General features: G+C 68.8%; 43 protein-coding genes (1 of these 43 running past the window's edge). 29 read left to right on the forward strand and 14 right to left on the reverse strand.

What is annotated here, in order from left to right:
• The first annotated feature begins 166 nt into the window (after window positions 1-166).
• Together P7A99_RS10045 and P7A99_RS10050 are read left to right on the forward strand one after the other, a co-directional pair.
• Entirely contained in the window at window positions 167-1,807 is a 1,641-nt protein-coding gene (locus P7A99_RS10045) for an NAD(P)/FAD-dependent oxidoreductase (protein ID WP_277793748.1), read from the forward strand.
• Window positions 1,808-2,048: 241 nt separating this feature from the next.
• Window positions 2,049-3,896 carry a peptidoglycan-binding domain-containing protein gene (locus P7A99_RS10050; protein ID WP_277793749.1) on the forward strand — a complete coding sequence of 616 codons (1,848 nt, stop codon included), beginning with the start codon at window positions 2,049-2,051 and terminating at the stop codon, window positions 3,894-3,896.
• Between the two features lie 75 nt (window positions 3,897-3,971).
• On the opposite strand, the gene ahpF is transcribed toward P7A99_RS10050, so the two are convergent.
• The 5 genes from ahpF to P7A99_RS10075 form a co-directional block, all read right to left on the reverse strand.
• Entirely contained in the window at window positions 3,972-5,552 is a 1,581-nt protein-coding gene (gene ahpF, locus P7A99_RS10055; RefSeq protein ID WP_277793750.1) for an alkyl hydroperoxide reductase subunit F, read from the reverse strand.
• Between the two features lie 136 nt (window positions 5,553-5,688).
• Window positions 5,689-6,252 (reverse strand): alkyl hydroperoxide reductase subunit C, encoded by a 564-nt coding sequence (gene ahpC / locus P7A99_RS10060; RefSeq protein ID WP_277793751.1) that lies wholly within the window; start codon window positions 6,250-6,252, stop codon window positions 5,689-5,691.
• A 102-nt stretch (window positions 6,253-6,354) separates the two neighbouring features.
• Window positions 6,355-6,534 (reverse strand): hypothetical protein, encoded by a 180-nt coding sequence (locus P7A99_RS10065; RefSeq protein ID WP_277793752.1) that lies wholly within the window; start codon window positions 6,532-6,534, stop codon window positions 6,355-6,357.
• A gap of 88 nt (window positions 6,535-6,622) precedes the next feature.
• Window positions 6,623-8,560, reverse strand: a complete 1,938-nt coding sequence (locus P7A99_RS10070; protein ID WP_277793753.1) for a sialate O-acetylesterase — start codon at window positions 8,558-8,560, stop codon at window positions 6,623-6,625.
• A 270-nt stretch (window positions 8,561-8,830) separates the two neighbouring features.
• Window positions 8,831-11,287: a glycoside hydrolase family 3 protein gene (locus tag P7A99_RS10075; RefSeq protein ID WP_277793754.1), complete on the reverse strand. Its 2,457-nt coding sequence runs from the start codon at window positions 11,285-11,287 to the stop codon at window positions 8,831-8,833.
• A gap of 176 nt (window positions 11,288-11,463) precedes the next feature.
• Between P7A99_RS10075 and P7A99_RS10080 the strand changes: the two genes are divergently transcribed.
• The 3 genes from P7A99_RS10080 to P7A99_RS10090 are packed head-to-tail and all read left to right on the forward strand — an operon-like array spanning window position 11,464 to window position 15,826.
• Window positions 11,464-13,392, forward strand: coding sequence for a glycoside hydrolase family 97 protein (locus P7A99_RS10080; RefSeq protein WP_277793755.1), 1,929 nt, complete (start codon window positions 11,464-11,466; stop codon window positions 13,390-13,392).
• A gap of 2 nt (window positions 13,393-13,394) precedes the next feature.
• Window positions 13,395-15,020, forward strand: coding sequence for an alpha-L-fucosidase (locus P7A99_RS10085; protein WP_277793756.1), 1,626 nt, complete (start codon window positions 13,395-13,397; stop codon window positions 15,018-15,020).
• 50 nt (window positions 15,021-15,070) lie between these two features.
• Window positions 15,071-15,826 (forward strand): SDR family oxidoreductase, encoded by a 756-nt coding sequence (locus P7A99_RS10090; RefSeq protein ID WP_277793757.1) that lies wholly within the window; start codon window positions 15,071-15,073, stop codon window positions 15,824-15,826.
• Between the two features lie 197 nt (window positions 15,827-16,023).
• Here P7A99_RS10090 and P7A99_RS10095 read toward each other — a convergent pair whose 3' ends face one another.
• From P7A99_RS10095 to P7A99_RS10110, 4 genes are all read right to left on the reverse strand, one after another.
• Window positions 16,024-18,297, reverse strand: a complete 2,274-nt coding sequence (locus P7A99_RS10095; protein ID WP_277793903.1) for a TonB-dependent receptor — start codon at window positions 18,295-18,297, stop codon at window positions 16,024-16,026.
• A gap of 188 nt (window positions 18,298-18,485) precedes the next feature.
• Window positions 18,486-19,577, reverse strand: coding sequence for a DUF3667 domain-containing protein (locus P7A99_RS10100; protein ID WP_277793758.1), 1,092 nt, complete (start codon window positions 19,575-19,577; stop codon window positions 18,486-18,488).
• Window positions 19,578-19,713: 136 nt separating this feature from the next.
• Entirely contained in the window at window positions 19,714-20,424 is a 711-nt protein-coding gene (gene hutC / locus P7A99_RS10105; protein ID WP_277793759.1) for a histidine utilization repressor, read from the reverse strand.
• Window positions 20,421-21,893: a formimidoylglutamate deiminase gene (locus P7A99_RS10110; RefSeq protein WP_277793760.1), complete on the reverse strand. Its 1,473-nt coding sequence runs from the start codon at window positions 21,891-21,893 to the stop codon at window positions 20,421-20,423. Before P7A99_RS10110 ends, hutC begins: the two co-directional genes overlap by 4 nt.
• Window positions 21,894-21,990: 97 nt before the next feature.
• On the opposite strand from P7A99_RS10110, the gene hutI reads away from it, so the two are divergent.
• The 14 genes from hutI (at window position 21,991) to P7A99_RS10180 (ending at window position 39,790) form a co-directional block, all read left to right on the forward strand.
• Window positions 21,991-23,199, forward strand: a complete 1,209-nt coding sequence (gene hutI, locus P7A99_RS10115; RefSeq protein ID WP_277793761.1) for an imidazolonepropionase — start codon at window positions 21,991-21,993, stop codon at window positions 23,197-23,199.
• The gene (hutH, locus tag P7A99_RS10120) at window positions 23,196-24,731 is read left to right on the forward strand and encodes a histidine ammonia-lyase (RefSeq protein ID WP_277793762.1); all 1,536 of its coding nucleotides are present in this window, start codon (window positions 23,196-23,198) and stop codon (window positions 24,729-24,731) included. Before hutI ends, hutH begins: the two co-directional genes overlap by 4 nt.
• On the forward strand, window positions 24,728-25,558 hold the full coding sequence (hutG, locus tag P7A99_RS10125) for an N-formylglutamate deformylase (RefSeq protein WP_277793763.1): 831 nt from the start codon (window positions 24,728-24,730) through the stop codon (window positions 25,556-25,558). Before hutH ends, hutG begins: the two co-directional genes overlap by 4 nt.
• Window positions 25,559-25,712: 154 nt before the next feature.
• The gene (hutU, locus tag P7A99_RS10130; protein ID WP_277793764.1) at window positions 25,713-27,377 is read left to right on the forward strand and encodes a urocanate hydratase; all 1,665 of its coding nucleotides are present in this window, start codon (window positions 25,713-25,715) and stop codon (window positions 27,375-27,377) included.
• A gap of 192 nt (window positions 27,378-27,569) precedes the next feature.
• The gene (locus P7A99_RS10135) at window positions 27,570-28,112 is read left to right on the forward strand and encodes a HutD/Ves family protein (protein ID WP_277793765.1); all 543 of its coding nucleotides are present in this window, start codon (window positions 27,570-27,572) and stop codon (window positions 28,110-28,112) included.
• A 39-nt stretch (window positions 28,113-28,151) separates the two neighbouring features.
• Window positions 28,152-28,652 carry a chemotaxis protein CheW gene (locus P7A99_RS10140; protein ID WP_277793766.1) on the forward strand — a complete coding sequence of 167 codons (501 nt, stop codon included), beginning with the start codon at window positions 28,152-28,154 and terminating at the stop codon, window positions 28,650-28,652.
• Window positions 28,653-28,693: 41 nt separating this feature from the next.
• Window positions 28,694-30,082, forward strand: a complete 1,389-nt coding sequence (locus P7A99_RS10145) for a CheR family methyltransferase (RefSeq protein ID WP_277793767.1) — start codon at window positions 28,694-28,696, stop codon at window positions 30,080-30,082.
• Window positions 30,083-30,089: 7 nt separating this feature from the next.
• Window positions 30,090-30,665, forward strand: a complete 576-nt coding sequence (locus tag P7A99_RS10150; protein ID WP_277793768.1) for a chemotaxis protein CheW — start codon at window positions 30,090-30,092, stop codon at window positions 30,663-30,665.
• Window positions 30,665-32,335, forward strand: a complete 1,671-nt coding sequence (locus P7A99_RS10155) for a methyl-accepting chemotaxis protein (protein WP_277793769.1) — start codon at window positions 30,665-30,667, stop codon at window positions 32,333-32,335. The genes P7A99_RS10150 and P7A99_RS10155 overlap by 1 nt, the downstream gene beginning before the upstream one ends.
• Window positions 32,336-32,342: 7 nt before the next feature.
• Window positions 32,343-34,436 (forward strand): hybrid sensor histidine kinase/response regulator, encoded by a 2,094-nt coding sequence (locus tag P7A99_RS10160; protein ID WP_277793770.1) that lies wholly within the window; start codon window positions 32,343-32,345, stop codon window positions 34,434-34,436.
• Entirely contained in the window at window positions 34,433-35,506 is a 1,074-nt protein-coding gene (gene cheB, locus P7A99_RS10165; RefSeq protein ID WP_277793771.1) for a chemotaxis-specific protein-glutamate methyltransferase CheB, read from the forward strand. Before P7A99_RS10160 ends, cheB begins: the two co-directional genes overlap by 4 nt.
• On the forward strand, window positions 35,503-37,140 hold the full coding sequence (locus P7A99_RS10170) for a response regulator (RefSeq protein WP_277793772.1): 1,638 nt from the start codon (window positions 35,503-35,505) through the stop codon (window positions 37,138-37,140). The genes cheB and P7A99_RS10170 overlap by 4 nt, the downstream gene beginning before the upstream one ends.
• Complete coding sequence (locus P7A99_RS10175) at window positions 37,137-38,951, forward strand: response regulator (protein ID WP_277793773.1); 1,815 nt, start codon at window positions 37,137-37,139, stop codon at window positions 38,949-38,951. Before P7A99_RS10170 ends, P7A99_RS10175 begins: the two co-directional genes overlap by 4 nt.
• 176 nt (window positions 38,952-39,127) lie before the next feature.
• Window positions 39,128-39,790, forward strand: coding sequence for a M23 family metallopeptidase (locus P7A99_RS10180; RefSeq protein WP_277793774.1), 663 nt, complete (start codon window positions 39,128-39,130; stop codon window positions 39,788-39,790).
• Between the two features lie 120 nt (window positions 39,791-39,910).
• Here P7A99_RS10180 and P7A99_RS10185 read toward each other — a convergent pair whose 3' ends face one another.
• Window positions 39,911-40,897, reverse strand: a complete 987-nt coding sequence (locus tag P7A99_RS10185; RefSeq protein ID WP_277793775.1) for an isoaspartyl peptidase/L-asparaginase family protein — start codon at window positions 40,895-40,897, stop codon at window positions 39,911-39,913.
• A 160-nt stretch (window positions 40,898-41,057) separates the two neighbouring features.
• Between P7A99_RS10185 and P7A99_RS10190 the strand changes: the two genes are divergently transcribed.
• Window positions 41,058-41,483: a hypothetical protein gene (locus P7A99_RS10190; protein WP_277793776.1), complete on the forward strand. Its 426-nt coding sequence runs from the start codon at window positions 41,058-41,060 to the stop codon at window positions 41,481-41,483.
• On the forward strand, window positions 41,480-41,689 hold the full coding sequence (locus tag P7A99_RS10195) for a hypothetical protein (protein WP_277793777.1): 210 nt from the start codon (window positions 41,480-41,482) through the stop codon (window positions 41,687-41,689). Before P7A99_RS10190 ends, P7A99_RS10195 begins: the two co-directional genes overlap by 4 nt.
• Before the next feature lie 56 nt (window positions 41,690-41,745).
• On the opposite strand, the gene P7A99_RS10200 is transcribed toward P7A99_RS10195, so the two are convergent.
• Complete coding sequence (locus tag P7A99_RS10200; RefSeq protein ID WP_277793778.1) at window positions 41,746-44,592, reverse strand: TIM-barrel domain-containing protein; 2,847 nt, start codon at window positions 44,590-44,592, stop codon at window positions 41,746-41,748.
• Here P7A99_RS10200 and P7A99_RS10205 point away from each other — a divergent pair.
• A complete protein-coding gene (locus P7A99_RS10205) occupies window positions 44,591-44,737 on the forward strand; it encodes a hypothetical protein (RefSeq protein WP_277793779.1) in 147 nt (48 codons plus the stop codon). The genes P7A99_RS10200 and P7A99_RS10205 overlap by 2 nt on opposite strands.
• On the opposite strand, the gene P7A99_RS10210 is transcribed toward P7A99_RS10205, so the two are convergent.
• The 3 genes from P7A99_RS10210 to P7A99_RS10220 form a co-directional block, all read right to left on the reverse strand.
• The gene (locus tag P7A99_RS10210; protein WP_277793904.1) at window positions 44,734-46,344 is read right to left on the reverse strand and encodes a DUF5597 domain-containing protein; all 1,611 of its coding nucleotides are present in this window, start codon (window positions 46,342-46,344) and stop codon (window positions 44,734-44,736) included. The two genes, P7A99_RS10205 and P7A99_RS10210, sit on opposite strands and share 4 nt — an antisense overlap.
• 236 nt (window positions 46,345-46,580) lie before the next feature.
• Window positions 46,581-46,829 carry a hypothetical protein gene (locus P7A99_RS10215; protein ID WP_277793780.1) on the reverse strand — a complete coding sequence of 83 codons (249 nt, stop codon included), beginning with the start codon at window positions 46,827-46,829 and terminating at the stop codon, window positions 46,581-46,583.
• 150 nt (window positions 46,830-46,979) lie between these two features.
• Entirely contained in the window at window positions 46,980-49,706 is a 2,727-nt protein-coding gene (locus P7A99_RS10220) for a TonB-dependent receptor (protein WP_277793781.1), read from the reverse strand.
• Window positions 49,707-50,114: 408 nt separating this feature from the next.
• On the opposite strand from P7A99_RS10220, the gene P7A99_RS10225 reads away from it, so the two are divergent.
• From P7A99_RS10225 to P7A99_RS10255, 7 genes are all read left to right on the forward strand, one after another.
• Entirely contained in the window at window positions 50,115-51,056 is a 942-nt protein-coding gene (locus P7A99_RS10225; protein ID WP_277793782.1) for a 2-dehydro-3-deoxygalactonokinase, read from the forward strand.
• On the forward strand, window positions 51,043-51,663 hold the full coding sequence (locus tag P7A99_RS10230; RefSeq protein ID WP_277793783.1) for a 2-dehydro-3-deoxy-6-phosphogalactonate aldolase: 621 nt from the start codon (window positions 51,043-51,045) through the stop codon (window positions 51,661-51,663). Before P7A99_RS10225 ends, P7A99_RS10230 begins: the two co-directional genes overlap by 14 nt.
• 49 nt (window positions 51,664-51,712) lie before the next feature.
• The gene (locus P7A99_RS10235) at window positions 51,713-53,275 is read left to right on the forward strand and encodes a sodium/sugar symporter (RefSeq protein WP_277793784.1); all 1,563 of its coding nucleotides are present in this window, start codon (window positions 51,713-51,715) and stop codon (window positions 53,273-53,275) included.
• Complete coding sequence (locus P7A99_RS10240) at window positions 53,269-54,183, forward strand: SMP-30/gluconolactonase/LRE family protein (protein ID WP_277793785.1); 915 nt, start codon at window positions 53,269-53,271, stop codon at window positions 54,181-54,183. The genes P7A99_RS10235 and P7A99_RS10240 overlap by 7 nt, the downstream gene beginning before the upstream one ends.
• A gap of 16 nt (window positions 54,184-54,199) precedes the next feature.
• Window positions 54,200-54,925 carry a FadR/GntR family transcriptional regulator gene (locus P7A99_RS10245; protein WP_277793786.1) on the forward strand — a complete coding sequence of 242 codons (726 nt, stop codon included), beginning with the start codon at window positions 54,200-54,202 and terminating at the stop codon, window positions 54,923-54,925.
• Between the two features lie 95 nt (window positions 54,926-55,020).
• Window positions 55,021-56,157: an efflux RND transporter periplasmic adaptor subunit gene (locus P7A99_RS10250; RefSeq protein ID WP_277793787.1), complete on the forward strand. Its 1,137-nt coding sequence runs from the start codon at window positions 55,021-55,023 to the stop codon at window positions 56,155-56,157.
• A gap of 9 nt (window positions 56,158-56,166) precedes the next feature.
• Window positions 56,167-57,671, forward strand: partial view of an efflux RND transporter permease subunit gene (locus tag P7A99_RS10255; RefSeq protein ID WP_277793788.1) — the 5' end (the start) only. It continues 1,603 nt past the right edge of the window; only the first 1,505 of its 3,108 coding nucleotides appear in the window; it begins with the start codon at window positions 56,167-56,169; the stop codon falls past the right edge of the window.

Raw genomic sequence — 57,671 nt, forward strand, 5'->3', positions numbered from 1 at the left:
TCGCCTTCACCGACATCGGCAATCCCTCCGCTTCAAAAGCAAGGAATCACAGCCAGCCGATTTCGCAACAGTCCCCCATCAAGGGGGAGGGAAGCGCTTTATCCTGAAGCGCAGGCGATGCCCCTCCCCCATGGCGCACGCGCCCGCGACCCGCTAAACCCGCGCCATGCTGCGTCTTTCCGAACTGAAGCTGCCCCTGGACCATCCGCCGGAGGCCATGGCTCCGGCCATTTGCGCGCGCCTGTGCGTCGACCCGGCCGACCTGCTGGAGGTCAAGCTCTGGCGGCGGGCGCATGACGCGCGCAAGAAGTCCGCGATCCTGATGGTCTACACGGTCGACGTCGCCCTGCGCGACGAGGCGGCTGTGCTGGAGCGCTTCAAGGGCGACAGCCAGGTGCGCCCGACGCCCGACACCGACTATCGCTTCACGGCCCGCGCGCCGGAAGGCTTCGACGGCCCGCGCCCGGTGGTCATCGGCGCCGGGCCCTGCGGCCTGTTCGCGGGGCTGGTGCTGGCCCAGATGGGCTTCAAGCCGATCATCCTCGACCGCGGCAAGGTGGTGCGCGAGCGCACCAAGGACACCTGGGCCCTGTGGCGCAAGAGCGAGCTGAACCCGGAGTCGAACGTTCAGTTCGGCGAAGGGGGCGCGGGCACCTTCTCGGACGGCAAGCTCTACAGCCAGATCAAGGATCCGCGCTTCCTGGGCCGCAAGGTGCTGGAAGAATTCGTCGCCGCCGGCGCGCCCGAAGAGATCCTGACCGAGGCCCACCCGCACATCGGCACCTTCCGCCTGGTGCACATGGTCGAGAACATCCGCGCCCTGATCGAGGGCCTGGGCGGCGAATACCGCTGGCAGCACCGGGTCACCGACTTCGAGATCGAGACGGGCGAGGACGGCCAGCGCAAGCTCAAGGGCCTGCACCTGTCGACCGGCGAATTCCTGGAGACCGAGCACGTGGTGCTGGCCGTGGGCCACTCCTCGCGCGACACCTTCCAGACCCTGCACGACCGCGGCGTTCACATCGAGGCCAAGCCGTTCTCGATCGGCGTGCGCATCGAGCATCCGCAGTCGTGGATGGACAAGGCCCGCTTCGGCGCCTGCGCCGGCCACCCGGACCTGGGCGCGGCCGACTACAGCCTGTCGCACCACTGCTCCAACGGCCGCACGGTCTACAGCTTCTGCATGTGCCCGGGCGGCACGGTGGTGGCGGCGACCTCGGAGCCGAACCGGGTCGTGACCAACGGCATGAGCCAGTATTCGCGCAACGAACGCAACGCCAACTCCGGCTTCGTCGTGGCCATCGATCCCGAGCGCGACTATCCGGGCCACCCGCTGGCCGGCATCGAGTTCCAGCGCAAGTGGGAGAGCCTGGCCTTCACCGCCGGCGGCGGCGACTACAAGGCCCCGGCCCAGAAGGTCGGCGACTTCCTGGCCGGCCGCCCGTCGGAAGCCCTGGGCGAGGTCTCGCCTTCGTACAAGCCGGGCGTCCACATGACCGACCTGGCCGAATGCCTGCCGCCGTTCGTGCTGGAGGCCATGCGCGAGGCCCTGCCCGTGTTCGGCCGCCAGATCGCCGGCTACGACCATCCGGACGTGCTGATGACCGGGGTCGAGACCCGCACCTCCTCGCCGATCCGCATCACCCGCGGCAAGGACCTCCAGAGCCTCAACACCGCCGGCCTGTTCCCGGCCGGCGAAGGCGCGGGCTATGCCGGCGGCATCCTGTCGGCCGGCGTAGACGGCATCAAGGTGGCCGAGGCGGTGGCGGCGGCCTATGTGGCCAAGGGACTGGCGGCGGCGACATAGATCGCATTGGTCCCCGCCCGCCGTCGCGCGGCTACGCAATTTCCGCGTGCATAATCACATAACGCAACCAGACTCGACAATGCCGGCATGCTCATGATCAATGGGCGCCGACGTCGAGGGCCGGCGTGATCGCGCCCTCTTCATGCCGCGACCGAACGGACCCGCTCGAACCGATGGGCCGACGACTGGGCACGGACGTCTTCGTCAAGCGTGCCGCGTCGAACCGTCCTCTGGAGCGCCCATGTCCGAGATTCTCATCACGCACGAAATGCTCACCCTGCTGGCCGAGCGTTCGTCCTACGCCGTTCCCGCCGGCGAGCTGGTCTTCTTCGGCTTTCGGGGCCTGCTTCCGCTGGATGTGACGGGCACGGAGTTCGCCGCCAGCCACCGCACCCGCCTGACCAGCTTCGACCACCAGCGCATGCGCTGCACCCTTGGCCAATGGCGGCCCAGTCAGGGCGTTCTGGCGCTGTTTCCAGGCTCGACCGTTCCCAACCTGTCGGCGATCCAGACGGCCAAGGCCAAGCAGGGTATCGGCGCCAACATGCTGATGCTGGGCCGCTACGCCTATGACAGGGGCGTGCACAAGAAGGACAAGCCGACCGGGCACCGCGCCTTCCGGCAAGGCATGTTCTTCCCGGTCTGGCGCAACGCCGACGACCTGGATTTCGACCTGGCCGACCGCCTGGACACCAGCGGACGGGTCCCGGACAACTATCCCTGGGACAATCTTCATTGCGCGTTCCACGACAATGTCGACACCCCGGGCTTTTCCAGCAACGGCTGCCAGGTGGTGTCGGGACGCCCCAGCATGGCGGCCAACAACCACCGCCCGGAGACCGGTCCCTGGGCGCGCTTCGTGACCAACGCCTACGGCCCCCAGGCCAACAACCAGACCCGTTTCACCTATCTGCTGTTCTCGGGCGCCGAGGCTGGGCTGGTGTCGGCGCGGCCGGACGGCCCCCTGCCCCGCACCGTGCGGTTCGGCTCGCGCGGGCCCTGGGTCGAGGCCGTCCAGAAGGGACTGCAAAAGAACGGCTTTCCGTTTCTGGGCGCCGACGGCGACTTCGGCCGCGACACCCTCGAGGCCGTGATGGGCTTCCAGGCCCAGGAGTTTGGCAAGGGCCAAGCCGACGGCGTGGTCGGGCCCAATACGGCCGGCGCCCTCGAGATCGACTGGCCGCCTCTGGAGACCGGCTCGTCTCGCGCGCCCTCGCCCCAGCCGACGGCCCAGCCTGCTCAAGCCCTCGAAAGCACCCAGCCCGTCGTCGCGGCTCAGCCTTCGCCCCTTCCGGCTGACTGGCTGGCCTCGGCCGTCAAGATCACGCCCGGCTTCGAGGTGGCGGGCGACCCCTACCAGGGCGTCTCCGGCGACTTCGACGGCATGGGAATCTCGTGCGGCGCGCTGCAATGGAATATCGGCAAGAAGTCGCTTCAGCCCATGGTGCTGGCGGTTTCGAAGCCCGTCGTCCTGGCGGCCATGCCGACCCTGGGCGCCGACATGTGGCGCGCCTGCTCCAGCGAGGTTCAGACCGGCCTGGGCATCGTCCGAGGCTGGCAGAACGCGACCAAGCTCACGCCGGTCGCACGAACCGAGCTGCGAGCGCTGATGGGAACGCCCCAGATGCGGGCCGAGCAGAACAGCAGGATCGCGGCCTTGGGCGAACGCGCCAGGAAGGCCGCCGACGCCTGGGCGGCCAGCGCCGGCCGGGGCCGGGCGACCAAGCACGAGTTCCTGTGGTTCTTCGACCTCGCCACCCAGAACGGCTCTCTGGAAGGCATCGATTTCGCGGACGTGCAGGACTTCATCCGGCACAACCAGACTTCCGGCGCCGCCAACGTGATCTGCAACTACCTGGCCGGGCTGACCGGCCCGTCGGGGCACATCAAGGACGCCAAGAAGAACGCCCAGCTCTGGCGCACGCCCGCCACGCCGCTGGCGCTGGAGCTGCTGGTGCTGTCCTATCTGAGGTCCGGATCAGCCCTGCCGCAGTGGCGGCACGTCGTCCTCAACCGCAAGGGCTGCATCGCCGCAGGCCGGGGCTGGGTCAATTCGTCGGAATACGACCTGACCTCGCACATCGCCTAGGGCCTCGCCCCCGAACGAAAGAAGGCCCGGACGATCGCTCGTCCGGGCCTTCGTCGTTTCGATCCGTAAGACCGGTCAGGCCGCTTCGGCCTGTTCCGCGGGAAGGCGGATCAGGTAGTCGAAGGCCGACAGCGAGGCCTTGGCGCCCTCGCCCATGGCGATGATGATCTGCTTGTACGGCGTGGTGGTGGCGTCGCCGGCCGCGAACACGCCCGGCATGGTCGTCTCGCCACGGTAGTCGACCTCGATCTCGCCGCGGCTCGACAGAGCCACGTTCGAGTCCTTCAGCCACTCGGTGTTGGGCACCAGGCCGATCTGCACGAACACGCCTTCCAGGTCGACGCGGTGGGCCGTGTCATGGTTGCGGTCCTTGTAGGACAGACCGTTCACCTTGGCGCCGTCGCCGTGGATCTCGGTGGTCATGGCCGAGGTGACGATCTTGACGTTCGGCAGGCTGGCGAGCTTGCGCTGCAGCACCGCGTCGGCGCGCAGCTGGCTGTCGTACTCGATCAGGGTGACGTGGGCGACGATGCCGGCCAGGTCGATGGCCGCCTCGACGCCGCTGTTGCCGCCGCCGATCACCGCCACGCGCTTGCCCTTGAACAGCGGGCCGTCGCAGTGCGGGCAATAGGCCACGCCCTTGTTCTTGTACTCGGCCTCGCCGGGCACGTTGACGTTCCGCCAGCGGGCGCCGGTGGACAGGATCACGGTGCGCGACTTCAGGCTGGCGCCGTTCTCGAGCTTGACCTCGATCAGACCGCCTTCGGTCTTGGGGGCGACCAGGCCGACGGCCTTCTGCAGGTTCATCACGTCGACGTCGTACTGCTTGACGTGCTGCTCCAGCGCCGTGGCCAGCTTGGGGCCTTCGGTGTGCTGCACCGAGATGAAGTTCTCGATGGCCATGGTGTCGAGCACCTGGCCGCCGAAGCGCTCGGCCGCAACGCCGGTGCGGATGCCCTTGCGGGCGGCGTAGACGGCCGCAGCCGCGCCGGCGGGACCGCCGCCGATGACCAGCACCTCGAAGGCGTCCTTGGTCTTGATCTTCTCGGCCATCCGGGCTTCGGCGCCGGTGTCGAGCTTGGCCAGGATCTGCTCGACCTCCATGCGGCCCTGGCCGAACGGCTGGCCGTTCAGCAGGATGGTCGGCACGGCCATGACCTGGCGCTGCTCGACTTCAGCCTGGAACAGCGCGCCGTCGATGGCGACGTGGCGGATGCGGGGGTTCAGGGCGCTCATGGTGTTGAGCGCCTGCACCACGTCGGGGCAGTTCTGGCAGGACTGCGAGAAATAGGTCTCGAAGCTGTAGTCGCCGTCCAGGGCCTTGATGCGCTCGATCACATCGGCGTCGAGGCGCGGCGGGTGGCCGCCGACATGCAGCAGGGCCAGCACCAGCGAGGTGAACTCGTGGCCCAGCGGCAGACCGGCGAAGCGTACATCGGCGTCGCCGACGGCGCGGGTGACGGCGAACGAGGGCTTGCGGGCGTCGTCGCCGGCGAGGTTGAGGCTGACCTTGTCGGACGTCGCGGCGACGTCTTCCAGCAGGGACAGCATGTCCTTGGAACCCTTGTCGTCGCCGAGCGACGCGACCAGTTCGATCGGCTGGCGCAGGTTCTGCAGGTAGGTGCTCAGTTGGGTCTTCAGACCAGCGTCCAGCATGACGGGCTCCCAGAAAACGAGGGGGAGGAGGAAGTGCGTTCGATTGTCGGGGGAGGATCGAACGCGGCGAACGATCGGAGGGTTGCGCCGCCGCTCCAGACGGAGCGAAGCGGCGGCGCGGGCAGTTCAGGTAGTCTTAGATCTTGCCGACGAGGTCGAGCGACGGGGCCAGGGTCTTTTCACCCTCTTCCCACTTCGCCGGGCAGACTTCGCCCGGGTGCGAAGCCACGTACTGGGCGGCCTTGATCTTGCGCAGCAGTTCGATGGCGTTGCGGCCGATGCCTTCGGCGGTCACTTCCATGAACTGGATCACGCCTTGCGGGTCGACCAGGAAGGTGCCGCGGTCGGCCAGGCCGATGCCCGGACGCATGATCTCGAAGTTGTTGGTGATCGTGCCCGACGGGTCGCCGACCATGGTGTACTTGATCTTGCCGATGGCCGGCGAGCTGTCGTGCCAGGCCTTGTGCGAGAAGTGGGTGTCGGTCGACACGGCGTAGATCTCGACGCCCAGGCGGGTGAAGACGTCGTAGTTGTCGGCCAGGTCTTCCAGCTCGGTCGGGCAGACGAAGGTGAAATCGGCCGGGTAGAAGAAGAAGACCGACCACTTGCCCTTGGTGTCGGCGTCGCTAACCGTGACGAACTTGCCGTCCTTGTAGGCCTGGGCGGTGAAGGGTTTGATCTCGGTGTTGATCAGCGACATGGGACGCTCCGTTGGAAAAGGATGCGTCGTAGGTATCGCGATGCAGCAAATAGGTCCAATCGATAAAATCAGTTCCGAAGATAGATCGTTCCTATCTCCGTTTCACGACGCCTTACGATCAAGCTTAGCCTTGGCGAGGGCTTGCGGGACATAGGGTTCAGCGGCCGGAAGGCAGCGAACCAGGACCTCTACGGTGAGCTGGCGATCGGTGATGATCGGCGGCGCCTCGCCGAACACCGATCGCCAAAGTTCAGCCAGTTCTTCGCAGGTGCGATCAGTCACATGAAATCCTCGTTTCCGAGGAAGGAAAGCCTTATGACGCAAGGGGTTGCTGGTTAATAAGCGGGGCTGGAGCCGAAATTCCCTCTCTCTAAGAGAGAGGGATTTCAAACGGCGTCGCCGGCAGGCGGTTGACGCCATAGAGGTTCAGCACCGGACTGTCGGCCCAGGCGAAGCGGACCTTTACGGCGGCATAGCCGGCCGGGACCGTCAGGCGGACCTTGTCGCCCTCCACCGCCGCATCGACGAAGCGGCACGACTCGGCCCCGTCGCACAGCTCGAAGCCCGCGGGGCGACCCGAACCGTAGACCACCGCCGGCTGGTCCAGCGTCACCACGATGTCGGCGCCGTCGCGCGCGGCCGAGAGCGGCGCGGGGCCCGAGGCGTTCAGGCCGGTCTCGCCATGGGCCAGCTTGCGCGCCAGGCCGCCCAGACGCAGGCCGACCTGCAGCTTGTCGGCCGGATGGATGTCGTAGGGCGAGCCGAGATCGACGGCCGAGGCCAGGCCCGTGGCCGGATCGGCCGCGACCGTGCGGCGCTGCACGTCGCGCAGCTCGGCCCAGCGCGAGACGCCGGGCTTGTCGGTTTGCGGCCCGAAGGCGGCCAGTTGCACCATCAGGAACGGCGCGTCGGGCGCGGCGAAAGCCTTGCGCCAGTCGGCGATCAGGGCCGGCATCAACCGGGCGTATTCCTTGGCCTCGGTGACGTTCGACTCGCCCTGGTACCAGGCGAAGCCCTTGACGCCGTAGGGCGCCAGCGGCGCGATCATGCCGTTGTGCAGGGTCGACAGGCCCGAAGCGCCCAGCCACGGCGCGTGCGGCGGCAGGCCGGTGTCGGAAAGCTTGGTCGAGACCTTGTAGCGCCAGGCTCCGCCCATGGGGACGAACGAGCCGTCGGCCAGCTTCAGGCCCTTGTCCTTGGCGGGACCCCAGGCGCCGCCGCCGCCGCCCGTGTCGATGGCGCGCACGGCGATGACGTTACGGCCGGCCTTCAGCGTTCCGGCCGGCAGCGCATAGGCGCGCTTGAAGTCCCAGCCTTCCTGCGAGCCCACCTGGCGGCCGTTGACGAAGGTGGTGTCCATGTCGTCGACGGGACCCAGGATCAGGGTCGCGCCTTGCGTTGCCTGGGCCTTGGTCAGGGTGATCTCGGCGCGCAGCCAGATCGTGCCGTCGAAGGTCTCCAGGCCCGGATTGGTCTCCCAGAACTGCTCGGCCGGCATGGTCGCCCAGGCGCGGTCGTCGAAGTCGGGCTTGGCCCAGCCCGCGGCATGGGGCTCGGTCTTGGCGGCCCAGCGGTCGAGCATCGCGCCCCAGCGGGCCATGCCCTTGGCCGGATCCTTGGCGTAGTCGGCCAGCACCGACAGCCCCTCGTCATAGCCGCCCAGGGCCTTCAGCCCCTGGCCGCTGATCCAGTCCTGGATGATCGAACCGCCCCAGGTGGCGTCGATCAGGCCGATCGGCGCCCCCGTGCTCTTGCGGATGTCGCGGCCCATGAAGAAGCAGGCGGCCGAGAAGTTGTTGGCGCTGTCGTAGCTGGAAGTCTTCCAGACGGCCTGGGCCGGCAGCGTATCGCTCGGGTTGGGCAGGCTGGTGCGGCCGGTCTGCAGCAGGCGCACGTGCGGGTCGACGGCGGCGGCCGCCTCGACCTCGCCATTGAGGGCGCGGCGCAGCGGATACTCCATGTTCGACTGACCCGAGCACAGCCAGACGTCGCCCATCAAGAGGTCGGAAACGGTCTGGGTCGCCTCGCCCGCCTTGACGGTCAGGGTCAGGGGCTGGCCCGTGGCCGGGCGGGCGGGCAGTTGCGCGGTCCAGCGGCCGCCGGCGTCGGCCGTGGCGGCGACCGCCTGGCCGGAGAGGTCCACGGAGACGGCGGCGCCGGGCGCGGCCATGCCCCAGACCTGGATCGGCCGGTCGCGCTGGAGCACGGCATGGTCGGTGAACACCGAAGCCAGCAGCGGCGCGGCCGCGGCCGGCGAAACGACGGCCAGGGCGGCGGCCCCGGCGAGCAGGTGACGGGTCAGGCGCACGCGAGGTCTCCGCTTAGGTCACAACTCAAATCGTCATCCCGGGCGAAGGCGCATAGCGCGGATAACCGGGATGACATCCGTCTAGTCAGGCCGGATCGACATTCAGCGGTTCTCCGCTCCCCAATCCGTCAGATCCCCGCGAAGGCGGGGATCCAAGCTGGATTTCAGGATCGGGAACGGCCGTGGATCATCTCCAAGCTCGGCTTGGATCCCCGCCTTCGCGGGGATGCTCGGAGAAAGATGGCCAAGGGTTCCGACTGTCGCTCCGCTTCAGTCCGCCTTGGCCGGGCAGGTCGTGCCGGTCGGGTCGGTGGTCAGCTTCACGCCGCTGATCGAGACCGTCAGGGTCCCGGCCGTAGCCAGCGAGAACGGGGCTTCGACCTTGGTCACGTCCGTGCCGGCCGCCTGGAAGCACTTCAGCGGCACCTTCAGGCTGGTCCACTCGCCGACCTTGGCGCCCGACAGCACCGAGGTGACGTCGAGCTTGCCGGCGCCGATGCCCAGGGTCGTCTTGGCCGACGGGGCGGCGTCGACGCGCCAATTCACCTGCAGGGCGATCTCGGCGTTGGTCTGGAAGGTCAGGTCGAAGGCCTTGTCGGCGGCGATCTCGGCCGCGGCGGGAACGCCGCCGGCGAAGGTCAGCTGGCGGCCGGCCTCCTGCACGTTGCCGGCGTCGACCGGCTTGATGTTCACCGAGGTGGTCGGCAGCAGGCGGAACTCGAACGGCGCCGGGGTCTTGCCGCCGACGAAGTAATTGCTGTCGTTGGCCGCAATGGCGGTGACGCCCGAGACTTCCGACAGCTTGGCCACCTTGCCCGGCTTGGCGTAGCTGAGGCCATAGCCGTAGGCGAACAGCGGCGCGTAGCCCTTGTCGCCCTTGTTCAGCGAGAACTGCGCGGCGGTCTTGGGCCAGCTGAACGACAGCTTCCCGTTGAAGTCGCGGCGCGGCTTGCCGGCGGCGTCGCCCACCAGCACGTCGGCGATCCCGCCGCCTTCCGAGCCCGGCAGCCAGGCGGCGACGAAGGCGTCCGAGGCGTTGATCTCGGGGTTCACCCACAGCGGACGGCCCGACAGGAAGACGGCGACCACCGGCACGCCGGCGGCCTTCAGCTTCTTGAGCAGGGCCAGGTCGGTCTTGTCGCCCTGCTGGTACTCGAGCGACTTCAGGTCGCCCACGCCCTCGGCGTAGGGTTGCTCGCCGAACACCACGACGGCGACGTCAGGCTTGTCGGTGAAGCTGCCGTCGACGCTGAGCGTCGCGCTGCCGCCCGAGGCTTCCACCGCGTCCTTGAAGCCCGAATAGATCGACTGGGCGTTGGGGAAGTCGCTGTTCTTGTTGTCGGTGCCCTGCCACGACAGGGTCCAGCCGCCCGACTGCTGGCCGATGTCGTCGGCGCCGGAGCCAGCGACCAGCACCTTCGCGCTGGCCTTGATCGGCAGAACGCCGCCGTTGTTCTTCAGCAGCACCAGCGACTTGGCCACGGCCTCGCGGGCGATGGCGCGGTGGTCGGCGTTGCCGAGCACGCCTTCGCGGCCTTCCCACGGACGGTCGGCGCGGAACAGGCCAAGCTTCACCTTCACGCGCAGGATGCGACGCACGGCGTCGTCGATGCGGGCCATCGGCACCTCGCCCGACTTGGCCTGAGCCAGCAGGTTGTCATAGAGGCCCTTCCAGCTGTCGGGGGCCATGTACATGTCCAGGCCCGCATTGGCGGCCTGGGCGCAGTTGGTCGGCGTACAGCCCTCGACCTGGCCGTGGCCGTTCCAGTCGCCGACGACGAAGCCGTCGAAACCCATGCGGCCCTTCAGCACGTCGGTCAGCAGCGACTTGTTGCCGTGCATCTTCTGGCCGTTCCAGCTGTTGAACGAGGCCATGATGGTCATGGTCCCGGCGTTGATGGCCGGGACGTAGCCCTGGGCGTGCAGGCGGATCAGCTCGGCTTCCGAAACCTGGGTGTCGCCCTGGTCCTTGCCGCCCGTGGTGCCGCCGTCGCCCAGGAAGTGCTTGGCGCTGGCCGCCACGTGGCCCTTCTGCAGGGCCTGGCCCTCGCTGACGGCGCCCTGGAGGCCCAGGATCATCTCGCGGGCGTACTGACGGACGATCTCGGGGTCTTCCGAATAGCCCTCGTAGGTGCGGCCCCAGCGGTCGTCGCGCGGCACGGCCAGGGTCGGACCGAAGGCCCAGTCGAAGCCTGACACCGCTGTCTCCTGGCCCGTGGCGGCGCCGATCTTGCGGATCAGTTCAGGATCCCGGGCGGCGCCCAGGGCGATGTTGTGCGGGAAGAGCGTGGCGCCGACGAGGTTGTTGTTGCCGTGCACGGCGTCGATGCCGAACATCAGCGGGATGTTGGTCCCGCCGCGCTGGGCGGCGGCGTCGCGGAACGCCTTGACGGTGTCGACCCAGGGGCCGACCGGCGAGCGGTCGGGCGCGCCCAGGGGCGGCGAGCTGCCGCCGGCCAGGATCGAACCCAGCGGATAGGTCTTGAGGTCCTCGGCCTTGATCGAGGCGGTATCGGCCTGGATCATCTGGCCGATCTTCTCTTCCAGCGTCATCTTGGCCAGCAGGCCGTCGACGAAGGCTTCGGTGGCCGGATCGACCAGGCCCTGGCTCTTGGCCGCGGGCCATTGGGCCGGATGGGCGGTGCTCTTGGGACCGTCGGCGGCGAAGGCCGGAGCCGACAGAAGGGTGGTCGCCATCAGGGCGATGGTCAGGGTCCTGGTGTTCATGCTCCCCCGCTCTTCCTTGCTTTGGGCGGTCTGGAAGCCGCCTGGATGTTACCGGTATCGAAAGCTCGACGCCGATGCATACACGGTCTAATTAATACGACAAACACCGAGACAACGAATTTTAGGGAGACGTTGCAATGGGGGTCGTTCGAAGCGCTTTGCTGGCTGGAGCCGCATTGACAGCGCTGTATAGCGCGAAAGCCTCGGCCGAAACCCGCACCCTCTCCTCCCCTGACGGCGCCATCTCGATTCAAGTCTCCGACGAGTCGGGACAGGCCCGCTACGCCGTCGCCTATCGCGGCAAGACCCTGATCGCGCCCTCCGGGCTGGGACTGGAGCTCTCCAAGGGTGGGCGCTTTTCCTATGGCGTGAAGATCGTCGGCGCGGAGACTTCGAGCGGCGAGGACGCCTACGACCTGCCCGCCGCCAAGGTCAGCCGCGTGGTCCAGAAGCGCAACGAACTGGCCGTCGACTTCCAGGAAGAGGGCGGCCGACGCTTGCGGGTGATCTTCCGCGCCTACGACCAGGGCGTGGCCTTCCGCTATGTGCTGCCCCAGCAGGAGGCGACCGCCGCCACCGACGTGCGCGACGAGGTGACCAGCTTCGACTTTCCCAGGGACTACGGCTGCTTTGGCCTGAACCTGGGCAAGTTCGGCAGCAGCCACGAGGGCGAGTTCGACCCTGTCCAGGCCTCGAAGTTCCGCGAGCACAATCTGTTCGACGCCCCGCTGGTCTGCCAGGGCGACAACGCCGCCTTCGCCATCGCCGAGGCCGACCTGAAGGACTGGGCGGGAATGTACCTGCGCGGCAAGGGCGACGGACGGCTTGGCGTCGGCGTGAAGCTGTCGCCGCGCCTGGACGACCCCAGCGTCGCGGTGCGCACGCGCCTGGGCGCCGCCGTCGCCTCGCCCTGGCGGGTGATCATGATCGCGCCCAAGGCCGGGCAGCTGGTCGAGAACACCCTGCTGACCACGCTGAGCGCGCCCTCCGTGGTCGAGGACACCAGCTGGATCAAGCCGGGCAAGGCCGCCTGGGACTGGTGGAACGGCCCGACGCTGAAGGCCGTGCCGAACGCCGGCATGAACCCGCAGACCATCCGCGCCTATATCGACTTCGCCGCGCAGAACGGCCTCGAATATATGCTGATCGACGAGGGCTGGAACGTGGGCGCCGGCGGCGCCTCGGTGGTGCGGCCGGGCGTCGACGTCACCCGCCCCAAGCCCGAACTCGACCTGCCGGGCCTGATCGCCTACGGCGCCGACAAGAAGGTCGGCGTCTGGCTGTGGCTGAACTGGAAGGCGCTGGACGCCCAGATGGACGAGGCCCTGGCCCTCTACGAGCAGTGGGGGATCAAGGGGATCAAGGTCGACTTCATGGACCGTGACGATCAAGCGATGGTCGACTTCTACCACCGCCTGCTGAATAAGGCCGCCCAGCACCATCTGATGGTCGACCTGCACGGCGCCTATCACCCCACGGGCCTGATCCGGACCTATCCGCACTATCTGACCCAGGAAGGCGTGCTGGGGGCCGAGTACAACAAGTGGAGCACGCGGATCACCGCGTCCCACAACGTCATGCTGGCCTATACGCGCCTCTTGCTGGGGCCGATGGACTACACCCCCGGCGGCTTCCGCAACGTGGCGCCCGCCAGGTTCGAGCCGCGCGACCGCCTGCCCTTCGTGCAGACCACGCGCGGCCAGGCCCTGGCGATGTTCGTCGTCTACGACAGCCCCTTCACCATCATCGCCGACAGCCCCGACACCTATGCCGAAAGCCCCCAGGGCCTGGACTTCGCCGCCGCCGTGCCGACCACCTGGGACGAGGTGCGCTACGTGACCGGCGAGATCGGCCAGTCGATCGTCGTCGCCCGCCGCAAGGGCGACGAATGGTGGCTCGGCGCGCTGAACAACGAGACCGCCCGAACGGTGAAGGTCCCGCTCGTCTTCCTGGGCAAGGGCCCGTGGAAGGCCGACGTCCGCCAGGACGGCGCGACCCCGACCGGTATCGAGGTTTCGAACCCTGAAGTTTCCGCCACCTCGACCCTGACCCTGAAACTCGCCGCCAGCGGCGGCGCGGCCGCGCGCATGACGCCGGTCCAGTAAGAATGAGCCAGTCCATGCCCTTCACCCGCCGCGCCCTCCTCGGCGCGACCGCCGGCCTCGCCGCTTCGCCCGCCCTGGCCGCGTCACGCGGTCCCTTCAAGGCTTCGTGGGAGTCGCTTGCCGCCGGCTACAAGACGCCGGACTGGTTCCGCGACGCCAAGCTCGGCATCTGGTCGCACTGGGGTCCGCAGTGCGTGCCCGAGTTCGGCGACTGGTACGGCCGGCAGATGTACCAGCAGGGCAACCCGTTCTACGAACACCACGTCAAGACCTACGGGCACCCGACCCAGTTCGGCTTCATGGAATTCATCCCGCGCTGGAAGGCCGACGCCTGGGATCCCGAAGCCCTGATGAAGACCTATGTCGCCGCAGGCGCGAAGTTCTTCATGTCGATGGCCAACCACCACGACAATCTCGACCTGTTCGACAGCCGCTATCACGCCTGGAACTCGACCCGCGTGGGCCCCAAGCGCGACATCGTCGGGACCTGGGAAAAGGTCGCCCGCCGCCATGGCATGAAGTTCGCCGTGTCCAACCACGCCGCCCACGCCTGGCACTGGTGGCAGACCGCCTATGGCTACGACGCCGAGGGCCCGCTGAAGGGCCAGCGCTATGACGCCTTCCGCCTGAAGAAGGCCGACGGCAAGGGCAAGTGGTGGCAGGGCCTGGACCCGCAGGAACTCTATACCGGCCCCAACATGGTGATCCCCGACGGGATGAACTCGATCGCCGAAGCCAACGACTGGCACGACAAGCACGACGGCGAGTGGATCGAGACTCCGCCGGCCAACAACCCCGCCTTCGTGCGCCAATGGCTGCTGCGCCAGAACGATCTGGTCGACCGCTACAAGCCCGACATGGTCTATTTCGACAACTACGCCCTGCCGCTGGGCCAGGCGGGGCTGGAGGCGACTGCGCACTTCTACAACCAGGCCGTCCGCCGCACCGGCAGGACCGACGTCGTCGTCACCGGCAAGAAGCTGACCGCCTTCCAGCGCAAGGCCATTGTGGAAGATGTCGAGCGCGGCTTCTCCGACCGGCTGCGCGACGAGCCCTGGCAGACCGACACCTGCATCGGCAACTGGCACTATGACCGCGGCCTCTACGAGCGCGACGGCTACAAGACCGCCAAGGACGTGGTCCAGCGCCTGACCGACGTGGTCAGCAAGAACGGCACGCTGATGCTGTCGATCCCCCAGCGCGGCGACGGCTCGATCGACGACAAGGAAGCCAAGGTGCTGGCCGAGATGGCCGGCTGGATCGCCGTCAACGGCGAGGCGATCTATTCGACCCGCCCGTGGAAGATCTACGGCGAGGGTCCCACGCGCCTGGTCGAGGGCATGCAGAACGAGGGCGACGCCAAGCCGTTCGAGCCCCGCGACATCCGCTTCACCACCAAGGCCGGCGCGCTCTACGCCCTGCCGCTGGTCGAGCCGGGCCGCGAGATGGTGATCGAGAGCCTGGCGACCGGCGCGCCGCATGCTGGCGGCGAGGTGCGCAAGGTCAGCCTGCTTGGCGGCGATCCCCTGCCCTTCACCCGCGACGACAAGGGCCTGAAGGTGACCCTGCCCGAGCGGCGGCCGGCCTTCACCCCGGTGGTGAAGATCGAAGGTCCGGGGCTGGCCTAAGCCTTTCAAACGCTCGTATGCTCCCTCTCGAAACCGAGGGAGCATACGCCATGACCGATCTTTCCGGCCGCACCGTCCTGATCACCGGCGCCTCGTCGGGCATCGGCGCGAACCTGGCGCTGGCCGCCGCCAAGGCCGGCGCGCGGGTGGCGGTGGCGGCGCGGCGGGCCGACCGGCTGGCGGCCCTGGTCGGCGAGATCGAGGCGACCGGCGGCGCGGCCCTCGCCGTTTCCATGGACGTCGAGGACGAGGCCTCGGTGATCGCCGCCTACGACGCGTTGGAAGCCGCCTGGGGGCCGCCCAACTCGGTGATCGCCAACGCCGGGATCAACGTGAGGGCCTCGGCGCTGGATATCGCCATCGAGGACTTCGACAAGATCCTGGGGGTCAACACCCGGGGCGTGTTCCTGACCGCCCGCGAGGGCGCGCGGCGGATGATCAAGGCGGGCGTCGAGGCGCGCGGCCGGGTGCTGCTGGTCGCCTCGATCGGAGCTCACAAGGTGCTGCCGGGCATCACCGCCTATTGCGCGTCCAAGGCCGCCACCGCCCACATGGGCAAGAGCCTAGCCCGCGAATGGGCCGGCAAGGGCATCAACGTCAACGTCCTGTGCCCCGGCTACATCCGCACCGAACTCAACGACGCCTGGTTCGACAGCGAGGGCGGCCAGAAGCTGGTGGCCGGCTTCCCGCGCCGGCGGCTGATGGACACCAGCGACCTGGAGGCCACGGCGCTGTACCTGGCCTCAGACGCCTCTAAGGCGGTGACGGGATCGGTGTTCACGGTGGACGACGGGCAGTCGCTTTAAAGGCCCCTCCCCCTGAAGGGGGAGGTGGCCCGAAGGGCGGGAGGGGGAAGTCTTGGCTGCCGCAAAGACTTCCCGGCCGTGGCGAAACCTTCCCTCTCCGTCGGCTTCGCCGACACCTCTCCCTTCAGGGAGAGGGAAAGAAAAACGCCCCCCGAACCGAAGCTCGGAGGGCGCTCTCTCAACTCAGAAACTCAGGATCAACGCAGCTTGGCGCTGAGGGCGATCCCGACGATGCGCGGCTCGTTGTAGACGGCCGCCATGTAGTTCTCGATCACGCCCTTAAGGTTCTTCTCGTTGGTGATGTTGCGGGCGAACAGGGCGACCTCGTAGGCGCCGTCGCCGCCTTCGTAGCCGAGCTTCAGCCCGCCTTCGAAGTTGCCCTTCGAGTAGAACTCGGCCGTGTCGTACAGCACGAAGTTCGTATAGCCCTGCTTGTTCCAGTCGGTGGCGGCGAACAGCTTGCCGTCGGCGCCCACCGGCAGCTCGTAGCGCGCCGTGAAGCTGAGGTTGTACTCGGGCGCGTTGGGCAGCGGCTGGCCGTCGATCTGGGTGAAGTAGTTGGTCCCGAAGGCTCCAGGGATCGCGATCGTCGGCGTCTTGACCGTGCAGACCACCACGCTGTTGAGCGCGCAGACCTGGGCGTAGACCCGCTTGTCGTTGATCTCGCTGTGCAGCAGGCTCAGACCCGCCGTCAGGGTCAGGTTGGCGATCGGGCGCCACTCGGCGTCGGCTTCCATGCCGTAGGCCTTGGCTTCATCGGCGTTGAACAGCACGCCGTTTCCGTTGGCGTCGTTGCCGTTCAGCTGGATGTCGCTGACCTTGTAGGTGAAGGCCGAGGCGTTCAGGCGCAGGCTGTTGTCGAGCAGGACGCTCTTGAAGCCGGCTTCCCACGACAGGATCGTCTCGGAGTCGGCGGTCGTGAAGTCGGAGTTAAACACCGCCGAACGGCCCTGGATGGTCGGACCGCGGAAGCCCTTGGCCACGCGCGCATAGACGCTGAGGTCGGGGTTCACTTCGTAGAGGGCGCTCAGGTCCCAGCTGGGCTGCTCGTCCGACAGGCGCACGAAGCGACGGCCCGTATAGGTGTCGGCGCCGGCGGCGGTCAGCGAGGTCTTGGCCAGGCGGGTCTTCTTGGCGTCATAGGTGTCGCGCGCGCCGGCCGTGATGGTCAGGGCGTCGGTCACCTTGTAGCTGACCTGACCGAACAGTGCCCACGAGGTGTTGAGGTTGTTCAGGCGCACCCAGTTGTTGGGATTGCGAGCCGCCACGCCGGTGTTGAGGAAGTAGCCGCGCTGGTAGAAATCGGTGGTGTCGCGCGAGTCGAAGTACAGCGCGCCGACCTGCCACTTCAGGCGGTCCTCGCCGTTGCTGGCCAGGCGGATTTCCTGGGTCAGCTGGTCGAGGTCGCGGACCTGGCCCATCGATTGGCCGAAGCCGTTGGCCACGCCGCCGACCGGGAAGTTGGCGCCGGCGCCGCCGTCGGTGTCGCCACGGCTGTAGCCGCTGGTGGTCTCGTAGGCGCTGATCGAGGTCAGGGTCATGCCGCCGAAGTCGTAGGCGACGTTCAGCGAGGCGCCCTTGGTGTCATAGGCCTGCGGATTGTCTTGCGCCTCGTCGTAGGCGACGCTGTCACGCGGAGCGCTGACGGCGTTGGAGCCCTTCTTGATGGCGTTGCGCAGGAAGAGGGTCGAGGTGCCCTCGTAGTTGCGCACGTGGGCCGAGGCCAGGACCGTCAGTTGCTCGGTCGGCTTGGCCAGGATCTGCAGGCGCGCGTCCTTCTCGTCGAAGCCGCCCATGGCGTTCTTGCGCGGGGTTACGGTGCCGTCGAGGCTCGTGCCGGCGAAGGTGTTGTCCACCCAATCGTCGCGGTGCTGGTACAGGGCCGAGACGCGGAACATCAGCTTGTCGCCGGCGATCGGACCGCCGATGCCGCCGTCGAAGGTGGTCGTGCCGTAGGTGCCGTACGAGGCGCTGGCGCGGCCCTGGAAGGTCTCGCTCGGGCGGATGGTGTCGAACTTGACGATACCGGCGGTGGTGTTGCGGCCGAACAGCGAACCCTGCGGGCCGCGCAGCACTTCAACCTGCTGGACGTCGAACACCGGGTTCGACTTCAGCACCACGTGCTCGAGGACGACGTCGTCCTGGATGATCGACACCGGCTGGGAGGCGCCGAGGTAGAAGTCGATGTTGCCCAGGCCCCGGATGTAGAAGCGCGGGAAGATGCGGCCCGTCGTGGTCTCGGCGTAGAAGCTGGGAACCTTGCCCGACAGCGAGATGATGTCGTCGCCGCCGCCCTGGATGGCGCGCAGCTGGTCGCCGGCGACCACGCCGACCGACACCGGGGTGTCCTGCAGGTTCACCGAGCGGCGCTCGGCGGTGACGATGATCTCTTCCAGGCTGGTGGAGTCGGCGGCTTCCTGGGCGTTGGCGGCGACGCCGAACGCGAGCGCGCCGAGCGCGCTGGTCAGCATCAGCGCCGACCGGCCGAAGGTCTTGTTGGACACGAAGTAATCCCCTTTTTACGTAGAAGTGTCTGCGGTTGTTGATTATTTCCGCAAGACAGCGTTCGGATACCAGCCGGATGCAAAGCTGTCATGACACCGCTCGCGGACGGACGGGGATAAAGTCCGCCCGCGAACAATAAAGCGGCAGAACGTCGTTAGATCTGCGACAGCCCCAGCCACAGCAGGCCCGCCAGCAGGAACACGAAGGCCAGCTGGGCGGAGAACCAGACGATGGTGGTCTTGAGCAGGGCTCCGAAGACGTTGGAGCCGTAGACCCCGCGCAGGGTCATGAACAGGTTCACCGGCGCCCACAGCAACGCCACGAGCACGCCGATGTCGCGCGCCGGGGCCGGCAGGATCATCACCACCGCCCACAGCAGGAAGATGAACGACAGGTAGTTCATCGACACGATCAGGTGGTCGTACATGTAGAACTTGCGACGATAGAAGTAGCAGGCGCCCAGGCTGAGGGCGAGGATCGGCAGCAGGAACACCGCCAGCCGGTGGCCCCAGCCGAACACCACGGCGACGAAGTAGCCGGGCGTGGCCACGACTTTATTCAGCTGGGTGTTGAACCACTCCAGCTTGGCCCGCTCGGTCGGCTCGACCTCGCCCACATCGATGAAGGTGCGCTTGCCGTTGGCGTCGACCCCGTCGGAGAGCAGGCCGCCCTCCTTCATCTGCTGCTGGATGTCGTTGGTCACCTCGCCGGGGATGGCCCTGACGCTGCCGTTGATGCTGGGCGGAACGGGCTTGCCGTGCTCATCGGTCTTGGCCGGACCGTGCGGGGCGGCCTTGGCGTCGCCGTGCTGCCCCTGCGCCGCGTGGTCGCCCTTGTGCTGGGCGTCGTGCATGGCCCTGTGGATCACGACCTCGGCCGACAGGATGAACAGCAGCAGCGAGACCAGGAACAGGCGGAACGGCGGCACGTGCCGGGCGCGCTTGCCGTCGAGATATTCGCGACTCAGCGTGCCGGGGCGGGCGAACAGCCACGGCAGGGTGCGCCACAGGCGGCCGTCGAAGTGGAACATCCCCTCGATGGCTTCCCAGGTGACGTGCAGGATCGACTTGTGGTGATCCGAGGCTTCCTGGCCGCAGGCGTGGCAGTAGTGCCCGACCAGTTCGGTCTCGCAGTTGTCGCACTTGGTGCCCGGCGGCGGCGCGGGATGGCTCGAACGGCCATCCGACTTGAACCGCGCCATCCAACCGCCCAGCGCACCGCCGCTGATCGCCTCGAGTTCCTTCACGCCACGTCCCCACGCACGCCCCAAGCGCGATTCAGCCCGCGCTCGCGTGGTGATGTACGACAGCTTGGGCGTGCATGCACCTGTCGACTGGTCCGCGCGCGAGCGACAGCCAGCGACTGCCTACTATCGCCGCGCCTCAGCGCGCGGGGCCGAAGCGGGCGACCAGGTCGTAGGCCTCGCCCGGGAACAGCTGGCGCACGCGAGTGACCGGCGCGCCGGCCCGCCAGGTGCGGCGCTCGACGGCCAGCAGCGCCGCGCCGGGATCCAGCGCCAGCAGTTCGGCGATGGCGGGCTCGGCCCCCACGGCGCTGATCCGGCTTTCCGCTTCCGTCCACGGCACGTGGTGCAGCAGCCAGGCGCCGGGCGGCTCGGCGGCGAAGTCGGCGGCGGCGGCCTCGGGCACGGCCGCGAGACTGATCAGTCGGTCCTCCAGCGCGAAGGGTCGCCCACCGGCGATGTGCAGGCCGCGCAGGGCGACGAGGTCGCCCTCCCCGGCCAGTTCGACCTCGTCGCCGTCATCGGAATCGGCGGGTCGGCGCTCGGCCGCCAGCAGCCGAAAGGCGTAGGTCTCGCCCCGAGCGGTGATCTCGGCCTGGATGTCGGGAATGTCGAGGACAGTGGAATGCACCTTGGGCCGGGCCACGAACGAGCCCGCACGACGGCGGCGCACGATCAGCCCGGCCTCGGCCAGGGCCGACATCGCCTTGTTCACGGTCATCCGCGAGCAGCCGTACTGGGCCATCAGCTCGCTTTCGAACGGGACGCGGTGGCCCGGCGCCCACGCGCCCGAGCGGACCAGGCCCTCGATCTCGTCGCGGATACGCTGGTGCAGCGGAACGGCGCTCACGACAGCAGGCTCTTGAGCACCTGGCGATAGCGCTCGGCGATCGCCTCGCGATGCCGGTGGCGGCCGCCGGAGACCACAGGACGGCCCGCGCGCCAGACACTGTCGATCGCGCCGTGGCGGCCGGCGAAAACCAGGCTGTCGACCAGGGCGTCACCGCCGCGCCCGACGATGGCCGGATGCTCGCGATCCAGGGTGACGAAGTCGGCCGGCGCGCCGCGACGCAGGCCCGGGCGGCCCGCGCCCAGGGCCTGGCTGCCGCCCGCCACCGCCGCGCGCCACAACTCGCCGCCGGTCGAGCGCTTGGGACCGCCGGCCAACACGTTGCGGGCGCGGCGGGTCAAGCGCTGGGAATATTCCAGCACCCGCAGCTCCTCGGCCGCGTCGATCAGCACATTGCTGTCCGAGCCGATCCCGAAGGCGCCGCCGGCGGCCTGGTAGTCGTGGGCGGGGAAGACGCCGTCGCCGAGATTGGCCTCGGTGATCGGGCAAAGGCCCGCGACCGCACCGCTCTTGGCCAGGCGTTCGGTCTCGACCGCGTTCATGTGGGTGGCGTGGACCAGGCACCATTGCTTGCCGACGTCGGCGTGGTTCATCAGCCAGCGCACCGGACGCTGGCCGGTGGCGGCCAGGCAGTCGTCGACCTCTTTCGTCTGCTCGGCGATGTGGATGTGAATGGGACCGCCGGCCGCCAGCGGCGTGATGGCGGTCAGCTCTTCGGCGGTGACGGCGCGCAGGCTGTGCGGCGCGACGCCGACCACCGCGTCGGGCAGGCCGGCGACGGCCGCGCGGCTGGCTTCCAGCAGGCGGGCATAGCCGTCGACGTCGGTGACGAAGCGCTTCTGCCCCTCGCCGGGCGCCGCGCCGCCGAAGCCCGAATGGGCGTAGAACACCGGCAGCAGGGTCAGGCCGATGCCCGTCTCCTGGGCTGCGGCGGCGATCCGTGCGCCCATCTCGGCCGGGTTGTCGAAGGCCGCGCCGTCCGTGTCGTGGTGCAGATAGTGGAACTCGCCGACGCGGGTGAAGCCGCTTTCCAGCATCTCGACCTGGCCCATGGCGGCGATGGCCTGCAAGGCGTCGGGGTCCAGCCGCTCGACGAAGCGGTACATCAGCTCGCGCCAGGTCCAGAAGCTGTCGCTTCCCTCGCCGCGCGCCTCGGTCAGGCCGGCCATGGCCCGCTGGAAAGCGTGGCTGTGCAGGTTGGGCATGCCCGGCAGGGCCGCGCCCAGGCGGAGCTCGGAACCGGCGACGACGTCGGTATCGATGCGGGCGATGCGGCCTTCCGACAGGGTCAGACGAACGCCCTTGGCCCAGCCGTCGGCCAGCAGGGCGCTCTCGCACCAGACGACGACGTCCTTGGACGTTTCGGGAGCCGCCTGCGGCGCGGGTTCGCTCGGCGTCTCGACGGCGACCTCTTCAGACAGATGGCCGGACGTCTCTTCCGGGCCTTCAAGATTCTCGGCGTCGCTCACTGGACAATCCTCGTCGCTCGCGAATATGTCTATACATATTGAACCGCACCGCAAGGGTCGCGGAGCACGACTCAAGACGTCACGGGAGGCGCTGGCGATGCGGTGCGATCGGGTTTGGATCAAGGCCCGGCTTGCGACCCTCGCCGAAGGCGCGCCGGACCTGGGCGTCGTCGAAGACGGCGTGATCGCCGCCAAGGACGGCCGGATCCTCTACGCCGGCCCCGCCAGCGACGCCCCCGCCTTCGACGCGGCCGAGACCATCGACTGCGAAGGCCGCTGGATCACGCCCGGTCTGATCGACCCGCACACCCACCTGATCTTCGGCGGCGACCGCGCGCACGAGTTCGAGCTGCGGCTGGCCGGCGCGTCCTACGAAGAGATCGCCCGGGCTGGCGGCGGCATCGTCTCGACCATGAAGGCCACCCGCGAGGCCAGCGAAGACGAACTGGTCGCCGCCGCCCTGCCTCGCCTGGACGCCCTGATCGCCGAGGGGCTGACGACGATCGAGGTCAAGTCCGGCTACGGCCTGTCGCTGGAACACGAGCTCAAGAGCCTGCGCGCCGCCCGCGCCCTGGCCAAGGCTCGGCCCGTCTCGGTCAAGACCACCTTCCTCGGCGCCCACGCCCTGCCGCCGGAGTTCAAGGGCGACGCCGACGGTTACATCGACCTCGTCTGCAACGAGATGATCCCCGCCGTCGCCGCCGAAGAATTGGCCGACGCGGTGGACGGTTTCTGCGAAGGCATCGGCTTTTCCCCCGGCCAGATCCGCCGGGTGTTCGAAACGGCCCGCGCCCATGGCCTGCCGGTGAAGCTGCACGCCGAGCAGCTGTCGAACCTGCACGGCGCGGCGCTGGCCGCCGAGTTCGGGGCGCTGTCGGCCGATCACCTGGAACATCTGGACGAGGCCGGGATCGCAGCCATGGCCAGGGCCGGGACCACGGCGGTGCTGCTGCCCGGGGCCTACTACTTCGTGCGCGAGACGAAGCTGCCGCCGATCGAAGCCCTGCGCGCGGCCGGCGTGCCTATGGCCTTGGCGACCGACTGCAACCCCGGCACCTCGCCGCTGACCAGCCTGCTGCTGACCATGAACATGGCCGCCACCCTTTTCCGCCTGACGGTGGACGAGTGCCTGGCCGGCGTGACCCGGCAGGCCGCCCGAGCCCTCGGCGTGCTGGCCGACCGCGGGACCCTGGAGGCCGGCAAGGCCTGTGACCTTTGCATCTGGGACGTCGAGCGTCCCGCCGAACTTGTCTACCGCATGGGCTTCAATCCGCTCCATGCGCGCGTCTGGAGTGCTCTGTCGTGACCACCGAAGTCCTGCATCCCGGCGAGGTCAGCCTCGCCCAGTGGAAGTCCGTCTATCGCGGCGCGGCCGCACGCCTTGCGGACAGCGCCTGGCCGGTGATCGAGGCCAGCGCGGCGGCGGTCACCCGTATCCTGGCCAAGGGCGAGCCCGTCTACGGCATCAATACGGGCTTTGGGAAACTGGCCAGCGTACGCATCGGCGACGAGGACCTGGCCACGCTTCAACGCAATATCGTGCTGTCCCACGCCGCCGGCACGGGCGAGCCTTCGCCGGTTCCGGTGATCCGCCTGATGATGGCGCTGAAGCTGGCCAGCCTGGCGCAAGGCGCCTCGGGCGTGCGGGTCGAAACCGTGAAGCTGCTGGAGTCCATGCTGACGCTGGGCCTGACGCCGGTGGTGCCGAGCCAGGGCTCGGTGGGCGCTTCCGGCGACCTCGCGCCGCTGTCCCACATGGCCGCGACCATGATCGGGGTCGGCGAGATCGATGTCGGCGGCGTGCGCAAGCCGGCGCTGGAAGCCCTGAGCCGCGCGGGTCTCGCCCCTGTCGAGCTCGGCCCGAAGGAAGGCCTGGCCCTGCTGAACGGCACCCAGTTCTCGACCGCCAACGCCCTCGCCGGCCTGTTCGAGGCCGAGGTGCTGTTCCAGTCGGCCCTGGTCACCGGCGCGCTGTCGACCGAGGCCGCCAAGGGCTCGGACACGCCCTTCGACCCGCGCATCCACGCCCTGCGCCGCCATGCCGGACAGATCGAGACCGCCGCGGCCCTGCGCGCCCTGATGGCGACGTCCGACATCCGCGCTTCGCACCTGAAGGAGGACGAGCGCGTGCAGGACCCCTACTGCCTGCGCTGCCAGCCGCAAGTGATGGGCGCGGCGCTGGACGTCCTGCGCCAGGCCGCCACCACCCTGGCCACCGAGGCCAACGGCGTTTCGGACAACCCGCTGATCTTCCCGGAAGCGGACGAAGCCCTGTCCGGCGGTAACTTCCACGCCGAGCCGGTGGCCTTCGCCGCCGACATGATCGCCCTGGCGGTCTGCGAGATCGGCTCGATCAGCGAGCGCCGCATCGCCATGCTGGTGGATCCTGCGCTGTCGGGCCTGCCGGCGTTCCTGACGCCCAAGCCCGGCCTCAACTCCGGCTTCATGATCCCGCAGGTCACAGCCGCAGCCCTGGTCTCGGAGAACAAGCAGAAGGCCTATCCGGCCAGCGTCGACTCCATCCCCACCTCGGCCAATCAGGAGGACCACGTGTCGATGGCCGCCCACGGGGCGCGCCGCCTGCTGTCGATGGTCGAGAACGCGACGGCGGTGATCGGCATTGAACTTCTGGCCGCCGCGCAGGGCTGCGACTTCCATGCGCCGCTGACCTCCAGCGCCGTCCTCGAGGCGGTGCGGGGCGCGGTGCGTAGCAAGGTTGCGCACCTGTCGGACGACCGTCACTTCCATCCCGACATGGAAGCGGCCAACATCCTGGTGCGGACCGGCGCGGTCATCGACGCGGCGGCCGGCGTTCCCTTGCCCGGAGCGACCACATGAGCAGCGACTGGCTGGAAGTCTGGCGGGGCGACGCGCCGCTGATCGTCAGTATCCCCCACTCGGGATCCTTCATTCCCGAGGACATCGAAAAACGCCTCGTCTCGCCCTGGCTGGCCCGCAAGGACGCCGACTGGTGGATCGAGCGGCTCTACAACTTCGCCGACGACCTGGGCGCGACCACCGTGCGGACGGCGGTGTCGCGCACGGTGATCGACGTCAACCGCGACCCGTCGGGCGCCTCGCTCTATCCGGGGATGGCGACCACCGCGCTCTGCCCCACCGACACCTTCGATGGCGAGCGGCTCTATGCCGAGGGCTTCGAGCCGGACGAGGCCGAGATCGCCGCCCGCCGCGAGCGCTGGTTCGTGCCCTATCACGACGCGCTGCGGGCCGAGATCGACCGGCTGCTGGCGCTGCACGGCAAGGTGGTGCTGTACGACGCCCACTCGATCCGCTCGCGCGCGCCGCGGCTTTTCCCGGGCGAACTGCCGGTGTTCAACATCGGAACGAACTCGGGAAAGAGTTGCGACCAGGCCCTGACCGCCGCCGTCGAGGCCGCCTGCGAAAGCTCGGGCCTGCCGATGGTGGTCAACGGCCGCTTCAAGGGCGGCTGGATCACCCGCCACTACGGCAAGCCCGAGCGCGGCATCCACGCCGTGCAGATGGAGCTGGCCTGCCGCGGCTACATCGACGACCCCTCGCCCCGCATCACCCCGCAATCCTGGCCCTCGCCCTACCGCCCGCAAAAGGCCGCGCCGATGCGCAGCGTGCTGGGCGACGTGCTCAAGGCCTGCGTGGAATTCGCTTCTCAAGATCCTCCCCCGTGAAACGGGGGAGGGGGACCGCGAAGCGGTGGAGGGGGCGACCGCCGCACTCCGTCCCTCGCCCCCTCCGTCACGGCGCGTACTCGCGCCGCGCCACCTCCCCCGCTTCGCGAGGGAGGTGCATGCCCGCCCTGCCCTCCTCTCAGACGAGTCCTGCATGACCCGCCTCGACAACACCCGCGTCATCCGCCCCGCCACCGGACCTGAGCTCACCGCCAAGTCCTGGCTGACCGAAGCGCCGCTGCGGATGCTGATGAACAACCTGCACCCCGATGTCGCCGAGCGGCCCGAGGAGTTGGTGGTCTATGGCGGCATCGGCCGCGCGGCGCGCGACTGGGAGAGCTACGACAAGATCGTCGAGACCCTTCGCAGGCTGGAGGACGACCAGACGCTGCTGGTTCAATCCGGCAAACCGGTCGGCGTATTCCGCACCCACGCCGACGCGCCGCGGGTGCTGATCGCCAACTCCAACCTGGTGCCGCGTTGGGCCAACTGGGAGCACTTCAACGAGCTCGATAAGCGAGGTTTGGCCATGTACGGCCAGATGACCGCCGGCTCGTGGATCTATATCGGTGCCCAGGGCATCGTGCAGGGCACCTACGAGACCTTCGTCGAGATGGGCCGCCAGCACTATGCCGGTGATCTCTCCGGAAAGTGGCTGCTGACGGCGGGCTTAGGGGGCATGGGCGGGGCCCAGCCGCTGGCCTCGGTGTTCGCCGGCGCCTCGTGCCTGGCCATCGAATGCCAGCCCTCGCGGATCGAGATGCGGCTGCGCACCGGCTATCTCGACAGGTCGACTGACAGCCTGGACGAAGCCCTGGCCTGGATCGAGGAGTCGTGCGCGGCCAAGACCCCGATCTCGGTCGGCCTGCTGGGCAACGCCGCCGAACTACTGCCGGAAATGTTCAAGCGCGGGATCCGCCCCGACCTGCTGACCGACCAGACCAGCGCCCACGACCCCATCAACGGCTATCTGCCGGCGGGCTGGAGTCTGGAACAGTGGATGGACGCCCGCGAGCGCGATCCGGAGAGCGTCAACCGCGCCGCCCGCGCCTCGATGGCCGTGCACGTCCAGGCCATGCTCGACTTCCAGGCCGCTGGCGTCCCCACGGTCGACTACGGCAACAACATCCGCCAGATGGCGCTGGAGGAAGGCGTAAAGAACGCCTTCGACTTCCCCGGTTTCGTGCCGGCCTATATCCGCCCGCTGTTCTGCCGAGGGATCGGTCCGTTCCGCTGGGCGGCGCTGTCGGGCGATCCGGAAGACATCGCCAAGACCGACGCCAAGGTCAAAGAGCTGATCCCGGACAATCCTCACCTGCACAACTGGCTCGACATGGCCGGGGCGCGGATCAAGTTCCAGGGCCTGCCCGCCCGCATCTGCTGGGTCGGGCTGGGCGATCGCCACCGCCTGGGCCTGGCCTTCAACGAGATGGTCGCCAAGGGCGAGCTGAAGGCCCCCGTCGTGATCGGCCGCGATCACCTGGACTCGGGCTCGGTCGCCTCGCCCAACCGCGAGACCGAGGCGATGATGGACGGTTCGGACGCGGTGTCGGACTGGCCGCTGCTGAACGCCCTGCTCAACACCGCCTCGGGCGCCACCTGGGTGTCGCTGCACCACGGCGGCGGCGTGGGCATGGGCTTCTCGCAGCACTCGGGCATGGTCATCGTCTGCGACGGCACGGATGCGGCCGCCAAGCGCATCGAGCGCGTGCTGTGGAACGACCCGGCCACCGGCGTCATGCGCCACGCCGACGCTGGCTACGACATAGCCAAGGACTGCGCGCGCGAGCACGGCCTGGACCTGCCGGGCATCCTCTAAAACCTTCAAAGCCCTACCAAGTTCGTCATCCCGGAAAGCCCGCAGGGCTTATCCGGGACCGGGGGGCCAAGCGCAGTGCGCCAGCCAAGTCGAAGGCGGCGAACCCAAGCGCCGCGTCCAGTCGCCTGGGTCCCGGCTCTACGCTGCGCTTCGGCCGGGATGACGACATCTATTGCGATGGAAGGTCACCCCATGCGCCTCCTCCCCGCCGCCGAACGCACACCCTCGCCCTGGAAGAACGGCGGCGGGACGACCTGGGAGATCGCCGCCCAGCCGCCGCGCGCGGACCTGTCCGCCTTCGACTGGCGGCTGAGCATCGCGCAGGTCGCGGCGGCCGGTCCGTTCTCCGTCTTCCCCGGCGTCGACCGGGTGCTGACGGTGATCGCCGGCGCGGGCCTGCGGTTGACCATCGAAGGCCAGAGCGAGGTCGTGCTGGACGAGACCTCGAAGCCCCTGCCCTTTCCCGGCGACGCAGCCGCATCCGCAACGCTGGACGCCGGTCCGATCCGCGACCTCAACCTGATGGTCCGGCGCGGTGCCTGGCGGGGCTTGGTCAGGCGGATCGACGGCGCGGAGACGATCACCGCTACGGCGCGGATCACCGTGCTGGTCGCGCTCGCCCCCGCCCGCGCGGGCGATCTGGCGCTCGCGGTCGAGGACGCGCTCATCGTCGATCCCGATGCAACCTTGACCGTAGACGGGCGTTTGCTGCTGATCGGCATCGATCCGGCCTGACCTCGTCGCCGGCGGGATCGATCCGTTGCGGAGCCCGAAATGACCAGTAGCCTCTACGTGACCTTCCGCGCCGGCGCGCTGGAAGCGGCCCTGCCGCAGGCGGCGGTGGCCGAGATCCTGCCGCTGCCAGAACTGGTCGCAGCCCCCGGCGCGCCGCGCGTGCTGGCCGGCTTCGTCAATCTCGGCGGCGAGGCGATCCCGGCCCTGGCTCTGGACCGTCTGCTGGACGCCGAGGGCGGCGAGCCGCCCCCCGCCCTCTATCGCCATCTGATCCGCCTGCGCCCCCTGGCTGGCGCGCCGGCCGTGACCCTGCTGGTCGACCGCGTCACCGACGCCGCCGCCCACGCGCCCGACACGCAAGAGGTCGAAGAGGCCGACAGCCTGGGCGGCTGCATCGCCGAGACCGCCCTGATCGACGGCCGGCTGACGCCCGTGCTATCGCCCGAGCACCTGCTGCTGGCCGAGGAGAAGGCCCGCCTGGACGAGTTCGCCCGCCGGGCCCAGGAACGCCTGGCCGCCTGGGAAAGCGAGCCGGCGTGAAACCGCTCCGGGCGGCCCCGCGCCCCCTGGCCCCTCGCTTATTGGCTCTCGCCGCCGACGAGCCGTTCCAGCGCCTCAAGCGCGCGGTGATCGCCCGCACCGGCCACCACTACTACGCCGACAAGGACGAGGTGCTGTGGGACCGCGTGCAGCGGCGCCTGCTGGCGACACGTGACCGCGACGTCAGCGCCTATCTGAAACGCCTCTCCGGCGACGATGGCGAAGCGGAATGGGCTGCGCTCGAGACCGAGATCACCATCGGCGAGACCTTCTTCTTCCGCTACGCCGAACAGTTCACGGCGCTGCGCGAGACGATCCTGCCCGACATCCTCGAGCGCCGAGCGCAAGACAAGCGGATCCGCATCTGGAGCGCCGGCTGCGCCACCGGGGCCGAGCCCTATTCGATCGCCATCCTGCTGTCGCAGATGCTGGGCGAGGCGATCGGCGAATGGCGGATCTCGATCCTCGGCGGCGACATCAACGCCGCCTTCCTGGAGACCGCGCGCAAGGGCCAATTCGGCCGCTGGGCGCTGCGGGCGGTCAGCGACGCCGACCGCGCCCAGTGGTTTAGCGAGACGGCCCGCAACACCTGGACACTGAAAAGCGCCTATCGCGGCCTTGTCAGGTTCGAGCGCCAGAACCTGCTCGACCTGCTAGGCCCCGCCCCGCCGCTGGAGCTGACCGAGTTCGACCTGATCCTGTGCCGCAACGTGCTGATCTACTTCCACCACGAAGTGGTCGAACAGCTCGTAGGCGCACTGGGAAGCCGGCTGGCGCCCGACGGCTGGCTGCTGCTGGGCCATGCCGAACCTAACCCCGCCTTCGGCAAGCTGCTGGACGTGACCCAGCTGCCGGGCACGGTGGCCTATCGCCCGGCCGATCCGGAGCGCCCGGCCCAGTCAAGTCCCAGCTTCGAAGCCTTCGCGGCGCCGGAGCCCGAGCCCTCGTCCCAGCATCTGGCCGAGGCGCCCTCGCCGCGCTGGCGGCCGGCGCCGATCCCGACGCCCGTTCCCTCCCCTGCGCCGCCGGTCGCCGATCTGGTGGAGAGCGTGCGACGCCTGGCCGACGCCGGCGACTACCTCGCCGCCGAGGCCGCCTGCCGGCAGGCCCTGGCGCTGGCCCCCGAGGATCCGGCCCTGCACCTGCATGACGGCCTGGTGTTGCAGGCGCTGGGGCGTCCCGGTCCGGCCGAGGCGGCGTTCAAGCGGGCCCTCTATCTCGATCGCGGCTTCGCCCTGGCCCACTATCACCTGGGCCTGCTGCTGCTCGACCGTGGACGGAGCAAGGCCGCCGCCCGTTCGCTGAAGACCGCAGCCCAGATCGCCGGAACCGTTCCGCCGGATACGCGTTTGGCCCACGGCGCAGGTCTGGACGCCGGCCAGCTGCGCAAGAGCGTCCGTCTGCTGCTGCAGTCGCTCGTGGGGGTGTAAGAACGAGATGAGTAAGGCCGACGCCGTATCCGGCGACGGATTGGGGGGACTTTTGGACGATGCGCGCGCCAAGGCGATCCTGGCGGCGCGCACCCGTCGGCTGGCCGAGCGTCGGATTGCGCCCCAACCCGAAACGCCGCTGGAAGACGTGCTGCTGTGCCAGGCTGGCGCGGGCCTGTTCGCCCTGCCGCTCGTCGCCGTGGAACGCGTGACCCCGTTCGAGCCTCGCCGCCTGACCCCGGCAAGCGGGCGTCCTGGTCTGCTTGGCCTGGCCAGCGTCGAGGGCCGGCTGCGCCGCGTGCTCGATCTTTCCCGCCTGACCGGCGGCGCGCCTGCCGCGCCCGACGCCCCCGGCTTCATCATCGCCCTGCGCGGTGCGGGGAGCCTGGCCTTGCGCGTCGACGCCGCGCCCGGCGCCGCCAAGGTCTCCCGCGAAGCGATCGGTTCCGACGCCTTCGAGGGCGGCGCACGCGGCGCCGTGGCCGAAGGCCCCGGCGACCTGCCCGGCCGCACCGTCACCCTTCTTCATCTCGACGACCTCGTCGCCGACCACCTTTCCGCCGCCTTGGGGGCAAGAGCCTAGTGACCATCGCCAACCGCATCATCCTCGGCTTCGCGGCCGTCACCGTCCTGCTGCTGGGCGTGGGCCTGTTCGGCCTCGTCCAAATCGGCGTGGTCAAGGACACCACCGAAACCATCGTCACCCGCGACATGGCCGTGGTCCGCCAGGTCGCCCAGATCCGCACCACCGCCAACGAGATGCGCGCGGCCAGCGACGCGGTGATCACCAGCTATCTGTCGCGCTCGGCCGGCGGCGCCGGCGGCAACGAGGAAGACCCCGTCACCCGCTGGCGCCAGCGCGGCGTCGACATGGACACGGCGCTGGAAAAGGCCGCCTCGGCCGCCCGCGACTATCGCCAGGGCGCCCTGTCGGCCGAGCGCGCCGACGCCTGGCGCCGCATCGAGGACTACCTGAACCAGACCGCGGCCTCCTCGCGCCAGGGCCGCACCGACACCGAGAACCTGTTCAGCGCCATCCGCCGCAACGACAGCGCCGGCGTGGCCGCCGCCCAGACCGCCCTGGTGCAGCGTCGCGGCGAATTCGGACGCGGCATCCAGGGCGCGGAAGACGTGCTGGACGACGCCATCCTGTCGGGTCAGCGCCGCATCAACGACGTCTACAAGGTCAGCCAGGTGTCGATCATCGTCGCCCTTGTCGTGGCCGCCGTGATCGCTGGCGCGATCACCTGGGCGATCCGAGGTTCGATCGTCGGTCCGCTGGGGGCCTTCATGGGCTTCGTGGCCAAGGTGGGCGAAGGCGACCTGACCGGCCGCGCCGCCGCGACCAGCACCGACGAGATCGGCAAGCTGGGCGGCACGCTCAACACCATGGTCGACGGCCTGGTCGTGCTGGCCCGCCAGAGCCGGGAGGCGACCGAAAACCTCAACGCCGCCACCGCCGAGATCCGCGCCTCGACCCAGGAGCAGGCCGCCAGCGTCGAAGAACAGCTGGCCGCCGTACAGGAGACCGCCGCCACCGTCGACGAGATCACTCACTCCGGCGCCCAGATCGGCAAGCGCGCCCAGGAAGTGATCGCTTCGGCCCAGGCGACGGCCCACACCAGCAACGAGGGCCTGCGCGCCGTCGACGAGACCGCCAAGGCCATGGACGCCATCCGCGAGCAGGCCGAGGCCGTGGCCGAGAACATCGTCGCCCTGTCGGAAAAGACCCAGGCGATCGGCGACATCATCGCCACCGTCAACGACATCTCCGAGCGCTCGCACCTGCTGGCCCTGAACGCCGCCATCGAGGCCGCCTCGGCCGGCGAGAACGGCCGTAGCTTCGCGGTCGTGGCCTCGGAGATGAAGATGCTGGCCGACCAGGCCAAGGAGGCCACCACCCAGGTGCGCTCGATCCTCGGCGACATCCAGCGCGGCATCAACGCCTCGGTCATGCTGACCGAGGAGGCCGTCAAGCGCGTGGCCGCCGGCAAGGAACGCACCGACACCACCCAGCGCACGATCACCGAGATCACCGGCCGGGTGCAGGAGAGCGTCCAGACCTTCCAGCAGATCGTCGCCTCGACCAACCAGCAGCAGTTGGGCATCGAGCAGGTGATGGGCGCGCTGCAGAACATCCGCCAGGCCAGCCAGCAGACCGCCGCCGGCACCCGCCAGCTGGACGAGGCCGCCGCCAACCTGTCGGACCTGTCGCGCCAGCTGCTGGCCCTGTCCGAGCGCTACCGGACCTGATCGCGACGTGCCCGACATCCGGCGACAGCTTCTGGCGGCGTTCGACCTCGAGCACCGCGAGCACCTCCAGGCGATCCGCCAGGCCATAGCGGCCGGCGGCGAGGCCGACACGCGCGAGATCTTCCGCCGGGCCCACAGCCTGAAGGGCGCGGCGCGGGCCGTCGACCTGCCCGCCGTCGAGGAGCAGGCCCACGCGCTGGAAAGCCTGTGCGCCGAGCTGATGGACGGCTCGCGCTCGCTCGACGCCGACACGGTCAGGACGCTGGAGGGCCTGCTCGACGCGGTGGAGGACGCCGCCGGCGCCGCCTACGCCCCGCCCGCGCCGAAGCCGGCCGCGACCGCCGCGCCCGTCGCCGAGGAGGCGGTGGAGTACGTGCGCATCGACGTCGAGGCGGTCTCGGGCCTGTCCCGCGCCATGCAGACTCTAGCGGGCGATGTGCTCGACCACGGGGCCATCGACGAGGACCTGCGCCGCCTGGCCGCCGACGCCCGCAAGCTGGAACGCCGCTGGCGCGATGTGCGCGGCGGCGTGGCGGCGCGCACGCGCGACGTCGAGCAAGGACTGAAGGACCTGTCGCGGGCGCTCAACGAGCTGTCGGTGCGCCGGGTGCGGGCCGGCTGGGCGCTGGACCAGGGCCTTTCGGACCTGCGCGGCCGGGTCGAGGAGATCAGCCAGGCCCCGGCCGAGACCGTGTTCGGCGGCTTCGCCACCATGGTCCGAGACATCGCCCGCGACGCCGACGTGCTGGTCGACGTGCGGGTCACGGGCCTGGACACTCGCGCCGACCGCCGGGTGCTGCAGGCCCTGAAAGACCCGGTGATGCACCTGCTGCGCAACGCCGTCAGCCACGGCCGTGAGGCGCCGCAGGCCCGCGCGGCCGCCGGCAAGCCCGAGCGCCTGACCGTGGCCATGACCGTCTCGGCCGCCTCCGGCCGGCTGCGCATCGACATCGCCGACGACGGCCCCGGCCCCGACCTCGCCCGACTGGAAGCCGCCGCCGTCGAGAAGGGCCTGATGTCGCCCCGGCCCGAGGGCGCGCCCGCCCCAACGCCCGAGGAGCTTCTGGCCCACGCCTTCGCCCCTGGCGTCTCCACCGCCCAGGGCGTCGACAAACTGGCCGGCCGCGGCATGGGCCTGTCCGTCGTCGCCGAAGCCGTGCGCAAGCTGCGCGGCGAGTTGCGCCTGACCGCCGGCCGCCCCTGGGGCGCGCGGGTGGCGCTGTCGACCCCGCTGTCGGCGGCGCGGCAATCACTGCTGTTCGTCGACATCCAGGGCCGCCAGGCCGCCCTGCCCTCGCTGGGCGTGCGCCGACTGTTGCGCCTGGACGCCACCCAGCTGGAAACGGTGGAAGGACACCCGGCGGCACGGATCGCGATCGACGGCGACGACGTTATCGTCCCCATGGTTCCGCTTTCCGCCCTGCTGTCCGGCGTCGCCGCCGAGGTTCCCGTCCACGCCGGCGCGGTGTCGGCCGTGCTGCTCAGCCACGGGCGCCGCCATGTCGCCCTGGCCGTCGACGCCCTGTGCGACGTGCGCTCGGCCCTGGTCGAGGACCTGGACGCCGACGATCTCGACGCCGACCTGATCGCCGGCGCGGTGCAGCTGGACGACCAGGCCCCCGCCCTGGCCCTCGATCCCGACGCCCTGGTGCGCCGCTGGCTGCGCGACCAGCGCCAGCTGGCCGCCAGCGGCCTGGGCTTTGCCGAAGAGGCCGAGGACGCCGACGAGACGACCCGCACCATCCTGGTGGTCGACGACTCCATCACCACCCGCACGCTGGAAAAGAGCATCCTGGAGGCCCAGGGCTATCGCGTGCTGCTGGCGGTCGACGGGCTGGACGCCCTGAACCTGCTGCGCTCGGGCCAGGCGATGATCGACCTCGTCGTGGCCGATATCGAGATGCCGCGCATGGACGGCTTCTCGCTGCTGCAGGCGGTGAAGGCCGACGCGGCCCTGGCCGCCACGCCGGTGATCCTGATGACCTCGCGCGCCGACGCCGCCGACGTGCGCCGGGGTCTCGACCTGGGCGCCGAGGCCTACATCACCAAGCAGAAGTTCGACCAGCGCGAGCTCTTGGCCGCGATCGGGCAACTGCTGTGAAGGCGTCGGGCAAGACCGTGCGGGTGATGATCGTCGAGGATTCGACGGTGGTGCGCACCCTGCTGACCCACATCGTCGAGCGCGATCCGCGCCTGACGGTCGCCGCCGCCGTCGCCTCGGCCGAGGAGGCCCTGGCCTGCATCGGCCAGGTCAGGCCCGACGTCATCTCGATGGACATCCGCCTGCCCGGCATGGACGGGCTGGAGGCCACGGCCCGGATCATGTCGGACCATCCGACGCCGATCGTCGTCATCGCCGACGCGGTCGAGGACGCCTCGCTGAAGATCTCGATGAACGCCCTGCGGGCCGGCGCCCTTACCGTGGTGGAAAAACCCGTGGGCCTGGCCACCGACGGCTACGAACGGCTGGCCGACACCATCTGCACCCAGCTCTTCATCATGAGCAGCGTGCCGGTGATCCGGCGCCGGGCCATCGGCGGCGGAGCGCGCGCCCCGCGCGAGACCGCGCCCGTCGCCACGGCCGCCGACTTCCAGGACCTCGGCTACCTGGCGCTGGCCGCCTCGACCGGCGGACCGCCGGCCCTGGCCCGGGTGCTGGACGCCCTGCCCGCCGACTTCCCCGCCCCGGTCCTGATCGTCCAGCACATGGGTGCGGCCTTCATGGAAGGTTTCGCCAGCTGGCTGGACAGCCTGTCGCCGATCCGCGTCGGCGTGGCCAGGGACGGCGAGCTGGCCCTGCCCGGCCGCGCCTATGTCGCTCCCGGCGATCGCCACCTGACGCTGACGCCCGGTGGCGTGCTGCGGCTGTCGGGCGCCGCGCCCGTCAGCGGCCAGCGGCCTTCGGCGACGGTGCTCTTCCAGTCGCTGGCCCGGTCGGTGGGCTCGCGCTCGGTGGCGGCCCTGCTGACCGGCATGGGCGAGGACGGCGCCAAGGGCCTGTCCGAACTGCGCGCCGCCGGCGGCTTCACCATCGCCGAGCACGAGAGCAGCGCCGTGGTCTACGGCATGCCCGCCGCCGCCGTGAAGCTGGGCGCGGCCCGCGCCGTGCTGGGCCTAGACCTGATCGGCCCACGCATCGCCCAGCTGGCCAAGCGCCGGGAGGACGCATGACCGCCTCCGTCCTGGTCGTCGAGGATTCCGAAACCCAGGCCCTGCGCCTGCGCGGCCTCCTGGAGGCCGAGGGCTTTTCGGTGTCGTGCGCGACCAGCGGCGAGGCGGCGCTGGAGCACCTGAACGCCCACCTGCCCGACCTGATCGTCGCCGACTTCCACCTGCCCGGAATGGACGGCCGGGAACTGTCGCGGCAGATCCGTCTGAACGGCCGCACCCGGGCCCTGCCGGTGCTGATGCTGACCGGCGCGCGCGAGAGCGACCTGGAGCGCCAGGGCCTGGAAAGCGGCGCCGACGCCTATGTCGCCAAGTCGGCCGATCCCAAGGTGGTGATCGTGCGGCTGAAGGCGCTGCTGCGCCGGGCCCGCGCCGAGACGGCCGCCCCCAAGGCCTCCGAGCCCTTCCGCCGCGCCCGGGTTCTGGTTTCTCATCCCAGCGCCACCCTGCGCCTGCGCCTTGGCCACCTGCTCGAGCACGACGGCTACGAGGTGGCGACGCTGGACCGGCTGGATCCGGATGCGATCGCCCTCGACGGCGAGCTCGACGGCGTGGTGGTGGGGGTGCGCGGCGGCGACCGCGACGACCTGGCCCTGCTGGCCGCCCTGGACGCCCGCCGCGCGCGACTGCCCGCGCCGTTCCAGCTCCTGGCCTTCGGCGGCGAGGAGACCGACCGCGACCTGCTGACCGACGCCCTCGAAGCCGGCGCCGACGACGTGGTGCCCGCCTCGGCCAACGACGAGGTGGTGCGCGCCCGGGTCCGCGCCCAGTTGCGCCGCAAGCTGATGGCCGACGAGGCCCGTCGCAGCGCCGGCCAGGCCCGCGCCCAGGAGCTTGCCCTGGCCCGCGCCGAAGCCCGCGCCGCCGTCGCCGACGACCTGGCCAGCGCCAACCGCCAGCTGAAGGACGCGCAGGGCCAGCTGGTCCAGGCCGCCAAGATGGCCTCTCTGGGCGAACTGGTCGCCGGCATCGCCCACGAGATCAACAACCCGCTTGCCTTCCTGCTGGGCCACCAGGACACCGTCGAGCGCCTGGTCGCCGCGGCCGCCGAGGAAAGCCCCACCCCCGGTCTCGACAAGGCCAAGGCCCGCTTGGCCTCGATGCGGGTGGGGATGAAGCGCATCCAGGACCTCGTGTTGAACCTGCGCAAGTTCTCGCGCCTGGACGAGGGCGACCGCCACGTGCTGGACGCCGCCGACTCCATCGAGACCGTGCTGGCCCTGCTGACCCACAAGCTGGGCGACGGCATCGAGGTGCGCCGCGACTACGCCGCCCGCAACACCCTGGAAGGCTCGCCCGCACTGCTGAACCAGGTGGTGATGAACATCGTCGGCAACGCCGCCGACGCCCTGGAAGGTCAGGGAACCATCGCCATCGCCACCCGCGACCAGGACGGCGACTTCGTCATCGTGGTCGAGGACTCCGGCCCCGGCGTACCGGCCGACCTGCGCGACCGCATCTTCGAACCGTTCTTCACCACCAAGCCCGTGGGCGCCGGCACCGGCCTTGGCCTGGCCATCGCCTACAACGTGGTGCGCGCCCACGGCGGCGCGATCGCCATCGACCAGGGCGACCTGGGCGGCGCGCGCTTCACCATCACCATCCCGCCACCTGCCACCGACGGAGAAGGCCGATGAGCGCCTCCGGGGGCGAGCGCCCGACGATCCTGGTCGTCGACGACGAGCCCGACATCCTGGTCGCCCTGGAAGACCTGCTGGAGGACCGCTACCGCGTCCTGACCAGCAATGCGCCGGGCAAGGCCCTCGACATCCTGGCCCAGGAGCCTTCGGTCGCCCTGATCCTGTCGGACCAGCGGATGCCCGGCCTGACCGGCGACCAGTTCCTGGCCGCCGCGCGATCGATCAGCGACGCCGACTCGATCCTGCTGACCGGCTACGCCGACCTTTCGGCCGTGGTCGCCGCCCTGAACCTGGGCGGCGTCAGCGGCTATGTCGCCAAGCCGTGGGAGCCCGAGGCCCTGCGCGCGGCCGTCGCCGCCGGTGTCGAGCGCACGCGCCTGCGCCGCGCCCTGCGCACCGAGCAGGCCCTGCTGCGCGGCCTCATGCACAGCATCCCGGCCGTCATCGCCTTCAAGGACGCGCAAGGCCGCGTCGTGCGCACCAACGCCTCCGCCGAGCACGCCTTCGACGACGCGCCCGAGGCGGCGCAGGCCCTGGCCGCCGGCCAGCCGGTGCAGGTGGTGACCGAAGAGGCCACCCTGGCGGGGCCGGTCTGGACCGAGCGCCAGTACGTGCCGCTGCGTGACGAGGCCGGCCACCTGCTGGTCATCGAGCGCGACATCACCGACCAGAAGATGGCCGAGATCCGCCTGCGCCAGGCCGACAAGCTGCAGGCCCTGGGCACCCTGGCCGGCGGCGTGGCGCACGACTTCAACAACCTGCTGACCGCGATCCTGGGCAGCCTGGAGCTGGCCGGCCGCCGCCTGCCCGACGCCGACAAGGTGCGGCGCTATCTCGACAACGCCAGCCTGGCCGCCCGCAAGGGCGCGGCCTTGACCCACCGTTTGCTAGGCTTCAGCCGTCAGCAGGAGAGCCAGCCCAAGGTGGTCGACGTCGCCGACACCCTGATGGGCATGGACGCCATCCTGGTGCGCACGCTCGGCGGCTCGGCCCGGATCACCTGGGACCTGCCTGAAGACCTCTGGTCGGCCCATGTCGAGCCCGACCAGCTGGAGCTGGCCGTGCTGAACCTGTCGGTCAACGCCCGCGACGCCATGCCGGACGGCGGGGAGATCACGATCAGCGCCCGAAACCTGGCCATGGCCGGCGAGACCTCGCGCCACGACCTGCCCGACGGCGACTACGTTCTGGTCACCGTGCGCGACACCGGCGAAGGCATTTCGCCCGAACTGATGGCGCGGATCTTTGAGCCGTTCTTCACCACCAAGCCCGTCGGCAAGGGCACCGGCCTTGGTCTGTCGATGGTCTACGGCTTCGCCCAGCGTTCGGGCGGGGCGATCGACATCGAGAGCCAGCCCGGCGAGGGCACGGCGGTGAACCTCTACCTGCCGCGCGGCTCGGGCGACTGCGGTCCGGGCGAGGACTGCGCGCCGGTCGAAACCGCCCTGGACAGGCAGCCCTCGCGCACCGTGCTGGTGGTCGACGATGATCCCACCGTGCGGGCGGTGACCGTGGCCATGGTCCGCGACCTCGGCCACCGGGTTATCGAGGCCGAGGACGGCGAGCAGGCCCTGCGCAAGGTGCGCGAGGCCGGCCCCGACCTGATGATCGCCGACTTCGCCATGCCCGGCATGACCGGCCTGGAACTGGCCCGGGCGGCCGAGGAGCTGTCGCCCGGTATCCGGGTCATACTGGTCACCGGCCACGCCGACGTGACGCCCGACCGCACGGACCTGTCGATGGTGCGCAAACCCTTCGAGAACAGGGAACTGGCCGACCGCATCCGCTCAGTCCTGGCCGGCGCGTAAGTCGACATTCGAACAATGTTCGATTGAATCTCAGGCTTTCAGCTTGAGCATAGACAAGCACATGCGCGTCGTCCTGACGCAGCAATCCTGCCTTTTCATCGCCTTATCTGAATGGTTAACGACGCCCGTGGCGCGCTGAACGCCCCACGACGCGAAACGATCCATAGGATGGCGACATGCATTTTCAGGCGTTGAAGAAGCTTCCTCCCCAGGCGCGGATCGCCCTGGGTCTGACGGTGCTCTTCGCGCCGATGGCGGGTCTGGCGATGGAAAACCCGCACGCGAACCGGTCGGCGCGACCGGCGGTGCAGACCCTGCTGAACAGGCTGGACGAGGCGCCGCCCCAGCCCGTGCGCATGGAGACGGTGTGGAAGGGCTCCGACGTCGACGGCGACGGCGCCCCCGACTTCGCCAATCCCACCGGCGCGGCCCCGCGCGAGCATGACGACTTCGGCGACGGCGCGTTCGGCGCCCGCCGCGACGGCGGCTCGCGCAAGCACGAGGGCGTCGACTACGTCGCCGTGGCCGGCCAGGCCGCCAAGGCCCCGATGTCGGGCTATGTCACCAAGATCGGCTACGCCTACGCCGACGCGCCGGACCTGCGCTTCGTCGAGATCACCAACCCGGCCCTCGGCTACGTGGCCCGCGCCTTCTATGTCGATCCGGACGTCGAGGTCGGCCAGACCATCCGCCTGGGCCAGGTGATCGGCAAGGTCGCCAGCTTGCAGAAGCACTATCCGGGCATCACCGACCACGTGCACCTGGAAGTCATCAAGCCCGGCGGCCGGCGGATCAACGCCGCGGCCCTGATCCAGCCGAAGCTGGTGGTTGCGGCGTAAGAACCCTCTCCCCGAAGGGGGAGGTGGCCGCGAAGCGGTGGAGGGGGGAGTTGCGATCGAGGTGGAGCTCTCTTCCCCCTCCGTCGCCTTCGGCGACACCTTCCCCTTCATGGAGAGGGTCTATTTCCCCTCGTCCGCGTAGATCGCCGTACCCCGACCCTTCGCCGTGGCCCAGCCGCGGTACATGCCCGAGCTGTTCATCGGGAAGGCGACGTCGCCCTTGGCGTTCATGGTGATCATGCCGCCGTCGCCACCGATGTCGCCGATGGCCTTGATGGTGGCGTCGCCGGCGGTCTTGAGGTCCTCGCCCTTCCAGGCGATGCGGGCGCAGACCTGGTGGGCGGCGCTGGTGCGGATGAAGTATTCGCCCGAGCCCGTGGCCGAGACCGCGCAGACGCCGTCCTGGGCATAGGTTCCCGCGCCGATGATGGGGCTGTCGCCGATGCGCCCCCATTTCTTGCCGACCATGCCGCCGGTCGAGGTGGCGGCCGCCAGGTGACCCTTGGCGTCGATCGCCACGGCGCCGACCGTGCCGTAGAGGTGGGTCGGGTCCAGCGCCGCCTTCTGCTTGGCGCGCCAGGCCTCCAGCTGCTTCCAACGCTCCTCGGTGCGGAAGTAGCTGGGATCGACCTGCTCCAGCCCCTGCTCGAGCGAGAACTTGTCGGCGCCCTCGCGAGCCAGCATCACGTGCGGCGACTTTTCCATCACCGTCCGCGCCAGGCTGATCGGGTGCTTGGTGCGGGTCACCCCCGCCACCGCGCCGGCCTTGAGGGTGGCGCCGTCCATGATCGAGGCGTCCAGCTCGTTCTTGCCATCGGCGGTGAAGACCGCGCCGCGGCCTGCGTTGAACAGCGGATTGTCCTCCAGCACCTTCACCGCCGCCTCGACGGCGTCGAGGCTGGAACCGCCCTTGTCCAGCACGGCCGAGCCGGCCTTCAGCGCTTCGTCGAGACCGGCGCGGTAGGCCGCGTCCTTTTCCGGCGTCAGGCTGCCGCGGTTGATCACGCCCGCCCCGCCGTGGATGGCCAGCGACCAGTCGCCGGCGAAGGCGGCCGGCGCGGCGGTCAGCGAGGCCGCGAGCGCGGCGGCGGCGATGATCTTGGACATGCGACTCTCCGGGGGATCTCGCCGCGATAAGAGCATCTTCGCGGCGGCGTTTCACTGGCGCTTAAGGCGAAGCTCGCTCTAAGGTCGCGTCATGCTTGGAAACGAGGTTCACCGCATCGGCCCCTCCCCATCTGCGCGCCGGGTGAGCTGGTGGGCGGCGGTGAGCGCGATCGCCATCGCCTTGTGGACCGGGTTCTGGCCCTATCCCTATCCGCTGGCCATCGCCGCCAGCGCCCTGGCGCCGTGGGCGGGCGTGCTGATCGTCAGGCGCTTTCCTGAGCTGTCCCTGTTCGGCGGCGAGCGCGACGACGGGGCCGAGGAGCTTGGCATGCTCTGGGCCTCGCCCAGCCTGGCCCTGGCCTTTCGCGCTTTCGACCATGCCTTCTGCGACGCCTGGCTGACGGCCGCCCCCGCGATCCTGCCCGGCGCGGCCCTCTGGATCGCAATGATGGCGGCCGACACCCAGCACCGCAGCCGGGGAACCATGGTCTGCGCGGCCGTCTTCGCCTGGGCGTGGGGCTGGGGGTTGCTGACCTACGCCGACGTCACCCTGGCCGGCCGCGCTACGAGTTCGTCGCCGGGGTGATCGACGACATCGGCGCCACCGCCCGCGACGAGCCGACCTTCGACGTGACCGCCACGGTGGCCGGACGGCGCCGCACCTTCGAGGGCCTGGTCGTCTCCGAAGCGATCTATGCCTCGCATCCCAGCGGCGGCCCGATCTGCCTGGAAGTGCATCGCGGCCTGCTGGGCGCGCGCTACGTCTACGCCGTGGCCTGCCCGGGGCTCTGAACGACGAAAGGCCCGGCGTCGCCGCCGGGCCCTCGCTGGACTATGGGGATCGCCCCCTACTTCCGGGTCAGCGCAACCGGCTGGCCGTCGTACTCCACCGTCAGATCGGCGGCGGCGTCGAAGTCGGTCGGCCTGGCGCCCTTGCCGATGAAGCGGACCTTGAAGGTGCGCTTTTCGACCATGCCCTTGAAGCTGCCCGAGCGGGCGCCGATGGTCACCCTACCGGTGGCGTCGTCATAGGAGATCGGCGTGCGGGCCCAGGCGCCGCGGGCGTAGCCGTTGGACAGGCCGTCGTCTTCATAGAGCTCGTACTTGCCGTCCTTGCCGGTGAACACCAGCAGGGTGATCGGCGCGTCGGGCTTCTCGCCGACATACTGCTGGACGACCGTGGTCGGCACGATGGCGCCGGCCTTCACGAACAACGGCATGCGGGCCAGCGGCGCGTCGGCCTTGACCGTCTGGCCGCCCTTGAAGGCCTTGCCGGTCTCGAAGTCGTACCAGGTTCCCGCCGGCAGGTAGACGCCGCGCGAGCGGGCCTTGAAGGCGGTGACCGGCGCGACCAGGAAGTCCTGGCCGAACAGGTACTGGTCGTCGACGTTCCGGGCCTTGGCGTCGTTGGGATAGTCCATCACCAGGCCGCGCATCATGCTGCCGTCGCGGTGATAGGTGTCGGCGGCCAGGGTGTAGACATAGGGCATCAGCCGGTAGCGAAGCTCGTCGTACCAGGCCAGCGACTTGTAGATGTCGCTGCCCTCGTCGGCCAGTTCGTAGATCTCCCGGAACGGCAGCTCGCCGTGGCTGCGGAACAGCGGGCTGAAGGCGCCGAACTGGAACCAGCGCAGGTTCAGCTCCTGCCACTCGGCCCAGTGGGCGGGATCCTTGGTCTCATAGCGCTTCTCGACCGAGAAGCCGCCGATGTCCGTCGTCCAGTTGGGAATGCCCGACATCGACAGGTTCACGCCGGCCGAGATCTGGTCGCGGAAGTCGTCCCAGCGGGCCACGACGTCGCCGCTCCACACCGCCGAGGCGTTGCGTTGCAAGCCGCCGAAGCCCGAGCGGGTCAGGATGAACGGGCGGACGTCGGGGTTGTCCTTGATCTCGCCCTCATAGACGCCGCGGGTGTGCTCCAGGGCGTAGCTGTTGAAGTATTCCGCGCCCGGGCCGAGCGCCGTGGGGCTCATGCGCAGGGTGCGCTCGGGCACGTCGACGTTGGAGTGCAGGTCGGGCTCGGAGGCGTCCATCCACCAGGCGTCGACGCCGTAGACCTTCAGGTCGCGCTTGACCTGCTTCCAGTAGATGTCGCGGGCTTCCTGGCTATAGGGGTCGTAGAACGAGTTCAGGTAGCCGGGACCCACCCAGTCAAGCGCGCCCCGCTCGATGTTGCGCTTGTACATGTGGCCCTTGGCGTCCAGCTCCTTGAAATTATCCGTGGTCGGATAGAACTTCGGCCAGATCGAGATCATGAAGTGGGCGTTCATCCCGTGGATGTCGTCGACCATCTTCTGCGGGCTGGGGAAGCGCGTTTCGTCGAACTTGTGGGTGCCCCACTCGGGATCTTTCCAGTAGCGCCAGTCCATGACGATGTTGTCGAGCGGCAGGCCGCGTTTGCGGTACTCCTTCACCACGCCGACGATCTGGTCTTGCGTCTCGTAGCGCTGGCGCGACTGCCAGAAGCCATAGACCCAGCGCGGCATCATCACCGCCGAACCGGTCAGGTCGCGATAGCCCGACACCACCTGATCCAGGTCGTCGCCGCCGATGTAGTAGTAGTCGATGGCCTTGCCGACTTCCGAGGTCAACTGCAGCGAATGGCGGTCGAGAGCCGGCATCGGGTCGTTGTGCAGCAGGCCGATATAGCCGTCGTCGGGCGTCCACTCGACGCGCACCTTGTGCTTCTTGCCCGGCGTCAGCTTGGCGTCGAAGTTGTGGTACCAGGGGTTCCAGTTCTGCCGCCAGCGGTCGATCACCAGTTGGCCGTCCAGCCACACCTTGGCGTAGCCGCTGGAATAGAGCTTGAAGTTGTGCTCGCCGGCCTTGTCGGTCTGGACGAAGCCCTCCCAGGTCACGGTCTGGCCCGGCAGGTTCTTCTTGGCGGCGTCCTGCAGCTCGGCCGGCCAGTTCGGCAGGTCCTTCAGGAAGCGGTAGTCGATGTCCTTTTCGACCCGCGTCACCTTCAGCTGGCCGTTCTGGTAGTATTTGGCCGTGAAGCCGCCGGCCTTGCCGTCGGCGTCGAAGATCTTCAGGTCGCGCGAGGCGACGTCATAGGGGATCGGGTTGCCGAAGCGGGTGATCGAGTTGTTGTCCCACAGCAGGCCGTAGCCCCTGGACGACAGCAGCATCGGCACGGCGATGGCGCGGTTGTACTGCAGCAGTTCGACGTCGCGGCCATTGTAGTTCATCTGGCCGTTCTGGTGCTGGCCCAGGCCATAGAAGGCCTCGTCCGTACCCGGATTGAACTGCTGGCGAACGCTGTAGAAGTCCTGCCCCTCGACCTTTACCGGCGTGAAGGCGCCGCGATCGCGCTCGGCCAGCACCTTGGCGCCCTTGGCGTCGAGGAAGTCGACCGTGCCGTCCTTCAGCGAAACCTGGGCCGTGGCCTTGGCCGTCTTCAGCGTCAGCACCCCGCCCTTCTCGTCGACCGTGAAGCCGCCGGTCACCGGCTTGGCCGTGACCATCAGGCTGGGCGGCGCATCGAAGGTGTCGGTCGGCGAGGCCGTGACGTGGATGATGCGCTCGCCCATCACCTGCAGCCGCACCTTCTTGGCCGGACCCGAGGCGGGGGTCACCACCACGCCGTCGGCGGTCTTCTCGAAGCCGCCGTCGAGGGCGAAGGCGCTGGTCGTGGCCAGCAGGGCCAGGGCGAGGCCGGCAGCCAGGCCGCGCCCTCGATAGATGCTGCGCATGTCGTTCTTCTTCCCTGTTCTCGTTGTTCTGTTTGGGGCGAAAACCTCGCCCTTCGACAAGCTCAGGGTGAGGTTTTCAAATGCCGGCCGCACCATGATCCTCATCCTGAGCTTGTCGAAGGACGAGGATCACGCACCGGCCTAGTAGGTCGCCAGCTTCACCTTCAGGATCTGGGGCAAGGTGGTCAGGTTCAGCCCGTAGTCGACCTGGTCGCCGTTCCACACGCGGTCGAACACCCACTGGCCCTTGTCGTCGAAGTGCCCTTCCTCGACCCGCGAGACCATGAACCGCTCGCCCTTGGCCGAACCGAAGGTCAGGCGGGCGCGGTAGCCGGTGATCAGGAACTCGTCGGGCGACAGCTGGGCGATCAGGGCACCGGCGTCGGGGATCTCGCGGTCGGGCTGCTTCTCGGCCTTGGCCATCCACGGGGCCTCGATCGAGCCGAACTGCCACTCGCCATAGGTTACGCGCACGTTCCAGCGGCCGCCCAGGTCGATGGTCTCGGGCTTGCCGCCCTCCTGCTCGCCCACGCCCCAGACCTTGCCCTCGTAGGACAGGCGGGCCCACTCGCGGGCCATCGGGGCCAGCAGTCGGTAGTGGACGGCGAAGTTCTCGATCGCCTTGGCGTCGATCGTCTTGGCGCCCAGCGGGTAGTTCGAATAGCCGGTGTAGTCGATGCCGAACGGGGCGAAGCCGATGCCCTGGTGGCCCAGCACGTCATAGATGTAGCGGGCATAGGCCTTGTCGCTGCCGATCTCCGGCACGAACAGGGCGTTGTCGGGACGGCCGTACTGCTCAAGCGTCTTACGAACCTTCTCGCTCTCGCGCATGTAGATGTCTGGCGCCAGCGCGTCGATCGACGGCGCGGCGGCCTTCCAGACGTCGAGCACGTTCCAGGTCGGGCCGCCCGACGAGTAGGTGAACGGGTCCTGGTCGTTGAAGGGGTCGCGCAGGGCGGCGTTGACGTACATCGGCAGCGGCAGCACCTGCTTGCCGGCGGCGGCGATCTCGTCGACATAGCGGCCGATCGACCAGGCGTAGAAGAACTCGTCGGCGTCCTTGCCGAACACTTCCTTCCAGGTCCCCGGCTTCTTGTTCATCGCCTTGACCAGATCTTTCGGGACCTGGCCGTCGAAGATCTTCTGGGCGGTCGGCGAGAAGTCGCGGATGGCGCTGTAGGCCCCGACCTCGTTCTCGGGCTGGACCATGATCACGGTGTGGTCCGGATCGTTGGCCTTGATGAAGCGCATCAGCTCGACGAAGGCCTTCTTGTCGGCCTCCAGGGTCGCGCGGAAGTGCGGCGACAGCGAGTTCTTGACCTCCCCCTTGCCGTTGATCAGGCGCGGGAAGCGCTTGTTGTCGAGCTTGACCCACTCCGGAGCGTACTGCGGGCCGTTGTTCTTCCAGGTGGCGAACCACAGGATGACCAGCTTGGTGTCGTTCTCGCGCGCCTGCTTGAGCAGCAGGTCGAGATAGGAAAAGTCGAACTCGCCCTCGACCGGCTCGATCTGCTCCCAGGCGATCGGGATCTCCAGGGTGTTGGCGTGCAGGGCCTTCACCGCCGGCCACACCTTGGGCATCTGCGAGGGATAGTTGGCGGCGTTGTTGGCCTGGACGCCCAGCATCAGGAACGGCTTGCCGTCGACCAGCAGGGCGTGCTTGCCGTCCTTGGTCACCAGCTTGGGCAGCGGGACTTGCGCGAAGGACGGCGCGGCGACGGCCAGGCTGAGGATCGCGCCGAGGGCGGCCATGCCGTGCCTGCCCCACTTGGGCTTGTGGGAAAACGTCACGCGGGGAACCTCCATGCTGGCGAGCCGGTCTGGAAACCTATGCCTGCATCGATCGCCCGCGGCGGAAAGTAAGCGCTGTCAATCGGGATGGACATCCCTCGCCTCCTCCCGTTCCGGCGGCCGCGCGAGAGACTTAAGCCCCGCCAACTCGTTACCGCTACCATTCTTATAAATACGACAATTAGCGGAGGCGGCCGTTATTGCAACCGGTTTTCACCGGCCTTTCGACCGGGCGGCGCACCGAGCAACTCTTTGTAACGATGGGATAAAGGCAAAAAAAATCCGCGCATCGCCGCAGGAGCGATGCGCGGGGAAAAGAAACGCGCGGCTTCGGGGAGAAGAGCCCGCGCGATGCGCTGACGACCGAAGGTCACCAGGACGAAAAGCGATCCGAGATCGCAATCCGCCGATGAACGATACGTATAATCATACAAATGAAGAGGCAACCCTTTTTGTCCGCCTCGCGGCTATTCCGGCAAAGAAAAAGCCGCGGATCGCCAACGCGGTCCGCGGCTGCAGTGAAGACGCGAGTTCGGGGAGGAACCTCGCGGTGACAGGCCCACCCTCCCCCGAAGGAAAGAGCGGGCGCCGCCGGATCAGAAGTCGACGCGCAAGGTCGCCGAGACGCGACGATCGACCAGGATGCTGTCGCGCGGACGCGTTTCCTTGCCGAAGAACGTATCGCGCTGGGTGTCCGTCAGGTTCACGCCTTCGATGGTGAAGGCCATGTGGTCATTGATGTCGTAGGTCGCCGAGGCGTCCAGCTGGCCGAAGGCCTTGCTGTAGACCGGAAGGTTGCCCGTGCCGTTGCCCGAGGTGGTGCGAACGAAGTCGTCACGCCAGTTGTAGGCCAGGCGGAACGAGATCGGGCCCTTCTCGTAGATGCCGACCACGTTGTAGCTGTGCTTGGACAGCCCTTCGAGCGGCACGTTCGGCAGGTCCACGCCCGAGGTGTCGCGCGCCGTGGGGTTCGGCGCCGAGCTGTCGACGTAGGTGTAGTTGGCCTGGACGCCCAGGCCCGACCACAGGCCCGGCAGGAAGTCGAAGAACTGGTTGTAGCCGACTTCGAAGCCCTTGATCTTGCCGTCGTCGCCGTTTTCCGGACGCGTGATGTCGAACAGGGCGGTGCGGCCGTCCGGGAAGCTGATCGGCACGTCGCTGCGGGTGACGTTGTAGATGAAGCCGTCGACCTTCTTGTAGAAGGCAGCGGCGTACAGCATGCCGGTCTTGTTGAAGTACCACTCCAGCGAGGCGTCGAACTGGTCGGCCTCGAGCGGACGCAGGTTCGGGTTGCCGAAGGTCACCGTGTTGCGGCCCTGCTGGGTGCTGCCCGGCTGGCCGATGTTGGCGTTGGCGTTCAGCTGGTTGAAGGTCGGACGCGACAGGCCCTTCGAGGCGGCCAGGCGCAGCTGCAGGTCTTCCTTCAGGTGGATCCGCAGGTTCAGGCTTGGCAGCGCCTTGGTGTAGGACTGCGCGACCTCGACCGGCGAATAGATGGTCGTGCCCGAGGTCTCGCCCGGCTGGCCGTAGTTGACGATCGGCGTGATGCCTTCGAAGCCCGCCGAGGTCACGTTGGTGCGGACCACGCGCAGGCCGACATTGCCGTCGACCGGGAACTGGCCGGCGTCGAAGCCGAAGCGGGCCACGCCGTACATGGCGTAGGTCTTCTCGCCTTGGGTGTTGGTGTCGGCCGGGCCGTAGCCCACACCTTCCGACAGACCCAGGGCGTTGAGTGTCGCGCGGTAGTCGAGCGCGATCGAGCGCTTGAACGCCACCGTCGGGCCGAACGAGTCGACCTTGTCACGGAAGAAGTTGTCGAACTGGTTGACCTCGTAGAGGTTCGGATAGTTCGACAGCGGGCTGAAGAAGCCCACGAAGCGATAGGTGCTCGAGCGGGTCACCGCCTCACGGTCGGTGTAGCGCACGCCGACCTTGATCGAGCGCAGAATGCCCGCGTCGGCCGGCTTGTACTCGGCGTCGGCGCGCCAGGCCTTCTCGGTGCCCACCGACTTGTCGATGTGGTCGAGATAGTAGCCCAGATTGAAGTTCGACGGGTTGCTGGCGTAGCCGCTCGGGCCGGTGGTGATCACCGGGATGTCGCCCGAGATGTCGTGGTTGAACACCGGGATCGTGGCGCCGACGTTGACGATCGAGCGCACCGAGTCGGTGATCGCGCGGACGTACTGGAAGTCGGTGCTCAGCGTCAGATCGTCGGTCGCGTCCCACTTGCCGCCGATCGAGTAGTCGGTGGTGACCGAGTGGCGCTGGGTGAAGCTGGTGTTGGAGTCGTACGGCACATTGGCGAACGAGCCGCTGATGAACTCGCCGTTCTCATCGAACTTGAAGGTGCTGCCGGCGACCGGAAGGATCGAGTTGGAGCCGGTGTAAGCGAACACCGAATAGTCCTGCCATTCGAACTTGTAGTCCGAGTGCACGACCTGGCCGTAGATCTCGGTGCGGTCGTTCGGACGCCATTGCAGGCCCAGCACGCCGCCCTTGCGGGTGCGGTCGCCCAGGGTGGTGTTGACGCCGGCGCCGTGCGGCACGGTGACGGTCTTGCCCTCGTAGCCCGGGTAGTTGACGTAGTTCGCGTCGCCCGGCTTCAGGGTGTAGAACGGCTCGGTCGAGATGGTGTCCTGACGGAACGCGCCCTTCTGATAGGCGATGTTGGCCAGCACGCCGATCTCGCCGAAGCGCGTGTCCCAGCGGTCGCTGACCAGCAGCGAGGCCGAGGGCTTGGTCTTCTCGACGAAGTCGTAGGTGTTGGACGTGATGCTGGCCGAAAGCTTGCGACCCGAGAAGTCGAACGGCATGCGGGTGCGCAGGTTCACCAGGCCGCCGATGCCGCCTTCGATGAGGTCGGCCGCCGGGTTCTTGTAGACGTCGACGCCGGCCAGCACTTCCGAAGGCACGTCCTCGAAGCTCAGGCCGCGGCCTTCGCCGGCGGTGAAGCTGTCACGGCCGTTGATCTCGGTGCGCACCTGGGTCAGGCCGCGGATGGCGATGTTGGCGCCTTCACCGTAGTTGCGGTCGATCTGGATGCCGGGGATGCGCTGCAGCGCCTCGGCGACGTTGCGGTCGGGCAGCTTGCCGATGTCGGTGGCGACGATCGAGTCGACGATCTGGCTGGCGTCGCGCTTCATGGCCTGGGCCGAGCGCAGGCTGGCGCGCACGCCGGTGACGACGACTTCTTCGACAGCGGTGTCAGACTGAGCCGTATCGGCGGGCGCTTCTTGCGCGAAGGCCGGAACGGCGAAAGCGGCCAGGACAACGGCCGAAACGCCGGCCAGCTGCGCACGGCGCGTGAAATTGGGGTGCCTCATGCTTCCCTTCCCTGATCGTCGCCCCGGCGCTCTCGCGACGCAGTGGACGTTTTGTGGAACTTGATTGCCGAAACGGGACAGCGCTGTCTTTTTGCCGTCACGTGGGGATGGGTGACCTATATGATACCGGTAACTCGCAAGCAAGCGATCAAAGGATTAATGTGATTAATAGCGGCACGGTGGCGCCAAAAGCACAGGACCGTCCTACGCGAGAGTCCTCGCCAGCACATCCGAACGCGGACGTCGGCGTTTGCGCGCCTTGCTATTATACTATAAATGCGTCGTCGTCGGCTGGATCGTCGGCGACGCTTCAGGAACGGCCATGCAACTCGGGATCGAAGGCGGACACCGCTTAGGCGGCGACGCGAAACCAGACCTTTCCCAAGCCTTCCGGAGCCCGCACTGACCATGGTCGCGTCCGATCCTTCGATCACCATCTTCGGCGACTGGGGCACCTCGCGCCTGCGCCTCTACCTGCGCCAGGGCAAGAGCGTGCTGGACCGTCGCGACGGCCCCGGCATCGGCTCGTTGAGCGTCTCGCCCGAGCAGACCTTCCTCGATCTGGTCGGCGACTGGCGCGAAGCCGGCCCCGAGACCATCCTGCTGTGCGGCATGGTCGGCTCGCGCAACGGCTGGGTCGAGGCCCCCTACGCTCCCTGCCCCGCCGACGCGGCGGCGATCAGCGAACGGCTGGTCAAGGTAGCGGCCCAGGGGCTGACCGTCTCGATCGTGCCGGGCCTTTCCTGCACCAACCCGCTGGGCGGCCCCGACGTCATGCGCGGCGAGGAAACCCAGATCCTCGGCGCCCTGGCGCTGAACCCGCAGCTAAAGACCGGCCGCCACCTGCTGGCCATGCCCGGCACCCACACCAAGTGGGTCGTGGTCGAGGATGGCGCGATCGCCAGCTTCCTCACCGCCCCGGTCGGCGAGACCTTCGCCGTGCTGCGCGAGCACTCGATCCTGGCCAAGGCCGCCGCCGGCGACGCGCCCGCCACGTCGGAAGGCTTCGACCTTGGCCTCTCGCGGATCACCGACAAGGGCGCGGCCCTGCTGCCCCACCTTCTGTTCGAGACCCGCAGCCGCCAGCTGATCGACGACCTGCCCAAGGCCGACGCCATGGGCTTCCTGTCGGGCCTCTTGATCGGCGCCGACGCCGCCGGCGCGGCCGGTTGGTTCGGGCGGCTGGGCAAGGTCGCCCTGATCGGCGCTCCCGCCCTCAACGCCCTCTACGCCAAGGCCATCAAGGCCGCCGGCGGCGACAGCTTCGAGATCGACGGCGACGCCGCCGTTCTTGCCGGCCTGTCTTCCCTTTCGTCCTCAATCACGCGTGATGCCCATGTCCTTGCCTGACGCCCCGCCCATCGTCGCCATCCTGCGTGGCGTGAAGCCCGACGAGATCGTCGAGATCGCCGGCGCCCTCGTCGACGCCGGCATCGGCTACATCGAGATCCCGCTGAACTCGCCCGAGCCGCTGGTCAGCATCGGCAAGCTCTGCGAAGCCTTCGGCGACAAGGCCCTGTGCGGCGCCGGCACCGTCCTGACCCCGCAGGCGGTCGACGACGTGGCCGCGGTCGGCGGCAAGCTGATCGTCACCCCCAACATCGACGCCGACGTCATCTCGCGCGCCGTCGAGCTGGGCCTGACCGTCATGCCCGGCTTCTCCACCCCAACCGAGGCGTTCGTCGCCGTTAAGGCCGGCGCCAAGGCGCTGAAGCTCTATCCGGCCGGCTCGTTCGGTCCCGGCCACCTGAAGGCCGTGCGCGACGTGCTGCCCAAGGACATCGAGATCTACGCCGTCGGCGGCGTCGGCGCGGCCAACCTCAAGCCCTGGCTCGACATCGGCGTGGCCGGCATCGGCGTCGGCGGCGAGCTCTACCGCCCCGGCTACACCGCCGCCGAAGTCGGCGAGCGGGCGCGCGCCCTGGTCGCGGCCTGGAACGCCCAGACCGCCGCCTGAGCGGACCTGAAGTCATAACGAAGAGCAGCCCTAAAGGGGGGAAGCCCACGTGACACTAGCAACCATCGACCTCGCCATCCTGGCGATCTACGCCGTGGCGATCTTCGCCCTGGCTCAGTGGGTTTCCCGCGACAAGGGCGGGCACAAGAAGGACTCGACCGACTACTTCCTCGCGTCGAAGGCCCTGCCCTGGTGGGCGATCGGCGCCTCGCTGATCGCCGCCAACATCTCGGCCGAGCAGATCATCGGCATGAGCGGCTCGGGCTACGCCATCGGCCTGGCCATCGCCTCCTATGAGTGGATGGCGGCCCTGACCCTGCTGATCGTCGGCAAGTTCTTCCTGCCGATCTTCCTGAAGAACGGCATCGTCACGATGCCGCAGTTCCTGGAGCAGCGGTACGGCTCGAGCGTGCGCACCCTGATGGCGCTGTTCTGGCTGGCCCTCTACATCTTCGTGAACCTGACCTCGATCCTGTGGCTGGGCTCGATCGCCGTGCACACGGTGACCGGCATGGACCAGATGTGGGCCCTGGTCGCCATCGGCGTCTTCGCCCTGGCCTATCAGCTGTGGGGCGGCCTCAAGGCCGTGGCCCTGACCGACATCGTTCAGGTCACCCTGCTGGTGCTCGGCGGCCTGATCATCGTCTTCCTGTCGCTCAACAAGATCGGCGGCGACGGCGGCGTGGTCGCGGGCTTCACCCAGCTGACCGACAAGTTCCCCGAGCACTTCCACATGATCCTCGACAAGGCCAGCCCGCACTACAAGGAGCTGCCGGGCCTCAGCGTCCTGTTCGGCGGCCTGTGGGTCATGAACGTCAGCTACTGGGGCTTCAACCAGTACATCATCCAGCGCGCCCTCGGCGCCAAGGACCTGCCGGAAGCCCAGAAGGGCATCGCCTTCGCGGCCTATCTGAAGCTCTTGATGCCGGTGATCGTGGTGATCCCGGGCCTCGCCGCCCTGATCCTGGCGCCCAACCTCGCCAAGCCCGACCAAGCCTATCCGGAGATGATGAAGCTGCTGCCGCCCGGCCTGCTGGGCCTGGTGTTCGCCGCCCTGGTGGCCGCGATCGTCGCGTCGCTGGCGGCCAAGATCAACTCGATCGCCACTATCTTCACCCTCGACCTCTACGCCAAGGCCAAGCCGGGTTCGAGCGAGCAGCACCTGGTGCTGGTCGGCCGCATCACCGCCGTCCTGGCCGTGATCGTCGGCATCCTGACCGCCAAGCCGCTGCTGGGCGCCGCCGATCAGGTGTTCCAGCTGATCCAGGAATACACCGGCTTCTTCACCCCGGGCATCGTGGTGATCTTCATGCTGGGCCTGTTCTGGAAGCGCGCCACCACCGCCAGCGCCCTAGTCGCCACGGCCGGTTCGGTGATCCTGTCGCTGGTCCTGAAGTTCGCCCTGCCCGACATGCCGTTCATGAACCGCGTGGGCCTGGTCTTCGTCCTGGCGCTGGTCGCGGCGGTGATCGTCTCGCTGGTCTTCCCGCAGAAGAAGGAAGTGAACGTCGTCAGCCTCGAAGGTGTCAGCTACCGGACCAAGACCACCTTCAACATCGCCGGCCTGGGCGTGATCCTCATCCTGATCGCGCTGTACGCCACGTGGTGGTGATTTCCAGCCAGCAGCCGGCCGCGATCATCGCGGCCGGCGACGTGCTCGGCGAGGGGCCGGTGTGGGACAGCCATGCCGGCCGCCTGCTGTGGACCGACATCCAGAGCCGTCGCCTTCGCGCCTTCGCCCCCGCCGACGGCGTGGTCGAGACCTTCGCCGCTCCCGAGCGCATCGGCTCGATCGCCCTGCTGCCCGGCGAGAGCAGCCGCGTCATCGCCGCCTTCGAGACCGGCCTTGGCCTGTTCGATCTGGCCTCGGGCCAGGTGGATTGGCTGCACCGCGTCGAAGCCGAGGCCAATGGCCGCCGCTTCAACGACGGCCGCGTCGACCGCTCGGGCCGCTTCTGGGCCGGGACCATGGTCGAGGACGAGGCCATTCGCCATCGCGCCGAGGCCGGCGTCTGGCGCCTGGACCATGCCGGCGCCTTCACGCCCCACTTCGGCGGCGTGCAGATCGCCAACGGCCTGGCGTTCAGCCCCGACGGCAAGACCGCCTATTTCTCCGACAGCCCGCTGCAGACCATCTTCGCCTTCGACCTCGACGAGGACGGCACGCTCTCGAACCGCCGGGTCTTCGCGCAGGTGACCGAGGGCTACCCCGACGGGGCCACGGTCGACGCCGACGGCTGTCTCTGGAGCGCCCGCTGGGCGGCCGGGACCGTGGTTCGCCATGCCCCCGACGGCCGCGTGCTGGAGACCCTGCACGTGCCGGCCAGCCAGCCCACCTGCGTCGCGTTCGGCGGCGAGGACCTACGCACGCTGTACGTCACTTCGGCTCGCGACGAGCTGTCGGATGACGAATTGGTCAGACAACCACACGCAGGCGATGTATTCGCGTATGACGTGACCATTCCGGGCCTGCCCGAACCACGTTACACAGGGGTGATTCCCTCCGCGTCCGACGTATAGAAAAGAAGACTTGGCGATGCGCACCCAGCCCGGACTGAGTTTGACTTACGGCCTCGTGGAATCACTGGGCCAGTCCATCGTCACGGGCGAGTACGCCGAGGTCGGCTTCCCCACCGAGGGCGAGCTGTCCAAGAAGTTCGGGGCCAGCCGCACGGTCACGCGCGAGGCGGTGAAGATGCTCACCGCCAAGGGCCTGCTCAGCGCCCGCCCCCGCCACGGCACGGTGGTCGAGCCGGAAGCCAACTGGAACCTGCTCGACCCCGACGTCCTGCGCTGGCTGCTGGAACGCAAGTTCTCGCTGAAGCTGCTGTCGGACTTCACCGAGATGCGGCTGGGGATCGAGCCGGTCGCCGCGGCCCTGGCCGCCCGGAACGCCGACGAGGACGGCCTCAACGCCATCCGCAAGGGCCTGGCCCGGATGAAGGCCGCCGGCGAGGGCGAGGACGACCCCCTGGCCGCCGACATCGCCTTCCACATCGCCATCCTCAGCGCCACCAAGAACCCGTTCTACAGCGAGCTGCATGAGCTGGTGAACACGGCGCTGCGGATCTCGATCCGCTTCACCAACCGCATCAAGGGCCGCACCGCCTCGATTCCCTCGCACGAGGACGTGGCCAACGCGATCATCGCCCGCGACGCCGTGGCCGCGCAGAACGCCATGCAGGCGATCATCGTCGACGTGCTGGAACTGATCCGCGCGGCCTCGGCGACCGAGGCCCAGGCGGCCCGCAAGGAAGCCTGACCCCGGGTCCCCGCGCCTTACCCCGATTTAACTCGTCGAACCCCGTTTCTCGTCTAGAAGTCCCAGCTGGGAATTTGACGTTGAAGGGGCAGGTCGTGGGTTACGGGTTCAAGGGGTCTTTCGGGCGCACGACAGCGCTGGCCCTGGTTCTGACGGTTTCGGCCGCCGGTCTTGCCGCCTGCGGCAAGGACAAGAAGGCCGAGGCCAAGTCCAGCAAGCCCGTCGCCGCCCAGACCGTCAGCGTCTCGCCGGTCACGGTGCTGCCGCTGCCCCGCGTGATCAACGCCTCGGGCACCATCTCGGCCTGGGAAGAGGTGCCGGTCGGCGCCGAGACCGGCGGCCTGACCGCCACCGCCGTCAACGCCGAGGAAGGCCAGTTCGTCCGCCAGGGCCAGGTGCTGGTGGCGCTGAACGACACCCTTCTGCGCGCCCAGCTGCGCCAGCAGGACGCTTCGGTCGCCAGCGCCCGCGCCACCCTCGCCGAGGCCGAGGCCTCGCTGAAGCGTTCGCGCGAACTGCTGGCCAAGGGCTTCCTGTCGCAAGCCTCGCTCGACACCGCCACCGCCCGCCAGGCCACCGCCGCCGCCCAGGTGGCCGCCGCCGAAGCCGCCCGGGGCGAGACCGCGGCCCGCGTGGCCCAGGCCTCGATCCGCGCCCCGGTCTCGGGCCTGATCGTCCGCCGCAGCGTCACCAAGGGCCAGATCGTCAACGCCGGCAGCGAGCTTTTCCGCATCGTCCGCGACGGCCGCATGGAGCTGGACGCCGAAATCCCCGAGACCGACCTTGGCGTGGTCAAGGCCGGCATGCCCGCCAGCATCACATCCGAGCAGGTCGGCCGGGCCGACGGCAGCGTCCGGATCGTCACCTCCGAGGTCGACACCCAGACCCGCCTGGGCGTGGCCCGCATCGCACTGACCTCGATGGGCGCTTTCCGCCCGGGGATGTTCGCCCGCGCCCAGATCCAGGCCGGTGACCAGGCCTCGCCGGTCGTGCCCAGCGCCGCGATCCTCTACCGCCAGAACCAGCCGGGCGTGTTCATGGTCGACCGCAGCAGGAAGGCGCAGTTCCGCAAGGTCGGCATCGTGGCCCGCACTGGCGACATCACCGCCGTGTCCGGCGTCTCGGCCGGCGAAGAGGTGGTGGTCCAGGGCGCCGGCTTCCTGGGCGACGGCGACGCCGTGCGGGTGGCGACCCACCTGCCCGCGCCCGCCCTGCCGGCCGCCAAGCGCTAGGCTGCGACGATGGACGCCAACAACATCTCACGCTGGGCGATCAAGAACCCGATCCCCGTCCTCATGCTGTTCGTGATGCTGACCCTGGCCGGCATCGTCGGCTTCAACAGCATGCGGATCAATAACAACCCTGACGTCGACCTGCCCCTGGTGGTGGTGTCGGCCTCGCGTCCGGGCGCTGCGCCCAGCGAGCTGGAAACCCAGGTCACCCGCCTGATCGAGGATTCGATCGCGGGCCTGGGCCAGGTCCGCCACATCACCTCGACCGTGGGCGACGGCTTCTCCTCGACCTTCATCGAGTTCGAACTGGGCGTCGACCACGAGCGCGTCACCAACGACGTGCGCAACGCCATGTCGAACCTGCAGTCCGCCCTGCCGCAGGACATGCAGATCCCCAACGTCACCCGCATCGACATCTCGGGCGATCCGCTGATCACCTACGTGGTCCAGGCGCCGGGCCTGACGCCCGAGCAGCGCAGCTGGTTCGTCGACAACGACGTGGCCCGCACCCTGCTGGCGATCCGCGGCATCGGCGAGGTCAACAGGCTGGGGGGCGTCAGTCGCGAGATCCAGGTGGCCCTGGATCCCGACCGCCTGTCGTCGCGGGGCGTCACCGCCGCCTCCGTCAGCCAGGCCCTGGCCAGCACCAACGCCGACCTGCCCGGCGGCCGGGTGACCGTTTCGGGCTCCGAGCGCGCCATCCGCACCCTGGGCGCGGCCGGTTCGGTGGAGCAGCTGCGCGAGACCCGCATCCCGCTGGGCAACGGCGGCACGGTGCGCCTGGGCGACCTGGGCGAGGTCACCGACCGTTGGGCCGAGCCACGCAACCGCGCCCGCTTCGACAACCAGGAAGTCGTGACCTTCAACATGGTCCGCTCGCGCGGGGCCAGCGAGGTCAAGGTCGCCGAGAAGGTGCGCAAGGCCGTCGAGAAGCTCGACAAGGAACATCCCGAGCTGACGATCCAGGAAATCACCTCGAACGTGAAGTACATCGAGGAGAGCTATTGGGCGTCGATGGAAGCGCTGATCCTCGGCGCGGTGCTGGCCGTGCTGGTGGTGCTGCTGTTCCTGCGCGACTGGCGCGCCACCTTCCTGGCGGCCGTGGCCATCCCGCTGTCGCTGCTGCCGACCTTCGCGATCATGGCGCCGCTGGGCCAGTCGCTGAACGGCGTCACCCTGCTGGCCCTGTCGCTGACCGTGGGCATCCTGGTCGACGACGCCATCGTCGAGATCGAGAACATCGTCCGCCACATGCGCGGCGGCAAGTCGCCCTACAACGCGGCGATGGAGGCCGCCGACGAGATCGGCCTGGCCGTGGTGGCCACCACCTTCACCATCGTGGCGGTGTTCGCGCCTACCGGCTTCATGCCCGGGATCATCGGCCAGTTCTTCAAGGCCTTCGCCCTGGCCGCCTGCGTCTCGGTGCTGTTCTCGCTGCTGGTCGCCCGCATGCTAACGCCGCTGATGGGCGCCTACATGCTCAAGCCGCATCACAAGCCCGACACCGACCCGTT

It is taken from the genome of Caulobacter endophyticus (assembly GCF_029543245.1).
Classification (GTDB): Bacteria; Pseudomonadota; Alphaproteobacteria; order Caulobacterales; family Caulobacteraceae; genus Caulobacter; species Caulobacter endophyticus_A.

What these genes read in the sequence shown, in the direction of transcription:
- P7A99_RS10220 (WP_277793781.1), bottom strand. Translation starts at nt 49,706, where the DNA reads ATGAGGCACCCCAATTTCACGCGCCGTGCGCAGCTGGCCGGCGTTTCG.
- P7A99_RS10230 (WP_277793783.1), top strand. Translation starts at nt 51,043, where the DNA reads ATGTCCTTGCCTGACGCCCCGCCCATCGTCGCCATCCTGCGTGGCGTG.
- P7A99_RS10170 (WP_277793772.1), top strand. Translation starts at nt 35,503, where the DNA reads ATGACCGCCTCCGTCCTGGTCGTCGAGGATTCCGAAACCCAGGCCCTG.
- P7A99_RS10085 (WP_277793756.1), top strand. Translation starts at nt 13,395, where the DNA reads ATGAGCCAGTCCATGCCCTTCACCCGCCGCGCCCTCCTCGGCGCGACC.
- P7A99_RS10140 (WP_277793766.1), top strand. Translation starts at nt 28,152, where the DNA reads ATGACCAGTAGCCTCTACGTGACCTTCCGCGCCGGCGCGCTGGAAGCG.
- P7A99_RS10090 (WP_277793757.1), top strand. Translation starts at nt 15,071, where the DNA reads ATGACCGATCTTTCCGGCCGCACCGTCCTGATCACCGGCGCCTCGTCG.
- P7A99_RS10175 (WP_277793773.1), top strand. Translation starts at nt 37,137, where the DNA reads ATGAGCGCCTCCGGGGGCGAGCGCCCGACGATCCTGGTCGTCGACGAC.
- hutU (WP_277793764.1), top strand. Translation starts at nt 25,713, where the DNA reads ATGACCCGCCTCGACAACACCCGCGTCATCCGCCCCGCCACCGGACCT.
- P7A99_RS10135 (WP_277793765.1), top strand. Translation starts at nt 27,570, where the DNA reads ATGCGCCTCCTCCCCGCCGCCGAACGCACACCCTCGCCCTGGAAGAAC.
- P7A99_RS10150 (WP_277793768.1), top strand. Translation starts at nt 30,090, where the DNA reads ATGAGTAAGGCCGACGCCGTATCCGGCGACGGATTGGGGGGACTTTTG.
- P7A99_RS10050 (WP_277793749.1), top strand. Translation starts at nt 2,049, where the DNA reads ATGTCCGAGATTCTCATCACGCACGAAATGCTCACCCTGCTGGCCGAG.
- ahpF (WP_277793750.1), bottom strand. Translation starts at nt 5,552, where the DNA reads ATGCTGGACGCTGGTCTGAAGACCCAACTGAGCACCTACCTGCAGAAC.
- P7A99_RS10210 (WP_277793904.1), bottom strand. Translation starts at nt 46,344, where the DNA reads ATGGCCGCCCTCGGCGCGATCCTCAGCCTGGCCGTCGCCGCGCCGTCC.
- P7A99_RS10205 (WP_277793779.1), top strand. Translation starts at nt 44,591, where the DNA reads ATGTCGTTCTTCTTCCCTGTTCTCGTTGTTCTGTTTGGGGCGAAAACC.
- P7A99_RS10180 (WP_277793774.1), top strand. Translation starts at nt 39,128, where the DNA reads ATGCATTTTCAGGCGTTGAAGAAGCTTCCTCCCCAGGCGCGGATCGCC.
- hutG (WP_277793763.1), top strand. Translation starts at nt 24,728, where the DNA reads ATGAGCAGCGACTGGCTGGAAGTCTGGCGGGGCGACGCGCCGCTGATC.
- P7A99_RS10095 (WP_277793903.1), bottom strand. Translation starts at nt 18,297, where the DNA reads ATGCTGACCAGCGCGCTCGGCGCGCTCGCGTTCGGCGTCGCCGCCAAC.
- hutI (WP_277793761.1), top strand. Translation starts at nt 21,991, where the DNA reads ATGCGGTGCGATCGGGTTTGGATCAAGGCCCGGCTTGCGACCCTCGCC.
- P7A99_RS10245 (WP_277793786.1), top strand. Translation starts at nt 54,200, where the DNA reads ATGCGCACCCAGCCCGGACTGAGTTTGACTTACGGCCTCGTGGAATCA.
- P7A99_RS10045 (WP_277793748.1), top strand. Translation starts at nt 167, where the DNA reads ATGCTGCGTCTTTCCGAACTGAAGCTGCCCCTGGACCATCCGCCGGAG.
- P7A99_RS10200 (WP_277793778.1), bottom strand. Translation starts at nt 44,592, where the DNA reads ATGCGCAGCATCTATCGAGGGCGCGGCCTGGCTGCCGGCCTCGCCCTG.
- ahpC (WP_277793751.1), bottom strand. Translation starts at nt 6,252, where the DNA reads ATGTCGCTGATCAACACCGAGATCAAACCCTTCACCGCCCAGGCCTAC.
- P7A99_RS10225 (WP_277793782.1), top strand. Translation starts at nt 50,115, where the DNA reads ATGGTCGCGTCCGATCCTTCGATCACCATCTTCGGCGACTGGGGCACC.
- P7A99_RS10075 (WP_277793754.1), bottom strand. Translation starts at nt 11,287, where the DNA reads ATGAACACCAGGACCCTGACCATCGCCCTGATGGCGACCACCCTTCTG.
- P7A99_RS10185 (WP_277793775.1), bottom strand. Translation starts at nt 40,897, where the DNA reads ATGTCCAAGATCATCGCCGCCGCCGCGCTCGCGGCCTCGCTGACCGCC.